We start from the raw sequence: 57,671 nt of genomic DNA, 5'->3' as shown, positions 1-57,671 counted from the left end.
GCGCGGGGCGGAACAGGCCGCCGCCGACATGGTAGTCGCGTTTGATGTTCTTGCCTTCGACAACCTTGGTCATGCGCCGGCTCCGGTCATGCACTGGCTTCTGGGGGCGCCGGCTCGAACAGCATGTCGGAGACGGTCGGCAGCCGGTCGCCGACGGCGTTCTCCGGCAGCGCCGACAGCAGCGCGCGCGTGTAGTTGCTCTTGGGGTTCTCAAACAGCGACAGCACGTCGGCCTCTTCCATCTTGCGGCCCTTGTACTGGACGATGACGCGATCGGCGGTCTCGGCGACCACGCCCATATTGTGGGTGATCATGATCAGGCCCATGCCGTATTTGGCCTGCAGCGACACAAGCAGGTCGAGAATTTGCTTCTGGATGGTGACGTCGAGCGCGGTGGTCGGCTCGTCGGCGATCAGCAGCTTCGGATTGCAAGCAATGGCCATCGCGATCATGACGCGCTGGCATTGGCCGCCCGACATCTGATGCGGGAAGGAGTTGAGCCGCTCGGCCGGCTCCGGGATGCCGACCTGCTTCAACAACTCGATGGCGCGCGCCCGGCGCTGTGCGCGATCCATGCCGAGATGGAAGCGCAGCACTTCCTCGATCTGAAAGCCGACGGTGAAGCAAGGGTTGAGACTGGCGATCGGCTCCTGGAAGATCATGGCAATGTCCTTGCCGATGATCTTGCGGCGCTCGGCCGGACCCATCTTGAGGAGATCGCGGCCGCCGAACGTCATGCGGTCGGCGGTGACAGTGGCGGTCCAGGGCAACAAGCCCATAACCGCCAGCATCGACACCGACTTGCCGGAGCCGGATTCGCCGACGATGGCGAGCACCTCGCGCTCGTCGACACGGAGCGAGACGCCGTCGACGGCGCGGAACGGGCCGGAGGCGGTCTGGAACTCGACGACGAGGTTCTGGATGTCGAGCAATGCCATCACGACCTCCTGAGCTTCGGATCGAGCGCGTCGCGCAGGCCGTCGCCGATCAGGTTGATGGCGAGCACCGTGATAAGGATGGCAAGGCCGGGGAAAGTCACCACCCACCAGGCGCGCAGGATGAATTCGCGCGCCGAGGCGAGCATGGTGCCCCATTCCGGCGTCGGCGGCTGCGCGCCGAGACCAAGGAAGCCAAGCGCTGCGGCTTCCAGGATGGCGTTCGAGAAAGACAGCGTGCCCTGGACGATCAGCGGCGCCAGGCAGTTCGGCAGGATGGTCCTGAGCATCAGCCTCAGGTGCCCGGCGCCGGCGACCTTGGCAGCCACGACATATTCGCGGCTCTTTTCCGCCATCACCGCAGCGCGCACCAGGCGGGCGAAATGCGGCTGCAGGACAAGCGAGATCGCCAGCATCGCATTGAACAGGCCGGGCCCGAGAATGGTGACCAGCACCAGCGCCAGAAGCAGCGACGGGAAGGCCAGGATCAGGTCCATGACGCGCATGATCGCGACGTCGACCCAGCCGCGGAAATAGCCTGCCAGCAAGCCGAGCGTGATGCCGCCGACGAGGGCCAGCGTGACGACGACGGCGCCGATGAGCAGCGAGAAACGCGCGCCATAGAGCAGGCGCGAGAGGATGTCGCGGCCGACCGGATCGGTGCCGAGGATATATTGCGAGCTGCCGCCCGCCTGCCAGGCCGGCGGCCTGAGGAAGGCGGTCTTGTCCTGCACGTCGGGTGCATAGGGCGCGAGCAACGGCGCAAAGAGCGCCGCCAGCACCAGCAGGATGAAGACGACCAGGCCGATGACGGCGCCGCGGTTCACCGAGAAATAGTGCCAGAAGGTCTTGAAGCCGGTCAGCCGGTCCGGGCTGCCGGCGGCCATCGGGGCGATTTCGGTCGACTGGCTCATCACGCCGCCCTGATGCGCGGGTTGATGACGGCATAAAGCACGTCGACGATGAGGTTAACGGCCATGACGATGAGTGCGATCAAAAGCAGACCTGACTGCACGACGACATAGTCGCGCTTGAAGATGGAATCGACCATCCACTTGCCGATGCCCGGCCAGGCGAAGATGGTTTCGGTGAGGATAGCGCCGGCAAGCAGCGTGCCGACCTGCAGGCCGATCGTGGTGACGACCGGGATCAGGGCGTTGCGAAGTGCGTGCGCACCGATGACGCGGGCGGCGGAAAGGCCTTTGGCGCGGGCGGTGCGGACATAGTCTTCACCGAGCACCTCGAGCATGGCCGAACGGGTCTGGCGCGCGATCACCGCCAGCGGAATCGTGCCGAGCACGATCGCCGGGAGGATGAGATGGGTGAGCGCCGAGCGCAGCGCGTCCCATTTGCCGTAGAGGATGCTGTCGATGGTCATGAAACCGGTGATCGGCTTCAGGAAGAACTGCAGGCCCATGCGGCCCGACACCGGCGTCCAGCCGAGATAGCCGGAAAAGAAGATGATGAGCAGCAGGCCCCACCAGAAGATCGGCATGGAATAGCCGACCAGCGCGGTGCCCATCAACGACTGATCGAACCATGAGCCGCGTTTGACGGCCGCGAATATGCCGGCCGGGATGCCGATCGCCATGGCGAAGATCATGGCGAAGAAGGACAATTCCAGCGTCGCCGGAAAGAGCGTCTTGAACTCCTGGAGCACCGGGCGCTTGGAGGAAATCGAGACGCCGAAATCGCCGGTCGCGACCTCGCCGACATAGCGCGCATACTGCTCCCAGACCGGCAGATTGTAGCCGAACTGTTCCTTGAGCTCTTCGTAGCGGGCGGGGGTGACGCCATGCTCGCCGGCCATGGCCAGGATCGGATCGCCGGGCAGCAGCCGGACAAAGGCGAAGGCGCAGATGGTGATGCCGACGAGCGTCGGGATCAGAAGTGCGATTTTGTTGAGGAGATATCTGAGCATCGTGAAATGGAATGGGGCGGCGACAATTCGCGCCGCCCCGTTCGCAAATATTACTCGGCCTTGTCAACGCCGTCGAAGCGATGAATGCCGAGCGGGTCCATCTTGAAGCCGCTGACGTTGTTGCGAACAACGGCATAGACCTGGCTGTGAGCCAGCAGGAAGGCCGGCGCCTGCTTGGCGAAGATTTCCTGCGCCTGCTCATAGAGCTTGGTGCGCTCGCCCTGGTCGCTGGTCTTCTTGGCCTTCTGGATCAGGTCCTCGAAGTCCTTGTCGCACCAGCTGGAATAGTTCGAGACGCCGATGGCCGAGCACGCGAAGAGGGTGGCGAAGAAATTGTCCGGATCGCCATTGTCGCCGGTCCAGCCGATCTGGAAGGCGCCGGGACGCTCCTTCTTTTTGCCTTCCTCGCGATACTTGGTCCACTCGTAGTTGACGATCTCGGCCTTGACGCCGACCTTGGCCCAGTCGGCCTGGATCAGCTCAGCCGCGCGCTGGAAGTTCGGGTTGTAAGGACGAACGCGATCGGAAGCCCAGAGCTGGATTTCCTTCAGCCCGGCGTCGGCCAGCACCTTCTTGGCCGCTTCCGGATCATAGGAATCGAACTTCACATCCTTGTTCCACGACCACATGGTCGGCGGGATCAGGTTCTGCGCCGGCGTCGCGCCAGCGTCCTGGAACAGCGACTTGATCAGCGCTTCCCGGTCGATCGCCTGGTTGAGCGCGTGACGAACCTCCGGCTTGTCGAGCGGCGGGATCGTGGTGTTGTAGCTCATGTAGCCGATGTTGAGGCCGGCCTGATCCATCAGGGTCACGTCCTTGTTGGCCTTGATGGTGGCGATGTCGGCCGGGTTCGGATAGGGAGCGACATCGCATTCGCCGGCCAGCACCTTCTGGATGCGGGCGGTCGCGTCAGGCGTGATGGCGAAGACCAGATCGTCGATCTTTTCCTTGCCCTTGAAGTAGTCGGGGTTCGCCGCATAGCGGATGACCGAATCGAGCTGATAGTCGACGAACTGGAACGGCCCGGTGCCGATCGGCTTGGTCGAGAAGTCGGCCATCTTGCCTTCCTTCTCGAGCTGGTCGGCATATTCCTTCGACACGATCGAGGCGAAGTCCATGCCGAGATTGGCCAGCATCGGCGCGTTCGGCTCGGTCAGCGTCAGCTTGACGGTGAGGTCGTCGACCTTTTCCCACTTGGCGACGTATTTCGGCATGTCCATGCCGGTGTAGTAATCCCAGGTCAGGTTCGGCAGATACTTCTCGCCGTTCCACGGATTCTGCTTGTTGAACTGACGGTCGAACGAGAAGACGACGTCATCGGCGTTGAGGTCGCGGGTCGGCTTGAAATAGTCGGTGGTCTGGAACTTCACGCCAGGGTGCAGGTGGAAAGTATAGACCAGGCCGTCGTCGGAGATTTCCCATTTGTCGGCGAGGCCGGGCTCGATCTCGGTGCCGCCATGCTTGAACTCGACCAGGCGCGAATAGACCGTGCGCGACGAAGCGTCGAAGTCGTTGCCGCCCGTCGTCGTACCCGGATCGAAATTGGCCGGCGACGCTTCCGAGCAATAAACAAGCGTCTTTGCATTGGCCATCCCGCCGAGGACGCTTGCAGCCAGCAACGCGGCTGCAAAAGTCATTGTCTTTTTCATTGAGCACTCCCTGATGTTCTTCCAAGCCCCTCTATCAGGCTCGCGAAGCGCGCATATAAGCACCGTTTTTGGGGCTTTGGAACACCCCGTTTGCGTACCCCACGGTAAGCAGGAAAAGAATCCGCATTTTCCTCAAATAGCAGAAAAAATGAGCAGAATTTTTCGCTCACGCTAATGTTAACAACCGCATTTTTTTATTGATTGAGGCTCTGCCGAAATGGAATGAGGAGCTCCTGCCTGCGATCCCAGGTCCTCGTGGGGACACGCCTGCGGGAGGCGTCGAGGGACAGGATTTCGGCGGCAAATCTTTCCGCCGCTGCCGCTGGGGCAAGACTTGCACGGCCGCCGATAGAGGCAATACATAGATGCCAGGCCGGATTTCTTGGAATCCGCAATCGGCCGCAGCGGGAGGAACGCTTCCGAAATCGGAAAGAGATGCGGCGCAGCGACAAGACCAGGACACCAGGGAGGGATTTGGTGGCAAAAGCAGCAAAGACAACGCCCCCGGCGAAGGCAACAGCCAAGGCCGCGCCCGTCGATGCGGGCGCGGCCAAGGCTTCATCTTCCAAGACCGCTTCGCCAGCCAAAACGCCGTCACCTGCGAAGGCCGGCTCCAAGCCGAAGACCACTGTGAAACCGGCTGCCGCTGCAAAGAAGACGAACCCCACATCCGCCGCCAAGGCTGCAACCGCAAAGACCGCCGGGCCTGCGGCAAAGGCAGCCTCGGGGTCGGCCAGGCGGCTGCCCAAGGCGATCACGGAACTCGCGGCAGGGTTGCCGGAAAAGCCTTGGCTGAAAAACTACCCGAAGAACATGCCGGCGGAGATCGGTCCGCTGCCTTACGATTCCATTGGCGACTTCCTCGTCGGCGCCTGCAAGCAGTTCGCCAGCCGGCCGGCGTTCGTGTGCATGGGCAAGTCGATCTCCTATGCCGAGCTCGAGCGGCTTTCGGCGGCCTTCGGCGCCTATCTGCAGTCGAAGGGACTGGAGAAGGGCGCGCGCGTGGCGCTGATGATGCCGAACGTTTTGCAATACCCGGTAGCGATGATGGCCGTGCTTCGCGCCGGCTTCACGGTGGTGAACGTCAACCCGCTCTACACGCCGCGCGAGCTGGAGCATCAGCTCAAAGATTCCGGCGCGCAGGCCATCGTCATTCTGGAGAACTTCGCCAACACGCTGCAGGCGGTGATCGCCAGGACGCCGGTCAAGCATGTCGTGGTCGCGGCGATGGGCGACATGTTGGGCGGGCTGAAAGGCGCGATCGTCAATCTCGTCGTGCGGCGGGTGAAGAAGATGGTTCCCGCCTGGTCGCTGCCCGGCCACGTCAAATTCAACGCCGCGCTCAAGGCGGGCTCGGCAAGCGCCTTCAAGCCGGCGGCGGTGTCGGGCGACGATATCGCCTTCCTGCAATATACCGGCGGCACGACCGGCGTGTCGAAAGGCGCGACGCTGCTGCACCGCAACGTCTTGTCCAACGTGGCGCAGAATTCGCTCTGGGTGGAGGACGCCTATACGGTCAAGCCGAAGCCGGGGCATCTCAACTTCGTCTGCGCGCTGCCGCTCTACCACATCTTCGCGCTGACGGTGAACGCGCTGATGGGCATGCAGCAAGGCGCGCAGAACGTGCTCATTCCGAACCCGCGCGACATTCCGGGCTTCGTGAAAGAACTGCAGAAATACCCGGTCCACATCTTTCCCGGCCTCAATACGCTGTTCAACGCGTTGCTCAACAATGAGGATTTCCGCAAGCTCGACTTCAAGCCGCTGATCCTCACTCTCGGCGGCGGCATGGCGGTGCAGAAAGGCGTGGCCGAGCGCTGGAAGGCGCTGACGGGCTGTCCGGTGAGCGAAGGCTACGGACTTTCCGAAACCTCGCCGGTGGCGACCGCCAACAAGTTCAGCTCCAGCGACTTTACCGGCACGATCGGCCTGCCGCTGCCATCGACCGAGATCGCCATCCGCGACGACGACGGCAACAACGTGCCGCTCGGCGAAGTCGGAGAGATCTGCATCCGGGGTCCGCAGGTTATGGCCGGCTACTGGAACCGGCCGGACGAGACCGCCAAGGTGATGACCAAGGACGGGTTCTTCAAGTCGGGCGACATGGGCTTCATGGATGAGCGCGGCTACACCAAGATCGTCGACCGCAAGAAGGACATGATCCTGGTCTCCGGTTTCAACGTCTATCCGAACGAGCTGGAAGAAGTCGTGGCGCAGCACCCGGGCGTGCTCGAAGTGGCGGCGATCGGCGTGCCGGACGAGCATTCCGGCGAGGTGCCGAAGCTGTTCGTGGTCAGGAAGGATCCAGCGCTCACCGTCGAGACGCTGACTGTCTATTGCCGCGAGAACCTGACCGGCTACAAGCGGCCGAGATACATCGAATTCCGCGCCGAACTGCCGAAGACGCCGGTCGGCAAGATCCTGCGGCGCGCGTTGCGGGAGCAGATTTGAACGAAAATGTTGCCGGCCTGACGCCAACAGATCGCGCCGACCTCGATCCCGCCGAATTCATCAAGGCGAACATGCGGCTTCAGCCGGTGCCGTCGCTGCCTGAAATCCGGCTCTATACGGCCCATCCCGGCAGCGGGCTGAGGCGGCTGCTGGAACCGGAGGACGGCTCGCATGAGCACGCGGCCGAGCCGCAGCCGCCCTACTGGGCCTATGCCTGGGCGGGCGGCGCAGTGCTGGCGCGCTATGTTCTCGACCGGCCGTCAACCGTTGCGGGCCGGCGCGTGCTCGACCTCGGCGCCGGTTCCGGCCTTGTCGGTATCGCCGCGGCGCGAGCCGGGGCTAGGGAAGTGACCGCGGCGGAGATCGACCGCAACGGCATTGTCGCGCTCCGCCTCAACGCGGAGGCCAACGGCGTCGCCATCATCATAATCGGCGAGGACATCAGCGCCGGTCCGCCGCCATCGGTCGACGTTGTGCTCGCCGGCGACGTTTTCTACGGGCAAGCGGTCGCGCGGCGGATCGTCCCCTTCCTCGACCGCTGCCTTGCCGCGGGCATCGAGGTGCTGGTCGGCGACCCGGGCCGCGCCTGGCTACCCAGGCGGCGGCTTCGCCTGCTTGGCGAGTATCAGGTGCCTGATGTCGGCGGAAACGGCGGTAGCGCGCCCAAACCGAGCGGGATATTTGCGTTCCTTCCCAGCGAGCCCTGATCAGCCCGCCGGCACACTCATCCGCGCGGCGAGAAAATCCGGCAGGTCGGCGACCGAATCCAGGATGACGTCGGCCATCGGCGACAGCGAGTCACGCGTGCCCGTGCCGGAAAGCACGCCGATCGCCAGGCCGCAGCCGCCGGCGCGCGCCATTTCGAGATCGTGGCGATTGTCGCCGACCATGGCGATCTCGCCAGCCTTCAGTCCCGTCAGATCGCAGAACGCGATGACCGTGTCGGGCGCGGGCTTCGGGTTCGCGACCGCATCATAGCCGAAGGCGGCGTCGAAGAGCTGCGCGACACCGAGCGTGGCGAGCGTCTTCTCGGCGCCGCTGGTGGAATCGTTGGTGGCGACGCCCAGCCGGAAGGATCGCCTGTGCAGCGCCCGCAGCGATTCGACGATACCGGGTAGCGCGACAGCCATCGACGAGCCCTGAACCGAGGTGATCTCGTTGAAGCGGGCGACGGCCAGCATCTGGTCCTCCTCCGACAGGCGCGGGAACCAGAGCTCGACGACGTCCATGTTCGAGCCCGAGGCAAAGATCGAATCGGGCTTGAAGCGCTTGCTGACGAAATCGAAGCCGGCGGCGGCGAGCAACCTGTCGGCTTTCCAGCGATCGCCTTCGGCGGCGTCCATGGCCATGAAATCGGCAATGCCGAGCCAGGTAGCGTTGAAGTCGACAAGCGTGCCGTCCTTGTCGAACAGAATTCCCTTGATATCCGCCAATCCGTTTACTCCGCGCCACGCAATTGGTGGATATGAGCCACCAATCCGGCAGTCGAGGCGTCGCGTTTTGCGGCAGTCTCCTTGCCTTCCACGACAGGCAGCAGGCCTGTCGCCAGTTCCTTGCCGAGTTCGACACCCCACTGGTCGAACGAGTTGATGTTGAACAGCGTGCCCTCGACGAAGACGCGATGCTCATAGAGCGCTATCAGGCGACCGAGCGTGAGCGGATCAAGCTTGCGGTAGAGGATGGTGAGCGACGGACGGTTGCCCGAAAAGACGCGATGCGGCGCGATGCGATCGACATCGGCGGGCTTCATGCCCTTGGCCAGCATCTGCGCGCGCGCCTCTTCCAGCGTGCGGCCCTTCATGAAGGCTTCCGACTGCGCCAGGCAATTGGCAAGCAAGAGATCGTGGTGGGTCTTCAGCTCGGGCTCGTGGCTGACGGCTGCGGCAAGAAACTCGACCGGGATGAAATCGGTGCCCTGGTGCAAAAGCTGGAAGAAGGCGTGCTGGCCGTTGGTACCGGGCTCGCCCCAGACCAGCGGGCCGGTCGGCGTCGTCACCGGGCCGCCGTCCAGTGTCACGCTCTTGCCGTTCGATTCCATATCGAGCTGCTGCAGATAGGCCGGCAGGCGCGACAGGCGCTGATCGTATGGAATGACGGCGCGGGCCGGGTATTTGCAGACGACGCGGTGCCACCAGCCGATCAGCCCCAGCAAAACAGGCAGGTTCTTCTGCAGGGGGGCCGAGCGGAAATGCTCGTCCATCTCATGCGCGCCGTCGAGGAAGGCGCGGAAATTGCGCAGGCCGATGGCGATCATCACCGGCAGGCCGATGGCGCTCCAGACCGAGTAGCGGCCGCCGACCCAGTCCCAGAAACCGAAGACGCGGTCGGAGGCGATGCCGAACTTGGCCACTAGGTCGAGCGCGGTCGAGACGGCGGCGAAATGCTTGCCGATCGCTTGCTTGCCCAGCGCCTTTTCCACCCATCTGCGCGCCGTCTCGGCATTGGTCATCGTCTCGACAGTGGTGAAAGTCTTGGAGGCGATGATGAACAAAGTCGTCTCGGGAGACAGGCCCTTCAGCGTGTCGTGGATATGGGCGCCGTCGACATTGGAGACATAATGCGCACGCGGGCCGTCATGGTAGGGAGCGAGCGCCAACGTCACCATCGCCGGGCCAAGATCCGAGCCGCCAATGCCGATATTGACGATGTCGGTGATCTTCTTGCCGGTGGCGCCGGCCGCCTCGCCGGAGCGAATCGCATCAGCGAAGGCGCCCATCGCGTCGAGCACGGCGATCACATCGGCCTTGGTATCCTGGCCATCGACCACGACACTCTTGCCGGTCAGATTGCGCAGCGCCGTGTGCAGCACGGCGCGGTTTTCGGTGATGTTGATCTTCTTGCCTTCGAACATCGCGGCGCGTCGACCTTCGAGGTCGGCGGCGCCGGAGAGCGTCTCCAGCATTGCCATCGTGTCGGCGTCGACCGCGCATTTCGACCAGTCGAGCAGAAGATCGCCATCTGTGGCGGAGAATTTCTCGAAGCGCTTGGGATCGGCGGCGAAGGCTTCGCGCATCGTGCCCTTGGCTGCCGCGCGCTGCTCACGCAGGGCGGTGACCTGCTTGTCGAAGGCTGACTGATCCAATGGTGGCTCCTGGCGGGTTTTTAGACCATTTTAACAGGCCCGATGTTTCCGGCGCGTGTCGTCGCGACATTGTATTGAGCCGGATTTCCGTTTCGTTCAAGCGCGGCAGTGACGCACTGCATCACGCTTTTATGATGCCCCGCAACATCCGCTTCCCTGGCGGACGCGCCCCTTTCGTGATCAATGGATCACTGGCATAAATCCCAGCGATCAGAAAAATTGATTGGCGCAACCCCTTGTGCCACCCCTACACTCGACTGGTCCAGCCAAGTGAAAACAGCTGGCCATCCGAGGATGATCTCCCATGCCACAGCGCAATGACACGGCCATATGGTCCGGCCTGTTCCGGATTTCGGCCGAATCCGGACAAACTCTCCAGGCACAGATCCGCCAGGCGATCGTCGCAGCCATCCTCGACCGGCAGATCGCCGCTTCGATGCCGCTGCCATCCTGCCGGATTCTGGCGGAAAAACTTGGCGTTGCCCGCGGCACGGTGGTGCTTGCCTTCCAGCAGCTGGTCGACCAAGGTTTTCTTGTGGCGCGCGAGAGGCGCGGCCACTTCGTCAACCCTGAGGTGCTCGCCACACCCGCCAAACCGCACCAGAAGGCGCCCGACCAGCAGAATGAGATCGACTGGAAGGCGCGTCGGCAGATCGCCGCCAGCGATATGCCGCCGCCGGCCAAGCACGACAACTGGATCAAGTCCTCCTACCCGTTCGTCTACGGCCAGTTCGATCCGGCGCTGTTTCCGACCGCGGAATGGCGCGAGTGCAACCGCATGGCGCTCGCGGTGCTGGAGATCCGCAACTGGGCATCCGACATGGTCGACCGGGACGATCCGCTGCTCATCGAGCAGATCCAGGCCCGGCTTTTGCCGCGCCGCGGCATCTTCGCCAATCCGGACGAGATCATCGTGACCCTGGGCGCGCAGAACGCGCTCTATATGCTCGCCTCGCTGTTGATGACCAAGGGCTCGAAGGTGGCAATGGAAGATCCCGGCTATCCGGATGCCCGCTCGATCTTCCGGCTCGCCGGCGCAGATATCCAGCCGGTCCCTGTCGACCAGTCGGGCATCGTGACCTCGGCGATTCCCAGCGATTCCGGCTTTGTCTTCGTCACGCCCAGCCATCATTGCCCGACGATGGTGCCGTTGTCCGCCGAGCGGCGGCAGGATTTGCTGGCGCGGGCCAACCGCAACAACCAGATCATCATCGAGGACGGCTATGACAGCCAGCTTCTCGACGAGGCGCCGCAGCAGGCGCTGAAGAGCCTCGATCGCTCGGGCCGCGTCATCTATGTCGGCTCGATGTCGAAGACGCTGGCTCCGGGTCTGAGGCTCGGCTACATCGTCGCTTCGGCAGGACTGATTGCCGAGCTTCGCGCGTTGCGTCGCTTCATGCTCAGGCACCCGCCGGCAAACAACCAGCGCGCCGTTGCGCTGTTTTTGTCGCTCGGCCATCACGAGGCGCTGGTGCGCAGGCTCTCCGCCGCCTTCGACGAGCGGCGCAAGCGTCTGGTCCATGCGATTTCCGCTTTCCTGCCAGAATGGCGCTCGACCGACTCGGCGGGAGGCACGTCGTTGTGGCTGGAGGGCCCGCGCGGTACCGATTCACGAGGGCTCGCCGAAGCGGCCGCTTCGCGCAGCGTCATCATCGAACCCGGCGACCGGTTCTTCGACCGCAGCGAAAAGCCCTCGCGTTTCATGCGTTTGGGCATCTCCTCGATCTCGCTGCAGCACATCGAGCCCGGGATCCGGGAGCTCGCCACGGCCGCCGGCCGCAGGCCCGCTGCCGCCTGATCACCACGGACTGCCACATGAAGAGCCGGCGTTTTGCCGGCTCTTCTATTTTGGCGCGCCTCAACGCTTTAGCATCCTGGCATATTCGACGGGATTGACTGGCTCATAGGCTGTGCCAATGCCGACGGCATAGTCGAGGCACAAAGGGGACGAGGCAGGCCGATGGTGGACCAACCGCCGCGCATCCTGCCCCTGAAAAAGCAAAGGTGGAGTGCTTTCCATGTCAGTGGCTCTTGAGAAGCAGGAAACGACGTCGGACCAGCGTTCGCGGCGGTCCGGCGGGCGCGAAGCGCGCCGCGCGATGCGGGCAGCACCGCTCGCAGACGATATCCGTCCGGTGCGAGCCGGCCTCGAAGGCGGCAGCTACGGGCCATTGAGCCAGAACGACAGGGAACGCATCCATGAAGCGGTGCTGACGCTTCTGGAGACGGTGGGCTTCGCCAACGCCATCCCCTCCTGCATCGAGGCGCTGACCCGGGTCGGGGCGACCTACGGCGACGACGGCCGCATCCGCCTGCCGCGCGCGCTGGTGCTCGACACGATCAAGAAGGCGGCGCGCCACTTCACGCTCCACGGCCAGGATCCCAAGCACGACATGGTGATCCAGGGCAAACGCGTGCACTACGGCACGGCGGGCGCGGCGGTGCATCTGGTCGATGTCGAGAAGCGCGAATATCGCGAATCGCAGCTGCAGGACATCTACGACGCCGCCCGTCTCGTCGACGGGCTCGACAACATCCATTTCTTCCAGCGCACCATGGTGCCGCGCGATATTCCCGATCCGCTCGAGATGGACTTCAACACGCTCTATGCCTGCGTACTGGGGACATCCAAGCATGTCGGCACCTCGTTCACCGTGCGAGAGAACGTCAAGCCGGCGCTGGAAATGCTCTATGCGATCGCCGGCGGCGAGGAGAATTTCCGGGCGCGCCCTTTCGTGTCGAACTCGAACTGCTTCGTGGTGCCGCCGATGAAATTCGCCGAGGACGCCTGCGGCGTGCTCGAAGCCTGCGTCGAGGGCGGCATTCCGATCCTGCTCTTGTCGGCCGGCCAGGCCGGCGCCACGGCTCCCGCCGCGATTGCCGGCGCCGTCGTGCAGGCGGTGGCCGAAGTGCTGATGGGCCTGGTCTATGTCAACGCGATCAAGCCCGGCCATCCGGCGATCTTCGGCACCTGGCCGTTCGTCTCCGATCTCCGGACCGGCGCCATGTCCGGCGGTTCGGCCGAGCAGGCCGTGTTGACCGCGGCCTGCGCGCAGATGGCGCAATATTACGACCTGCCGGGTGGCTCGGCCGCGGGCATGACGGATTCGAAGCTGCCCGACATCCAGTCCGGCTATGAAAAAGGCATCACCGATGTGATGGCCGGTCTTGCCGGCCTCAACCTCGTCTATGAATCGGCCGGCATGCATGCCTCGCTGCTCGGCTTCTGTCTCGAAAGCCTGATCATCGACAACGACATGCTCGGCCACTGCCTGCGATGCGTGCGCGGCATCGAGGTGACGGACGAGGCGCTGTCGATCGACACGATCGCCGATGTCTGCCTCAAGGGCCCGGGTCACTATCTCGGCAACGAGCAGACTTTGAAGCTGATGCAGACCGAATATTTTTATCCCGCAGTCGGTGATCGCTTCTCGCCCAAGGAATGGAATGAGAAGGGCCGGCCCGACATTTTGCAGCGGGCGATCGCCGAGAAAAAGCGCGTGCTGGCCGAGCGCTTTCCGCGCCATGTGTCGCGGCTCGTCGACGACAAGCTGCGCGCGCGCTTCGGCGAGATGATCAAGCTGCCGCGCAACAAGATGGGCGGCTGATCTTTCCGCTCTCGCAGATCACTCCGCACGCAGCCCATAGCGCTCGACGACTTCGGCGTTGATCAGCTTCGCATGCAGCGTCAACAGCACGATCTGCGCATCGAGGCTGTCGCCGGCTTCGAGCGCGGCCTCGATGCGGCGCTCGGCTTCCAAAGTGTGCTCCCTGCCATTGGCCCGCTCGAAGGTTTCCGGTCCGGCGACGCAATAGCCGCAGAGTTGCGCCACCGATTGATAAGCCTGGGGCGGCGGCTCCTCGGGCCAATGATCCTTCATCAGGTTGACGATGGTGAGCTTGACGCCCTCAGGCACCAGTGCCGGATGCAAGTCGGCCTTACGCAAGGCGTCGTCGAGCTGGCGCAAGTCGCCCGAACGGCCGAACATGCCGAGGAAGCCGAGGGAAGAGCGCCGTTTCGCCATATATAGCCTCCCTTCGTAGGGCCGCCGGGATCGGGCTAATCTGTAGACGCCCCGCGGCCGAAACAAGGGCCATGAGAAAGGGCGGTCCGCCGGAAAGCGGTCCGCCCTTCGATTTTCGCCGTGCTCTGAATTCAGTGGTTGTCGCGCGGGACGCCCCTGGTGTGCGCGACATCCTGATATTTCACCGCCGGCTTCAGCACCATGCCGGCGGAGAACTGGTCGACCATGCCGCGCTGGATCTCCTGCCAGGGCGTCTGGTGCTCGGGATAGTCATAGCCGCCATTGCCCTGCAGCGCTGCCCGCCGCCTGGCGATCTCCTCGTCGCCGACAAGGATATTGGCGGTGCCCTTCCTCAGGTCGATGCGGACGCGGTCGCCAGTCTTGAGCAGCGCCAGCCCGCCACCGACCGCTGCCTCCGGCGATGCGTTGAGGATCGATGGCGAACCCGACGTGCCGGACTGGCGGCCATCGCCGATGCAGGCCAGCGAATGGATGCCCTTCTTGATGAGATGGGCCGGCGGCTGCATGTTGACCACCTCGGCGCCGCCCGGATAGCCGACCGGACCGGCGCCGCGCATGAACAGGATCGTGTGCTCGTCGATGCCCTGCGCCGGATCGTCGATGCGGGCGTGGTAATCCTCCGGGCCGTCGAAGACCATGGCGTTGCCTTCGAAAGCCTCCGGATCGTTCGGGTTCGAGAGATAGCGCTCGCGGAATTCGGGCGAGATGCCGCTGGTCTTCATGATGGCGGAATCGAACAGGTTGCCCTTGAGGTTGATGAAGCCGGCATTGCTCTTGAGCGGCTTGTCGACGCCGCGGATGACATCGTGATTTTCGTTGACCGCGCCGCGGCAATTGTCGCCGATCGACTTGCCGTTGGCGGTGATCGCGTCGGGGTGCGGCAATAGTCCGCCCTTCAGCAGTTCGGCCACGACGGCCGGCACGCCGCCGGCATGGTGATAGTCCTCGCCGAGATACTCGCCCGTCGGCTGCAGGTTGACGATCAGCGGCACGTTAAGGCCGATGTTCTGCCAGTCGTCATTGTCGAGCGGCACGCCGAGATGGCGGGCGATGGCATTGAGGTGGATCGGCGCGTTGGTCGAGCCGCCGATGGCCGAATTGACGACGATGGCATTCTCGAACGCCTGGCGGGTCATGATGTCCGACGGCTTCAGGTCCTCATGCACCATATCGACGATGCGCTTGCCGGTCTCGTAGGCAATCTGGCCGCGCTCGCGATAGGGCGCGGGGATCGCGGCCGAGCCCGGCAGCTGCATGCCGAGCGCTTCGGCCAGCGAGTTCATGGTGGTGGCGGTACCCATGGTGTTGCAATAGCCGGTCGACGGCGCCGAGGAGGCGACGATGTCCATGAACTCGTCATAATTGATCTCGCCGGCCGACAGCCGCTGGCGCGATTCCCAGACAATGGTGCCGGAGCCGGTGCGCTTGCCCTTATGCCAGCCATTGAGCATCGGGCCGACCGAAAGCGCGATCGCCGGAATGTTGACGGTCGCCGCCGCCATCAAGAGCGCGGGCGTAGTCTTGTCGCAGCCGATGGTCAGCACGACGCCGTCGAGCGGATAGCCGTAGAGCACCTCGACGAGGCTGAGATAGGCGAGGTTGCGGTCGAGCGCCGCCGTCGGCCGCTTGCCGGTCTCCTGGATCGGGTGGCACGGGAACTCGAAGGGGATGCCGCCCATCGAGACAATGCCTTCGCGCACGCGCTTGGCGAGCTCGAGATGGTGCCTGTTGCAGGGCGAGAGATCGGAACCCGTCTGCGCGATGCCGATCAGCGGCTTGCCCGACATCAGCTCGGCGCGGGTCAGCCCGTAATTGAGGTAGCGTTCGAGATAGAGCGCCGTCATGCCCGGGTTGTCGGGATTGTCGAACCACTCCTGCGAGCGAAATTTCTTCTTCTTGGTGGGGGCGCCTGCCATCGTGGTCTCCGTATTTGTATGACAAATCGATATGACAACGCGCCCATGCAGGCAAGAGGCAGACACGCCGCAGACCCGCACTTTGGTGCGATAGACGTAGAAAGGGCCGCGCACTAGGACCAATCGAGGCCAGCAATCCGGGAGGTCTTGATGGCCTTGGTGATCGAAGGCGAGGAGCGGATCGCCGCACCCGTCGAGAAAGTGTGGGACGCCCTCAACGACCCGGAAATCCTGAAGGAGGCGATTCCCGGCTGGAAAGGAAATCGGACACCTAGCGGCGGCCCGGCGAATTACTCGAACACGATGCTGGGCACTGCCGCCTCGGCGGCGCCGCGTTCCTCTTGCACCCTGTCCCATACCCTCGCGGCGATATCGCGATAGATCTTCGCCTCCGCGCCGTCCGGCTTGGATGCGACCACCGGGGCGCCGGCGTCCGAGCTTTCGCGGATGCCCATCTCCAGCGGCACCTCGCCAAGGAAGGTGACGCCGAGCCGTTCGGCCTCGCGGCGCGCGCCGCCATGGCCGAAGATGTCGTAGCGCTTGCCGGTGTCGGGCGCGAGGAAATAGCTCATGTTCTCGACGATGCCGAGCAGCGGCACGTCGACCTTCTTGAACATGTTGAGGCCCTTGCGGGCATCGATGAGCGCCAGGTCCTGCGGCGTCGAGACGATGACGGCGCCGGCCAGCGGCACCTGCTGGGCCATGGTGAGCTGGGCATCGCCGGTTCCGGGCGGCATATCGACGACCAGCACGTCGAGCGGTCCCCATTCGACCTCGCGCAGCATCTGGGTGAGCGCCGACATCACCATCGGGCCGCGCCAGATCATCGGCGTCTCCTCGTCGACCAGGAAGCCCATCGACATCACCTTGAGGCCGTAATTCTGCATCGGCTTCAGGATCTTGCCGTCGACCGTCTGCGGGCGGCCGTGAATGTTGAGCAGCCTCGGCATCGACGGCCCGTAGATATCGGCATCGAGCACGCCGACGCTCAGCCCATTGGCGGCAAGGCCGAGCGCCAGGTTGACGGCGGTGGTCGATTTGCCGACGCCGCCCTTGCCGGACGCCACAGCGATGATCGCATCGATGCCGGGCACGCCGCGTTTGCCGTGACTGTGAGAAGCCGGCGCCTGCGGGCCAGGACGCTGCGGCGCTGCCTGGGGAGCAGGTCGTGGCGGCGCTGCCTGGGGAGCCGGCCGAACCGGCGCCTCCATGCCGCCGCCCTTCTTCTCCGCCGTCAGCGCGACGACGGCGTTGGCGACGCCGGGGATCGCCTTGACGACACGCTCGGCGGCGGCGCGCAGCGGCTCCATCTCCTGGGCGCGGGCGGCGGGAACGGTAATCGAGAAAAACACCTTGGAATCGGCGATGAAAATCTCAGATACCAGGCCGAGGTCGACGATGTTGCCGGTGAAGTCCGGTCCATTGACCGTCCTCAGGCGCTCGATGACGGTTTCCTTGGTTACAGCCATGGTCTTTCCTCGGAGTTTGGCGTTCCAGATAGTGCAGTTTCCCGGCAGAACCAAGCCGTGGCGCAATGGCTCGTCCGGCGTGCTCCGGAAAACGACCGGTGGTGTCGGATTTGCCTAGCGCGTCCCGATCCGCCGATTGCCATGGCCAATCGATCCAGGGGCCCTATCTCGGTTGCCATGAGCGACGGCAACCGGAAAAGGAGACTGTCATGCTCGCAAACAGCAACGCAGCGGCCAATGTGGCGGTGAAAGACCTTTCGAGAGCAAAGGGCTTTTACGAAGGAACGCTGGGCCTCAAGCCTGTCGACGACATGGCCGGAGAACTGATCGTCTACAAAAGCGGCGACACGGTCATCAACGTCTATCGTTCAGAATTCGCCGGTACCAACAAGGCGACGGCGTTGACCTGGACGGTCGGCGACCAGATCGGTGCCATTGTCCAGGCGCTGAAGTCGAAGGGCGTCACCTTCGAGCGCTATGAGATGCCCGGGCTGACGCTCGAGGGCGATGTCCATGTCGGCTACGGCATGAAGGTCGCCTGGTTCAAGGACCCGGACGGCAATATACTGTGTCTTGCCGGCGAGTAGATTTCAGCCTCAGACCGCCAGGCGCGTGACAAAATAGGTCAACGCCGAAATCGCCGCCGTCGCCGGCAGGGTGATCACCCACGCCACGACAATGTTGCCGGCAATGCCCCAGCGCACCGCCGAGACGCGGCGGGCAGCACCCACGCCGATGATGGCGCCGGTGATTGTATGCGTGGTCGAGACCGGGACACCGAGCCAGGTGGCGGCGAACAACGTTATCGCCCCGCCGGTCTCGGCGCAAAAACCCTGCATCGGGTTCAGCCGAGTGATCTTCGATCCCATCGTGTGCACGATGCGCCAGCCGCCGAAGAGCGTGCCCAGCGCCAATGCCGACTGGCAGGTGATGACCACCCAGAACGGCACGTGGAAGCTCTGGCCGAGCATGCCTTGCGAATAGAGCAGCACGGCGATGATGCCCATGGTCTTCTGCGCGTCATTGCCGCCGTGCCCCAGCGAATAGAGCGAGGCAGAGAAGAACTGCAGGACGCGAAAGCTGTTATCGACCGCGAACGGCGTCTGCCGAACGAACAGCCATGAGACGATGAGGATAAGGACAAGCGCCAGCACGAATCCGGTCGCCGGCGAGAGCACGATCGCCGCGGCCGTCTTGCCGAGCCCGGACCAGACGATGGCCCCCGGGCCGGCCTTGGCGACGCCGGCGCCGACCAACCCGCCGATCAGCGCATGCGAGCTGCTCGACGGAATGCCGGCGATCCAAGTGACGATGTTCCAGACGATGGCTCCGATGAGCGCGGCGAAGATAACTGCCGGAGTCACGATCTCGGCGTCGACGATGCCCTTTCCCACCGTCTCGGCGACATGCAGACCGAAGAACAGGAAGGCGATGAAATTGAAGAAAGCCGCCCAGAACACGGCATAGTGCGGCCTCAGCACGCGGGTGGAGACGATAGTCGCGATCGAGTTGGCGGCATCGTGCAGGCCGTTGAGGAAATCGAAGAACAGCGCCACGGCGACGAGGCCGACCAGCAGGGGAAAGGCGATCGCGGCGTCCATCTGTTAGACGTTCTCGATCGCGATGCCGCTGATCTCGTTAGCGACGTCCTCGAAACGGTCGACCACCTTTTCCAGCTGGCCGTAAATCTCCGAGCCGATCAGGTAGGCCATAGGGTCGCTGCGGCCGTGCCGCTTGAACAGGTCCTTCAGGCCCTGCTCGTGCAGGTCGTCGGCGCGGCCCTCAACGCGCATGACTTCTTCGGCGATGGCGTTCAGCCGCGCGGCGTTGGCGCCAACCTTGCCGAGCAGTGGGATGGCCTCTGCTACCAGCCGGGCGGCCTCGACGATGACGCTGCCCATTTCCCGCATCAGCGGATCGAATTCCGTCATCTCGAACAATTTCACCGTCTTGACGGCCTTGTGCATCGTATCGATGGCATCATCCATCGACTGGATCAGATCCTTGATGTCGCCGCGGTCGAAGGGCGTGATGAAGGAGCGCCTGACGGCAAGCAGCACCTCCGCGGTGATCCCGTCCGCTTTGTCCTCCAGATCGACGATCGTCTGGCACCAGCGGTCGATGTCCCGGCCCTGGAGAAGCTGCTCAAGCGCCTCGGCGCCGCCGACCACCGTGCGCGAATGCCGTTCGAACAGTTCGAAGAAGCGATCCTCGCGCGGCAACAGTCTGCGAAACCAACCCAGCATCTGCTCCTCCCTGCTTCCGCCTACCCCACATAGCGCCATGCGCGGCGCGGGAAAACAGATAAGCCGGCTCAAAAATGTGGATGAGATCCTATCGTTCATCCGCCTTGCGAAGCAAAGCGATTTCCCCGACCTTGGGCAGACCGTGGATCGGATGACATGATCGACAAGCTGGAATTCTTCATCGCTTTAGCCAGGGAAGAGCATTTCGGCCGCGCCGCCGAGGTGTGCGGCGTCACCCAGCCGACGCTGTCGGCCGGCATCAAGCAGCTCGAGGAGCAGCTCGGCGTCATGCTGGTGCTGCGCGGCTCGCGTTTCCAGGGTCTGACGCCGGAAGGCAAGCAGGTGCTGGTTTGGGCGCGCCGCATCGTCGGCGATTCAAGGACCATGCGCGAGGAGATGCGGGCGGCGCGCCACGGCCTGTCCGGCCGCATCCGCATCGCCGCCGTTCCGACGGCGCTCGCCATGGTGGCGCGGCTGACGACGCCATTCCGCGACAAGCATCCCGGCGTCACCTTTTCGGTGCTGTCACGGACCTCGATCGAGGTGCTGACGCTGCTCGGCAATCTCGATGTCGATGCCGGCATCACCTATCTCGACAACGAGCCGCTGGGGCGGGTAACCAGCGTGCCGCTCTATGACGAGCGCTACCAGCTGATCACGGCAGTCGGCAACCCCTATTCCGACCGCGACAAAGTGACGTGGGCAGAGATCAGCCAGTTGCCGCTCTGCCTGCTGACGCCGGACATGCAGAACCGCCGCATCATCGACCAGCATCTGGCGGAAGCCGGCGTGCAGGTGCGGCCGACACTGGAATCCAACTCGATGATCGTGCTGTTCTCGCACATCCGGACCGGCAAGTGGTCGTCGATCATGCCGCTCAACCTTGCGGAAACATTCGGCTTTTCCGAACCGATCCGGGCCATTCCGATAGTAGATCCGGATGCCAGCCACACGGTCGGGCTGGTGGCGGCGCCGCGCGAGCCGCACACGCCGCTGGTGCAGGCGCTGCTGGACGAGGCAATGGCGCTGGCAGACGATTTCCGTTCCCACCGCTAGGCTAGACAATGGGGGCTCAGCGTTCTGATAGAAAATTTCTATCAAGCGACGAGACTGCTTTATTGATCTCGGAGGTTTCCTCTGATTTCATAAGGACTTAGCGATATCGCGCCCTGTGCATGTCGTTGCCCCAAAACCGCTCTATATTTTGGGATGACATATGTGTTGGCGCCACGGCCAGGGAGGCGCTGCATGCCGATGCAGCCTGCAAGTACCGAGATCGCGTCGCGCATAGCGGCGATCATCGAGGAGTTGAAGGACCTCGAAGGTCCGTTGCTGCCGATTCTCCACGGCATCCAGGAAGAATTCGGCCATGTGCCGCAGGCGGCGCTTCCGGTCATCGCCGACGGGCTGAACCTCTCGCGAGCGGAGGTGCATGGCGTCGTCACCTTCTATCACGATTTCCGCGCAAAGCCGGCCGGCCGGCATGTGCTGAAGCTCTGCCAGGCGGAAGCCTGCCAGTCGATGGGTTCGGAAGCCGTCGCCACCAAGGTCAAGCAACTGCTCGGCATCGATTTTCACGAGACCGCACGCGACGGATCGGTTACACTGGAGCCGGTCTATTGCCTCGGGCTTTGCGCCTGCTCGCCGTCGGCGATGCTCGACGGCGAAGTGATCGGCCGGCTCGACGACGAGAAGATCGAAGAGATCGTCGCGGAGGTGCGTTCATGATCCCGCGCATCTACATCCCTGCCGATTCCGGTGCTCTGGCGCTCGGCGCCGAAAAGGTCGCCAGGGCGATCGAGAAGGAGCTCAAGGAGCGCGGCGTCGAGGCCAAGATCGTGCGCAACGGCTCGCGCGGCGCCTATTTCCTGGAGCCGATGGTCGAGGTTGCGACCGCCGAGGGCCGCGTCGCCTACGGGCCGGTCAAGCCGTCTGACGTGAAAAGCCTGTTCGACAGCGGTTTCCTCAAGGGTGGCCATCACAAGCGCTGGCTGGGTGCGCCGGACAAGATCCCCTTCCTCGCCAAGCAGACGCGGCTGACCTTCGCGCGCTGTGGCGTCATCGACCCGCTGTCGCTCGACAGCTATAAGTCGCATGGCGGTCTGAGAGGCCTGCAGAACGCGGTCGCCATGGCGCCGGGGGACGTCGTGAACCAGGTGACCGAGTCCGGCCTGCGCGGCCGCGGCGGCGCCGGCTTCCCGACCGGCATCAAGTGGAAGACGGTTCTCGATACGAATTCCGAACGCAAGTATATCGTCTGCAACGCCGACGAGGGCGACAGCGCTACCTTTGCCGACCGCATGATCATGGAGGGCGATCCCTTCGTGCTGATCGAAGGGATGGCGATCGCCGGCATCGCCACCGGCGCGACGAAGGGCTTCGTCTATATCCGCTCGGAATATCCGCATGCGGTGGCGACGATGAACAAGGCGGTCGCGATCGCCCGCAAGGCGGGCGTGCTCGGCGTCAATGTGCTGGGCTCGCCCAACGCCTTCGACATGGAAATCCGCGTCGGCGCCGGCGCCTATGTCTGCGGCGAGGAAACCTCGTTGCTCAACAGCTTGGAAGGCAAGCGCGGCGTGGTTCGTGCCAAGCCGCCGCTGCCGGCGATCCAGGGATTGTTCGGCAAGCCGACGGTGATCAACAACGTGATCAGCCTGGCCTCCGTGCCGATCATCATGGACAAGGGCGCCGCCTACTACAAGGATTTCGGCATGGGCCGTTCGCGCGGCACGATCCCGATCCAGATCGCCGGCAACGTCAAGCATGGCGGCCTGTTCGAGACGGCCTTCGGCCTGACGCTGGGCGAAATCGTCGACGAGATCGGCGGCGGCACGGCTTCGGGGCGGCCGGTGAAGGCGGTGCAGGTCGGCGGCCCGCTCGGCGCCTATTTCCCACGCGCGCTTTTCGACACGCCGTTCGATTACGAGGCTTTTGCTGCCAAGGACGGGCTGATCGGCCATGCCGGCATAACCGTGTTCGACGACAGCGCCGACATGATGAAGCAGGCGCGCTTTGCCATGGAGTTCTGCGCCATCGAAAGCTGCGGCAAGTGCACGCCCTGCCGCATCGGCTCGACGCGCGGCATGGAGGTTCTGGACAAGGTCGCCGCGGGCATCGAGGCGGAGAAGAACCTCGCTCTGGTCACCGACCTCTGCAACACGATGAAGTTCGGATCGCTCTGCGCCCTGGGCGGCTTCACGCCCTACCCGGTGATGAGCTCGATCACGCATTTCCCCGAGGATTTCAAGCCGGCGCCGACGCGCGTGGCTGCCGAATAGGAGCTGGCAGATGAACATCAAAGCCGACTTCCCGACACTCATCGAAGAGATCGACTACGGAACGCCGGAGTCGAGAGCGGCGAAGCAGGTGACGCTGACCGTCGACGGGCAAAGCATCACCGTGCCGGAAGGCACCTCGATCATGCGCGCGGCGATGGAAGGCGGGGTCGAGATCCCGAAGCTCTGCGCCACCGACATGCTGGACTCTTTCGGCTCGTGCCGCGTCTGCCTGGTCGAGATCGACGGCCGCGGCGGCACGCCCGCATCCTGCACGACGCCGGTCGGCGAGGGCATGGTGGTGCGCACGCAGTCCGAGCGGCTCGATGCCATCCGCCGTGGCGTCATGGAACTCTACGTCTCCGACCATCCGACCGGCTGGAACGAGAAGGCCGGAACCGGCGCCAGCGAGTTCGACGCGGTTGCGGAGTCGGTCGGTCTGACCGAGAACCGCTACGGCGTCGAAGGCCGCAACCACGTCAAGGAAGAAGGCGGCGTGGCGCCCGGCCATGGCTCGCTGGCGGTCGACTACATCGCACGCGATGAGTCCAACCCCTACTTCACCTATGATCCGGCGCAGTGCATCGTCTGCTCACGCTGCGTGCGCGCCTGCGAAGAGGTGCAGGGCACCTTCGCGCTGACCATCGAGGGCCGCGGCTTCGAGTCCCGCATGGTCGCCGGCATGCATGAGGATTTCATCGCTTCCGAATGCGTGTCCTGCGGCGCCTGCGTGCAGGCCTGCCCGACCGACGCATTGCGCGAGAAGACCGTGCTCGAGAAGGGCATGCCGGAGCGCTCGGCCGTCACGACCTGCGCCTATTGCGGCGTCGGCTGCTCGTTCAAGGCGGAAGTGAAGGGTGACGAAGTCATCCGCATGATGCCCTACAAGGACGGCAAGGCGAACCACGGCCATTCCTGCGTCAAAGGCCGTTTTGCCTATGGCTATGCCACCCACAAGGATCGGATCCTGTCGCCGATGATCCGGGAGAAGATCACCGATCCGTGGCGCGAGGTGAGCTGGGAAGAGGCGATCGCCCATACGGCAAAGGAATTCCGCCGCATCCAGTACCAGTACGGACGCGGCTCGATCGGCGGCATCACCTCCTCGCGCTGCACGAACGAGGAGACCTATCTCGTCCAGAAGCTGGTGCGGCAGGGCTTCCGCAACAACAATGTCGACACCTGCGCGCGCGTCTGCCATTCGCCGACCGGCTACGGCCTCGGCCAGACCTACGGCACCTCGGCCGGCACGCAGGACTTCGACTCGGTCGAATACACCGACGTTGCCGTCATCATCGGTGCCAATCCCGCTACGGCGCATCCGGTGTTCGCCTCGCGGCTGAAGAAGCGGCTGCGTGAGGGCGCCAAGCTGATCGTGCTCGACCCGCGCCGCACCGAGATGGTGAAGTCGGCGCATGTCGAGGCGGACTACCACCTGCCGCTGAAGCCCGGCACCAACGTCGCGGTGCTGACGGCGCTGGCCCACGTCATCGTCACCGAGGGCCTGTTCGACGAAGCCTTTATCCGCGAGCGCTGCGACTGGGCCGAGTTCCAGGACTGGGCGTCCTTCGTCGCCCTGCCGGAAAACAGCCCCGAGACGGTCGGCAAGCTGTCCGGCGTCGATCCTGAAGCGATCCGGGGTGCCGCGCGCCTTTACGCCAACGGCGGCAACGGCGCGATCTATTACGGCCTCGGCGTCACCGAGCACAGCCAGGGCTCGACCACCGTGATGGCGATCGCCAACCTTGCCATGGCCACCGGCAATATCGGCCGTCCGGGCGTCGGCGTGAACCCGCTGCGCGGCCAGAACAATGTCCAGGGCTCCTGCGACATGGGTTCCTTCCCGCATGAGCTGCCGGGCTATCGCCATATCTCCGGCGAAGCCGTGCGCGACATCTATGAGAGCCTGTGGGGCGTGAAGCTGGACGAGGAGCCCGGCCTGCGCATCCCCAACATGCTGGATGCCGCCGTCGACGGCTCATTCAAGGGCATCTACATCCAGGGCGAGGACATCCTGCAGTCCGACCCCGATACCAAGCATGTCGCCGCAGGGCTGGCCGCGATGGAATGCGTGGTGGTGCACGACCTCTTCCTCAATGAGACGGCAAACTACGCGCATGTCTTCCTGCCGGGCTCGACCTTCCTGGAGAAGGACGGCACCTTCACCAATGCCGAGCGCCGCATCAACATGGTGCGCAAGGTGCTGGAGCCGAAGGCGCGCTACGCCGACTGGGAGGCGACGCAGGAGCTCGCCCGCGCCATTGGGCTCGACTGGAACTACACGCACCCGTCTGAGATCATGGACGAGATCGCCAAGACCACGCCGAGCTTCGCCGGCGTCTCCTTCGAGCTGCTCGACCGTGTCGGATCGGTGCAGTGGCCCTGCAACGAGAAGGCACCGCTCGGCACGCCGATCATGCATGTCGACGGCTTCGTGCGCGGCAAGGGCAAGTTCATCCGCACCGAATATGTCGCGACGGACGAACGGACCGGCCCGCGCTACCCGCTGCTGCTCACCACCGGGCGTATCCTGTCGCAGTACAATGTCGGTGCGCAGACCAGGCGTACCGAAAACGTCGCCTGGCATGCCGAAGATCGGCTGGAGATCCATCCGCACGACGCCGAGAACCGCGGCATCCGCGAGGGCGACTGGGTGCGGCTGGCGAGCCGTTCGGGCGAGACCACCCTGCGCGCGCTGATCACCGACCGCGTGTCGCCCGGCGTCGTCTACACGACCTTCCACCACCCGGACACGCAAGCCAATGTGATCACGACCGACTTCTCGGACTGGGCGACCAATTGTCCGGAATACAAGGTCACCGCCGTGCAGGTGGCGCCATCCAACGGCCCGACCGAGTGGCAGAGGGACTATAACGAGCAGGCCAAGCAGAGCCGCCGCATCGCCCCGCTGGAAGCGGCGGAGTAGTCTTGGCCGCGCGCCGCAAAGCCACGACGCAAATCTCGCGGCTGGCGCGTCGTGCCGGCGGCACGGCGGCTGCGAACCGCATGGTGCCGGAGGAGACGCCGGTCGCGTTCTCCTATGCCGGCACCACCCATGCGGTGATGATGGCGAGCCCGGCCGATTTCGAGGATTTCGCGCTCGGCTTCTCGCTCACCGAAGGCATCGTTGCCGACCCGGCAGAGATCGAGGCGATCGAAGTCGAGGATCTCGGCGCCGGCATCGACATCCAGATCAAGCTGAAGGACCGGGCCAACACGCGCTTCCAGGCGCGACGGCGCCGGCTTGCCGGGCCGGTCGGCTGCGGCCTGTGCGGCATCGAATCCATCGAGGAAGCGATGCGGTCGGTCGACGCGGTCGGTTCGTCGAAGCTTACGCTCGACGCCGAAGACGTCACGCGTTCGGTCAAGCTGCTGTCGAAGCAGCAGCCGCTGCACACCGAGACCGGGGCGGTGCATGCTGCCGGCTTCTACGTTCCCGGCAAAGGTATCGTGATGGCGCGCGAGGATGTCGGCCGCCACAATGCGCTGGACAAGCTCGCCGGCGCGCTGGCCAAAGCCGGCATCGACGGCGCGAGCGGCGCCGTCGTGGTGACCTCGCGCGTGTCGGTTGAGATGGTGCAGAAAACAGCCGCCATCGGTGCCCCGGTCATCATGGCGGTTTCGGCGCCGACCGCGCTTGCCATCCGGACCGCCGAGTCCGCCGGCATGACGCTGGTAGCGCTGGTGCGCGGCGACGATTTCGATATTTTCACCCACCCCGAACGGGTGGCTTCCGGAGTTGCAAAGCATGTCGCATGACGAGGATCACATCGCCAGCACCAAGGAAAAGCTGGTGCGCATGGCCAATCAGATCGCCACCTTCTTCCATTCGAAGCCGCGCGAGGAAGGCATTACCGGCGTTGCCGAGCACATCAACAAATTCTGGGAGCCCAGGATGCGGCGGCAGTTCTTCGAGCTGCTGGACGGCGACCCGGAAGATTTCGACGAGCTGGTGATCGCCGCCTCCGCCAAGATCAAGCGTCCGCTAACGGCGGAGCAGGCCGACAAGAGCCTCGGTTACAGCAAGCCTGCGGAGGCCGAGGGCGCCATTCCGCACAAGTAGGGCCTCGAGGCCGCATCGGCGCCAAAGGTCTTAGTATTTCCGCTCTCTAAAGTTTCGCTGCCGCAAGCCGGCTGCCTCTGCTATGGTTGACGACAGGAGATCGTCTGGCCGGGCGGGGTAGTTGCGTGAGGCCGATCGAGACCAGATATGCCCGTAGCGGGGACGTGCGGATCGCCTATCAGGTGGTCGGCCAGGGCTCGTTCGATCTCGTCTTCGTCCCCGGCTTTATCTCCAATCTCGACCTACAATGGGAAGACGAGGGTTACAGCCGCCTGCTTAAGCGGCTTTCGGCTTTCTCACGCCTGATTCTGTTCGACAAACGCGGCACCGGGCTTTCGGACCGAGTGGACAACCGTCATCTGCCCGGCCTGGAAACCCGCATGGATGACGTGCGCGCGGTGATGGACGCCACCGGCAGCGGCCGCGCGGCGATCCTCGGCGCTTCGGAAGGCGCACCGATGGCGATGCTGTTTGCCGCGACCTATCCGGAGCGGACGCGGGCACTCGTGCTCTATGGCGGTTATGCGCATTTCCACAAATGGGTAATGCCGCAGGAGCGCCTGGAAGCCTTCATCGAGATTGCCGAGACTTGCTGGGGCACCGGCGCGACCTTGCCCAATTTCGCGCCAGGCCGCGTGGATGACACGCATTTCGCCCGGTGGTGGGCACGGTTCGAACGGCTGTCGGCCGGCCCGACGGCCGCGGCAGCCCTTGCCCGCATGAATGCAGACATCGACGTGCGCGGCATTCTGTCCGCGATCAGCGCGCCGACGCTGCTGATCCATCGCCGCAATGACGCGCGCGTCGATCCGGAGGCCAGCCGCTTCCTTGCCACGAAGATTCGCGGCGCCCGGCTTGCTGAGATACCCGGCCGCGACCATCCGATCTGGACCGGGGACGTCGACCGGGTGGCCGACCTGATCGAGGAGTGCCTGACCGGCCAGCCGGCGGTGGCCGGCACCGAGCGGGTGCTTGCCGCGCTGCTGGTGACGCGCATCTTCGACACCGCCAAGCTGGGCGACCGCATGTGGAGCGAGCGCAGCCAACGCTTCCAGGAAACATGGCGGCTGCTGGTGGGCCGCCATGGTGGGCGGATTGCCGGCACGCATGGCGAATTGATGATCTCTCGTTTCGACGGGCCGGCGCGCGCCATACGCTGCGCAGCGGCGCTGCGCGATGCGGCGCAGCAGATCGGCGTGGCAAGCGGGCAAGGCGTGCATGTCGGCGAGATCGAAATGCGCGGCCAGCCGGTCGGCCTCACGGCGCGGGTGACCATGCAGCTCGCCACCCATGCCGGACCCGGCGACATCCTCGCCTCGCGGCTGGTCGCCGAACTGGCGATAGGCTCCGGCCTGCGTTTCATCGACGCCGGACTTGTCAGTCTCGCCGAGCTGAGCGAGCCGCTGCCGGTGGTCCAGGCCACGTCTGAACAACATCTGGAACCGGCCTGCCGCTCCAGGCCCAGGGCCCTGCAGCCAGCAACACTGACGGCGCGGGAAAGCGAGGTGGTGAACCTGATTGCCGACGGCATGAGCAATGCGGCGATCGCCGCCGAGCTGAGGCTCAGCGAGCATACGGTCAAGCGGCACGTCGCCAACATATTGCTCAAGCTGGACCTGCCGTCGCGCGCTGCTGCGGCGGCCTTCTCGGCAAGGCACACTGGCCCGGACGGGCCATGAGTGCCATGGCGCTTTCGGGCGAAGCGAAAGGGGGGTCTCTAGGACTATGAATTCTTCCCATGCAGGCCAAGCGCCGGGTGGACTCGTCACCTTCAAGAAGCAGACCGACGACCTGTTCGCGGCCGCCACGGCCAATTCGCAACGAGAAATTCCCGCCCCGGCAGTAATCGTCGGGGAGCGCTTCGCACATCTACCGCCCAAGACGATGGGCACATGGAGGATAAAATGCTGACCAAGACAGTGGACGGCGCGGCGATCAAGAAAGCGATCGAGGCCCGTGACGGCAAGATGCTGGCGAGCTTCTACAATGACGATGCGCTGGTGCGGGTGATCGACCGCAACAACCCGCCGAGCAAGCCGCGCGAAATCCGCGGCCGCGCGGCGATCAGCACCTTCTGGGACGACGTCTGCAGCCGGGCGATGACCCACAAGGTCGACGCCACGATCGCCGAGGGCGACAATCTCGCCTTCACCCAGGCCTGCGCCTATCCCGACGGCACCAAGGTGTTCTGCGCCGCGATGCTCGAATTGAAGAACGGCCGCATCGCGCGGCAGACGGTCGTGCAGGCCTGGGACGAGTAGCTCAAGAACGGATTCATCTGCAAAACAGGGAGGAGAACCAAGATGTTCAGCGCCAGATGGCAGATCGACGCCAAGTTCGGTCACAAGCAGACCGCGCTCGAGCTGATGCGGAAATGGGAGCGCGAGATCGGCTCGCAGGTCGGGCTCGCCGACCTGAAATTCCAGCTCATGACCGGTTCAGTCGGCGCACGCGAAGCGACGATCGAGACCCACCACCAGGTCGAGAGCCTGGCCCAGTTGGAGGAGTTCTTCGCCAAGATCGCTAAGATCGACGCGCACGCCAAATGGGGCAAGGAGCTGGAGCCCTATGTCGTGTCGGGCACCAGCCTGTGGAACATCTACCGCATCGTCGAGTAGCGGCCTGCGTGGCCGACCTCTCCCACAAGTGGGAGAGGTAGAGGACTTACCCGTGCGCCACCATCACATGGCGGACGGCGGTGTAGTCCTCCAGCGCGTAGAGCGACATGTCCTTGCCGTAACCGGACTGCTTCAGGCCGCCATGCGGCATCTCGTTGGTGAGCATGAAGTGGGTGTTGATCCAGGTGCAGCCATATTGCAGCCGGGCCGCGGTCGTCATGGCGCGCGAGACGTCCCTGGTCCACACCGACGATGCCAGGCCGTAGTCACTGTCATTCGCCCAGTTCACCGCCTCGTCGACCTCCGAGAAGCGGGTGACCGAGACGACCGGGCCGAACACCTCGCGGCGCACGATCTCGTCTTCCTGCAACGCTCCGGCGACGACCGTCGGCTGGTAGTAGAAGCCGGAGCCCTCGCCCGGCTTGCCGCCGGTGGTGATCTCGATGTGCTTCAATTCCGAAGCGCGCTCGACGAAGCTCGACACGCGGTCGCGCTGGCGGCGCGAGATCAGCGGCCCGATCTCGTTCTCGGTGTCGTCGGGCAGATTGTATTTGATGGTCGACGCCGCCGAGGAGAGGTCGGCGACGAGCTTGTCGTAGATCTTCTTGCCGGCATAGATGCGGCAGGCGGCGGTGCAGTCCTGGCCGGCATTGTAGTAGCCGAAGGCGCGCAGGCCGTTGACGACTGCGCCGAGATCGGCATCGTCGAATACGACGACCGGCGCCTTGCCGCCGAGCTCGAGATGCGTGCGCTTGACCGACTTGGCGGCCGCCTGCAGCACTTTCTTCCCGGTGGCGACGTCGCCGGTGATCGAGATCATGTTGACCTTGGGATGATTGATCAGCGTGTTGCCGACGCTGTCGCCGCGGCCGAGGACGACATTGACGACGCCCTCGGGCAGGATCTCCGACAGGATCCTCGCCAGCTTCAGCGCCGTCAGCGGCGTCTGCTCCGATGGCTTGAAGACGACGGTGTTGCCGCCGCCGATCGCCGGCGCCAGCTTCCAGGCCATCATCATCAGCGGATAGTTCCAGGGCGCGATGGAGGCGACAATGCCGATCGGATCGCGCCGCACCATCGAGGTGTGGCCGGGCAGATACTCGCCCGCGACCTGGCCTGGCATCGAGCGCACCGCGCCGGCGAAGAAGCGGTAGCAATCGACGATCGCCGGGATCTCGTCATTGAGCACGGCGTTGATCGGCTTGCCGCAATTCAGCGCCTCGAGCGCGGCGAACTCATTCGCTTCGGCCTCGATGCGATCGGCGATCTTCAGCAGATAGCCGGAGCGCTGCGCCGGCGTGGTGCGCGACCAATTGACGAACGCTTGTTCGGCGGCACTGACAGCCGCCTCGATCTGCGCCGGACTTGCTTCCGGCAGGTTGAGGATGGTCGCGCCGGTCTTCGGATTGAGGATCGGCTCCTCGATTTCGGTGCCCTTGTCGAATTTCGAGCCGATCAGCATCTGGGTGTCCATGGGGGTTTCTCCCTTCGCAGTAGCGAGTAGCGAGTTGCGTGCAGCGAGTTGCGAATGGCGGGCAGGGTTCGCGATCGATTTTCCCTATTCGCTATTGGCTAATCCCTATTCGCTGTTTTCATTTGCCCGAGCCGGCGATCTGGTCGCCGTCGCGGGTCAGGTAATAGGCAAAGAGGATCGGCAGCAGCGTCACCAGCACGACGACCATGGCGACGACATTGGTGACCGGACGCTGCCGCGGTCTGATCAGCTCCTCCAGCATCCAGATCGGCACAGTCTGCTGCTGGCCGGCGGTGAAGGTGGTGACGATGACCTCGTCGAAGGACAGCGCAAAGGCCAACATGCCGCCGGCAAGCAGCGCGGTTGCAATGTTGGGCAGCACGACATGCCTAAACGTCTGAAAACCGTCGGCGCCGAGATCCATCGAGGCCTCGATCATCGAGCCTGAGGTGCGGCGAAAACGGGCGACGGCATTGTTGTAGACGACGACCACGCAGAAAGTGGCGTGGCCGGGCACGATCGTCCAGAACGAGAACGGGATGTCGGCGAGCGCAAAAGCCGAGCGCAGCGCGATGCCGGTGATGATGCCGGGCAGCGCGATCGGCAGGATGACGAGCAATGAAATCGCCTCGCGGCCGAAGAAGCGCGTCCGCGAAACCGCAGCGGCGCAGAGCGTGCCAAGAACCAGTGCGATTGCGGTCGAAATGGCGGCGACGCGGATCGACAGCGACAGCGCCTCCCAGACATCCGGCCTGTTCCAGGTGACGGCGAACCATTGCGTGGTCAAGCCGGGCGGCGGCCACACAAAACTCTTCTCTTCGGTGGTGAAGGCATAGACGAAGATCAAAAGGATCGGCAGGTGCAGGAAGAGCAGGCCGCAGGCGGCGGCGATCTTCAGCCCGAGCGGAGCGGATTGGCCGCGATCAGAGCGCATCGAAAGCTCCCATGCGCTTGGCGCCCCACAGATAGAAGCCCATGATGACGATGGGCACCACGGTGAAGGCGGCGGCTAAAGGAATATTGCCGGCGGTGCCTTGCTGCGAATAGACGGCCTGGCCGATGAACAGGCGCGAGGTGCCTATGATCTGCGGGATGATGTAGTCGCCCAATGTCAGCGAGAAGGTGAAGATCGAGCCAGCGACGATGCCCGGCAGCGCCAGCGGGAAGAGCACGTTGCGGAAGGTTTGGCCGGGCGAGGCGCCGAGATCGGACGAGGCCTCGACGAGGTTGCCGGGAACGCGTTCCAGCGCCGCCTGCACAGGCAGGATCATGAACGGCAGCCAGACATAGACGAAGACGATGAAGGTCCCGGTGAAGGAGACCGACAGCGAGTTGCCGCCGACGATCGGCAACGACAGCCAGGCATCGAGCAGCCACAGCAGGCCGAGCTTGCCTAACAGCCAGGTGAGAATGCCTTCCTTGGCGAGGATCAGCTTCCAGGCGTAGATCTTGACCAGATAGCTCGACCAGAGCGGCAGCATGACGCCGAGATAGAACAGCGCCTTCCAGCGGCCGCGCGCATAGCGCGCCGCGTAATAGGCGATGGGGAACGCGATGACCGCGGAGGCGAGCGTCACGAGCGCCGCCATCGTCACCGTGCGCAGGATGATGTCGAGATTGGCGGCCTGGAACAGGTCGCCATAGGTCTTCAGCGTGAACTCGCGGTTGATCAGGCCGGAGAACTCGTCGATCGAGAAAAAGCTCTGCAAAAGCAGCGCGAAAAGCGAGCCTATATAGACGATGCCCAGCCACAGAAGCGGCGGCAGCAGCATGAGCAGCAAGAGAAGTATCGGCCGGCGCCATAAGAGGTCGGAGAGCGCCCCGCGCATGCCGCCGTTGCCGGGCAGGATGGCGGGCACAGGCTTGGATTGAAGAGCGGCGATTGTCATCGAGCCGCACCGACGATCAGATCAACGGCGGCAAGGCCGAGATCCTTCACACCCAGCTCTGACCCGGCCATCTCCCCCGCGAGGAGGGAGGTCAGCAGCTCGTCTGCCCCGCCAGTTCTGCAACGCCGAAGATTGGCGAAGCGAGTGGCGACAGCCAATCTCCCCCCTTGCGCGGGAGATGTCCGGCAGGACAGAGGAGGGTGCTTTGCACAAACCGCAATCATGCCGACTCGTCCATCAGATGCAGGTGCTCGCGGTTGAAGGTGAGCATCACCGCCTCGCCTTCGGCAGGGAGCGCGGTCCCCGCCGGCACCATGGCATGCAGCCTCAGCCCATCGGCATCGAGCGCCAGCCTTGTGGTGGCGCCGAGATAGTTGGTCCCGACCAGACGCGCGGCAACGCCATCGCCGCTCGTGGCGCCCGATACGCGGATGGATTCAGGCCTGAGGCTGCCCCAGCGATGCTGGCCGGAATAGCGCTGCACGAAATCCGGCGGCAGCACGTTGGACGAGCCGACGAAATCGGCGACGAAGCGCGTCCTCGGCCGCTGGTAAATGTCCTCCGGCGTGCCGACCTGCATGATTCTGCCGTCGTTGAAGACGGCAACACGGTCGGCCATGGAAAGCGCTTCGCCCTGGTCGTGAGTGACGAAGACGAAGGTGATGCCGAGCACCTTCTGCAGCGACTTCAGTTCCTCCTGCATGTTCTCGCGCAGCTTGAGGTCAAGCGCGCCGAGCGGCTCGTCGAGCAGCAGCACCTTGGGCTGGTTGACGAGCGCCCGGGCAAGCGCGACGCGCTGTCGTTGGCCGCCGGAGAGTTGGCCGGGGCGCCGGGCCCCATAGCCCGGCAGGCGTACCAGCGAGAGCGCCTCTTCCGCCGCCTTCAGCCGTTCGACCCTGCCGACGCCCTTGACCATCAGCCCGTAAGCGACGTTGTCGAGCACGTTCAGATGCGGGAACAGCGCGTAGTCCTGGAATACGGTGTTGACGTTGCGGCGATAGGGCGGAACGCCTTCGGCCCGCTCGCCGAAGATGGAGATCGAGCCGGCCGTCGGCTGCTCGAAGCCGGCGATCAAACGCAGGCAGGTCGTCTTGCCGGAACCGGACGGCCCGAGCATGGCGAAGAACTCGCCCGGCGCGATGTCGAGATCGACCGCATCGACGGCGCGCACGCTGCCGAAATGGCGCGAGACTTGTTTGAAGGAAACGGCGGAGGTCATGATCTGTCCTGAAGGTTCAGGCTCTCAAATTCGGGCGTCTGTGCTGCCCCTCGTCCGCCTGCCGGCACCTTCTCCGCGTGAAAGACGGGGAGAAGGGACAAACTCCAGCGCTGGCGCCCCCCTCTCCCCGTTCTTCACGGGGAGAGGGTAAGGGTGAGGGGCAGCGCCAACTTCTAAAGGCCAGGCGAACTCACCGCCCGCCGATGACGCCGATATAGTCCGACACCCAGCGGTAATAGGGCACGCACTTGTCATTCTGGCTGGCGCATTTCGAGATCGGCGTCTTCCAGAACTTGATCTTCTCGAAATTGTCGTAACCGTTGGTCTTGCAGCCCTCGTCGCCGAGCAGTTCATTGCCCTTGCAGGCGGCGGGCACGACCGGCAGCGAGCCGAACCAGGACGACACATCGCCCTGGACCTTGGGCGAGAGCGAGTGCTCGAGCCACATATAGGCGCAGTTCGGATGGGCGGCGTCGGCTTCCATCATGGTGGTGTCGGCCCAGCCGGTCACGCCCTCCTCCGGCACGGTCGAGGCGACCGGCTTCTTGGCGGCGATCAGCGTGTTCACCTGATACGGCCACGAGCCGGAGGCGACGACGCCTTCGTTCTGGAAATCGTCGACCTGGATCGCGGCGTCATGCCAGTAGCGGCCGACCAGGGTGCGCTGGGTGCGCAGCAGATCGAGCGCCGCCTTGTACTGGTCTTCGCTGAGCTCGTACGGATCCTTGATGCCCAGTTCCGGCTTGTGGAACATCAGGTAGTTGGCGGCATCGGCAATATGGATCGGGCCGTCATAGGCCTGGACACGACCCTTGTTCGACTTGCCGTCGGGCAGCTTCATCTCCTCGAAAACGACGTTCCAGCTCTTGGGCGCTTCCTTGAAGACGGTGGTGTTGTACATCAAGATGTTCGGGCCCCACTGGTAGGGCACGCCGTAATGCACCTTGTCGACGGTGAACCAGGGCGCGTCCTTGAGACGGTCGTCGACCGTCTTCCAGCTCTTGATGAGGTCGGTGTTGATCGGCTGCACGCGCTTGCCGGCGACGAGGCGCAGCGAAGCATCACCAGAAGCCGTCACCAGGTCGAAGCCGCCTTCGTTCATCAGCGAGACCATCTCGTCCGACGTATTGGCGGTCTTGACGTTGACCTTGCAGCCGGTCTCCTTCTCGAAGGCGGTCACCCAGTCGTAGTTCTTGTCGGTCTCGCCCCGCTCGATATAGCCCGGCCAGGCGACGATATTCAGCTCGCCCTCGCCCTTGCCGACTTCCTTGACCTGGGCGATCGCCTGACCCGAGAAGGTCAGCGCAACCGTCAACGCCGTGCATGACTTCAGGAATGCATTCATCATCGATCTCCCATTTTGGCGCATGACCCCGAAACCGATCCGGTTTTCAACAAGGATCACACGCAAACCTGAACGCCAGAGTTCCCATCACCCCGGCAGCCGCGCTCCCGAGCGGCTTTGTTCCCTGAGCGAAAAGTGCTGTGAAAATTCCGGTTTCGCAAATCCATTTATCAGAAAGCCGATATCGGATTTTCCGATACTCTTTCCGACGCCATTTCGGACGGAAGGTTGCGGCGAAGTCGCCGAGCCCAACCGTTCACACTTTGCTGGAATCGCTCTGATCAGAGCCGCTGCCGGACCATGCGCTGCGACTGGGCAAGTCCGATAAAGTCGCGGGCGGCCTGCGGCAGGCTGGAACCGCGGCGCCAAACCATGCCGACCTGGACGACCGGAAGCGAGCCGGAGATATCGCGGGATTCGATGCGGTCGCCTTCCAGCGACCAGGGACGATAGACGAGATCTGGCAGCAGCGCCACGCCGGCGCCGGTGGCGACGAGGCTGCGCACGGCCTCGACGGAGCGGGTGCGGAAGGCGACATGCGGTCTCGCACCGAGCGCCGACAGCAGCTTGCCGGTGTTCTCCTCGATCTCGTCGACGGTCAGCATGATCAGCGGTTCGGAAGCGATGTCGCCGATCGAGATAATGTCGGCGCTGGCGAGCTTGTGGCTGAGCGGCAGCCAGAGCCGATAGGCCGAGACTTCGAGGATTTCCGACTGCAGCGCGGTGCGATCGCGCAAATTCGACGTGACCATGACGGCGATGTCGAGCTTGCCGCCGACCAGCAGATGCTCGAGATAGTCGCCATTGTCCTCGATCGCCGAGACTTCGACGCTTGGATAGGCGCGGCGGTAGCGAGCCAGCAGATCGGAGAGCACGTAGCCGGCAACAAGCGAGGTGACGCCGAGCTGCAGCCGCCCGCCCGCTGTGAGTTGATCGCCTAGGAAAGCGCGGCGCGCATCGGAAACGTCGGCCAGGATTTTCGTCGCGTGGCGCAGGAACTGGTGGCCCTTATGGGTGATGTTGAGGCCGCGCGGGTGGCGGTCGAACAGCTCGACGCCGAGATCGCTCTCCAGCTCCTTGATCGCCTCGGTGACCGAGGATTGCGAGATGGAGAGGTTCTGCGCGGCGCCCGAGACCGTGCCTTGCTCGGCGACGGCGACGAAGAACTGGAGCTGGCGGATGGTGAAGGCCATGACCCGACTAAACACCGGCGCGGCCGGGAAGGAAAGCCGTTGGCGGCTCCGGCGCTAGGCCGTCGCAATGCTGAGACGCGCGCCGGCCTGGCTGAGCGCGGCGGCGATGTCGCGCGGCGGCGGCTGGTCGGTGGCGAGCTCGGAGAAACCGTCGAAGCCGCAGACCTGAACCAGGCCCTGCCGGCCGAACTTGGTATGGTCGGTGACGACCAGCGTGCGTTGCCCGCGCGACAACACCATGCGGGCGAATTCCGCCTCCTCCAGCTCGTAGTCGGTCAGGCCGGCGACGGCGTCGACCGCGCCGATGGAGATCACCGCGTGGCTGACCGAGAAGCGGCTTACGAATTCGATCGCCGCGACTCCGAGGGCCGCGCCTGAATCGCTGCGTAGCTCGCCGCCGGCCATGTAGACCTTGTTGCCGTTCACCGTCGCCAGCGTACGGGCGATGTCGGACGAATTGGTGACCACCGTCAGGCGGCGATGGCCGAGCAGTTCGCGCGCCAGGAAGGACGTGGTGGTGCCGGTGTCGAGCATGATCGACTCGCCGTCGCGGATGGTGGCCGCGACCATGCGGGCAATCAGACGCTTTGCTTCGGCATTCTCGCGCATGCGGCGCTCGAACGGCGCCTCGCCTGTCATAGAGCGCAGGCTGACGGCGCCATGCATCTTGAGCAATGCTCCGTCATCCGTCAGCGGTTTCACGTCGCGCCTGACCGTCTCCAGCGACACGCCCAGGCGCTCGGCCAGGCTGGCGATGGTGATCGTGCCCTCCTCACCGAGGAGCCGCAGGATCTCGCCGTGCCGTTTCGAGTGGATCATGTGGATGTCCGGGATTTTGACCGATTCTACGGCATTCCTAACGCTTTTAAAGGAATTGCTCATATTTTCGGGCAAAACACCCAAAAAAGGTCACAGCTTTTTATTGACAGCAACATCACGCTGGCGTGAGATTGTTGTCGTGACAGGCTCGGAACTGCCACAGGAGGGTGATGGCAGAGCCGCAATCGACTGACCAGATTTTCTGGAACGTGCCTGACGCGAGCTTTTTTCGAATCCGCGGGGGCGGATGCCGGGATCCTAAGCCTGGCCAAGGGGCTCGTCGGTGTGGTGAGGGATATCAATCCCGGCATCCCGCACCGACGAGGCCTTTCTTTTTTCTCTCATCGCTTTGTGAGAAACCGGCGCTTTGTCGTAAGCCGGCCGAAGCAGGACCGAACCCGTGAGCGCCGCCGTAACCACCGAAGACCGCATCCGCGCTCTGCCCTGCTGGAGCGGCGGCATCGAGATCGAGCCGCTGCCGGGCGGCCTCAGCAACGCCAATTATGTCGTTACCGACGCCGCCGGCCGGCACGTGGTGCGCTTCGGCCAGGACTTCCCGTTCCACCATGTCTTTCGCGAGCGCGAGGTGATGACGGCGCGCGCGGCGCATGCCGCCGGCTTCGCGCCGGGCGTGCACTACGCCGAGCCCGGAATTCTGGTGACCCAGTTTCTCGGCGCCAGGACCTTCCTTGCCGAGGATGTGCGCGCCGATCTCGGCCGCGTGGCGGCGCTGCTGCGGCGCTTTCACCGCGAGATGCCGAACCACGTCTCCGGCGCCGGTTTCATGTTCTGGGTCTTTCATGTCATCCGCGACTATGCGCGCACGCTCGAGGAAGGTGGCAGCCGCAAGAAGGACGAGCTGCCGCGCTATCTCGCTTTAGCCGACGAGCTCGAACGGGCGCAGAAGCTTTTGCCGATCGTCTTCGGCCACAATGATCTTTTGCCGGCCAACATCCTCGACGACGGCAAGCGGCTGTGGCTGATCGATTTCGAATATGCCGGCTTCAACACGGCCATGTTCGACCTGGCCGGGGCCGCCTCGAATGCGGGCATGAGCGACGAGGAATCCTTCGCCTTCCTGACCGCCTATTTCATGAAGGAGCCGGACAGCGAGATCCGCCGCTCGCACGCGGCCATGCAATGCGCCTCGCTGCTGCGCGAGGCAATGTGGAGCATGGTCTCCGAGATTTATCTCGACGCGCCCGGCATCGATTACGTCGCCTATACCGAAGAGAACCTGGTGCGGCTCGACGCTGCACTGGAAAACTACCGGACGAGATACGGGACAAGATCATGACTTTGCCCAGCCATGCCGGGATCGTGGTCATCGGCGGCGGCATCATCGGCTGCTCGACCGCCTATCATTTGGCGCGCGACCACAAGGCCGACGTGGTGCTGCTGGAGCAAGGCAAGCTGACCTCGGGCTCGACCTGGCACGCGGCCGGACTGGTCGGGCAGCTGCGCTCGTCGGCCTCGATAACCCGCGTGCTCAAATATTCCGTCGAGCTCTATAAGGGGCTCGAGGCCGAAACGGGACTGGCGACCGGCTGGAAAATGACCGGGTGCCTCAGGCTCGCCACCAACGCCGATCGCTGGACCGAGTTCAAGCGATTGGCGACGACGGCAAAAAGCTTCGGCATGGACATGCAGCTGCTGTCGCCCGCCGAGGTGAAGCGCATGTGGCCGCTGATGGAAACCGGCGACCTCGTCGGCGCCTCCTGGCTGCCGACCGACGGTCAGGCCAGCCCCTCCGATATCACGCAATCGCTCGCCAAGGGCGCGCGCATGCATGGCGCAAAACTGTTCGAGGACGCGCGCGTCACCGGATTCGAGATGACGGGCGGACGCATCACCGCGGTGAAGACCGAAAAGGGCGACATTGCCTGCGACAAGGTGGTGAACTGCGCCGGGCAATGGGCAAGGCAGGTCGGCGCGATGGCCGGCATCAACGTGCCGCTGCAGCCGGTCAAGCACCAGTACATCATCACCGAGAAGCTCGAGGGGCTGGCCAACGACGCGCCGACAATCCGCGACCCCGACCGCCGCACCTATTTCAAGGAAGAGGTCGGCGGGCTGGTGATGGGCGGCTATGAGCCGAACCCGCAGGCCTGGACGACTGAGCCCCCCGGGGGCGACGTGCCCAACGACTGGGAGTTCCGCCTGTTCGATGATGATTACGACCACTTCGAGCAGCATATGGCGCAGGCGATCGAGCGGGTGCCGGCGCTGGCCAATGTCGGCGTGAAGCAAATGATCAACGGGCCGGAGAGCTTTACCCCGGACGGCAATTTCATCCTTGGTGTCGCGCCCGAATGCGCCAACATGTTCGTCGGCGCCGGCTTCAACGCCTTCGGCATCGCGTCCGGCGGCGGCGCCGGCTGGGTGCTGGCGCAATGGGTGGTCGACGGCGAGGCGCCGCTCGACCTCTGGGTGGTCGACATCAGGCGTTTTTCCAACCTGCACCGCGACCGGCAATGGGTCTGCGACCGCACGCTCGAGGCCTATGGCAAGCACTACACCATCGGCTTCCCGCATGAGGAATATCTCTCGGGCCGGCCGCGCATCGTCTCGCCGCTCTATGAGCGGCTGAGAGAGCACCGCGCCGTGTTCGGCTCGAAGCTCGGCTGGGAGCGGCCGAACTGGTTCGCGCCCGACGGCGTAGAGCCGGAAGACATCTATTCAATGGGCCGGCAGAACTGGTTCGAGGCGGTCGGCGAGGAACATCGGCATGTGCGCGAGAAAGTCGGCATCTTCGACCAATCCTCCTTTGCCAAATATGAGATGACCGGGGCCGATGCGCTGAGGGCGCTCGACTGGATCTGCGCCAACGACATCAACAAGCCGGTCGGCCGGCTGACCTATACGCAGCTTCTCAACACGCGCGGCGGCATCGAAGCAGACCTCACGGTGGCACGGCTCGGCGAGGACAGGTTCTACATCGTCACCGGCACCGGTTTCCGCACGCATAATTTTTCGTGGATCGGCGACCATCTCGGCCAGGGACTCGACGCGGCGCTGAAAGACGTGACCGAGGATTTCGGCACGCTGTCGCTGATGGGGCCGCGCGCCCGCGACGTGCTGTCGGCGGTAACGGGTGCGGATGTCTCTAACGCCGCCTTCCCCTTCGGCCACGCGCGCGAGATCGACATCGCCGGCCACACCGTGCGGGCGCTGCGGGTGACCTATGTCGGCGAGCTCGGCTGGGAGTTGCATGTGCCGATTACCGCGACGGGCGAGATTTTTGATGCCCTCATGGCAGCCGGGAAACAGCATCGCATCCGCCCGGTCGGCTACCGGGCGCTGGAATCGCTGCGGCTGGAAAAGCGCTATCGCGCCTGGGGGGCGGACATCACGCCGAATGACACGCCGCAGGAAGCGGGCCTCGGCTGGGCTGTGAAGCTCAGGAAGAACAACGGCTTCATCGGGCGGCGGGCGCTGGAGAAAGCGGCCGGCCAGCCGCTGACAAAACGCTTTGCCGGCTTCACGGTCGACGATCCGGACGTCGTCCTGGCCGGACGCGAGACGATCCTGCGCAACGGCCAACCGGTCGGCTATCTCACCAGCGGCGGCTATGGCTATACGGTGGAGAAGAACATCGGCTATGGCTATGTGCGCAACGCCGATGGCGTCAGCGACGACTTCCTCGCCTCCGGCGCCTATGAACTGGTGGTGGCGATGGAGCGCACGCCGGCAAAGATCCATCTCGAGCCGATGTACGATCCGGCCGGAGAGAAGATAAAGGCTTAAGCGAGGAAAGCGGTCAGCCGACGCGCAGCACGAGGCCTCTGCTTGGCACCGCATCGCCCTCGCCGGGCATCGACGCGTAAGGCCGTGTCTCTTCAAGCCGGGTTATGACGTCCTCCGCTTCGAGCACGGCGATCCGCTCGGCAAAGCCGGCCTGCCAGAGCGTGTTCTTGATCGTCAGCACGATGATGCCGCCTGGACGGCAGATGCGGATCAGTTCGTCCAGCCCCTCGACGCCGACATGGCCGGAGGTGAAGACGCCCGCCGAAACGATGCCGGCATAGGCGCCGTCCGCGAAAGGCAGGGCGCCGCCCAGCGCCAGACGATGCAGCGCCGTGTAGACGCCCTTGGCGCCGGCCTTGTCCAGCATGCCTTGCGAGATGTCGAGCGCCTCGACACGAGGATAGCCGGTGATTGCGAGCCATTCGCCGATCAGCCCGGTGCCGGCGCCTGCGTCGAGCACAGGTTCCGCGCCGCGCGGCAGATGGCGGGCCAGCAGGGCCAGGCAGATGGTCGGATGGCGATAGCCGGCCGCCGACATATCGGCGTCGTAAGTTTCGGCCCAGCTGTCGTAGATTGCGGCCACCTCGTCCGGCCGTGTTGCGGCATAGGCCGCGCTTAGCGCGCTGTTGTGCTTGCCGTCCGCCATTGCCGCTCCCGCCGCCGATTCGTGTCGGCCATGGTAGCCAAGCGGCAAAAACTGTGGAACCGTTCCGCCATAAACATGGCGTGATGGTTAAGGGGGTGACGATGGAAGAGGCGCGCGCGGCGCTGGCCGCCATTCCGGCGCTTGCCGGATACAAGGGGCCGCTGGAGCGGCTGGGCGGCCTTACCAACCGTGTCTACAAGGCCGGCGAGGTCTGCCTGCGCATTCCCGGCAAGGGCACGGAGGAATATATCAACCGCGCCAACGAGGCGGTGGCGGCGCGCGAGGCGGCCAAGGCCGGCGTCAGCCCGGAGGTGCTTTTTGCCGACCCCGCATCCGGCTTGATGGCAACGCGCTTCGTCGCCGACGCCGAGACCATGTCGCCGGAAAAGTTCAAGGCCAGGCAGGGAAGTCCGGCGCGCGCGGGCGCAGCCTTCCGAAAGCTGCATTCGTCCGGCGCGGTCTTCCCCTTCCGCTTCGAGCTGTTTGCGATGATCGACGACTATCTGAACGTACTGTCGACCAAGGATGTGGCCCTGCCGCCCGGCTATCACGACGTGGTGCGCGAGGCGGGCAGCGTGCGCGAAGCATTGGTCGCGCACCCGATCCAGCTTGCTGCCTGCCACTGCGATCCGCTCTGCGAAAACTTTCTCGATACCGGGGAGCGGATGTGGATCGTCGACTGGGAGTACTCCGGCATGAACGATCCGTTGTGGGATCTCGGCGACCTCTCGGTCGAAGGCAAGTTCGACGCCGGCCAGGACGAAGAGCTGATGCGCGCCTATTTCGGCGGCGAAGCAAGGCCGGCCGAGCGCGGCCGCGTCGTCATTTACAAGGCCATGTGCGACCTGCTCTGGACGCTGTGGGGGCTGATCCAGCTCGCCAACAACAACCCGGTCGACGATTTCCGCGCCTATGCGGACGGACGCTTCGCCCGCTGCAAGGCGCTGATGGAGACGCCCGAGTTTTCACGCCACCTCGCCGCAATACGAAAGGGCTAATTGACGCCCTTCGGCACATTCTCGGGCGGCACGACGGTCTCGACCACCTTCTGGCGATGGAAGATGAAGATGCCGGCGAGCACAACGATGGCCGAGCCGGCGAGTATCCGCGGGCTCGGCACATCGCCGAAGAAGACCAGGCCGAAGACAATGGCCCACAGGAGCAGGCTGTAATGCAGCGGCGCCAGCGTTGACGCCGGCGCCAGCTTCAGCGCGCGGGTGATCATCAGATGGGCGGCGCAGGAGACAATGCCGAGCAAAAGCATGGCGCCGAAATCGAGCGCCGACGGCGTACGCCAGGCGCCGATGGTCAGAACGCCGCCGACAATCAACGTGCCGATGGTCTGCCAGGTGACCAGCGTCGTGTCACTGGTTCCGCGCAAACGCCGGCCGAGAATGATGGCGAAGCCGAAGGCAATGCTGCCGATCAGCGCATAGGCCGATGACAGCGAAAACGCGGCCGACGAGGGCTTCAGGATGATCAGCACACCGCAGAAGCCGACCAGGATCGCCAGCCAGCGCCGCCAGCCGACCTTCTCGCCGAGCAGGAGATGCGAGAGCGCGGCGACATAGATCGGTCCGGCCATGTAGAAGCTCATCACGTCCGCGAGCGGCAGATAGACGACCGAGGCATAGAACAGCCCGGTGTCAAGCGTGGTCGCCGCGACGCGCAGGACCTGCAGCACCGGCCTTTCCACCTGAAAAAGCTTGCCCGCGCCCTGGTTGGCGATCATCGGCCCGAGCACCAAGAAGGCGCCGATGGAGCGAACCAGCACCACTTGGCCGACCGAGAAGGAAGCGACCAACCATTTGCCCATCGCGTCGTTCAGCGCGAACATGAAGTCGCCGGCCAGCATCAAGAGAATGCCGGCGAGCAGGACATTCTTGATCGTGAGATTGCGGGCGAGGAACTGGGCCATGCCCGGCTCCCTACTCGCAATCTGTCGCTTTGAGGAGGAAAATTCGAACGATCCGTAAGACCAGCGGCGGAAATCGGCTGGCGCTACGCGGATTTGTGCCTGCGGTTGACGCTCTCCGGCCGACCGGCAATCGACAGCCGCGTCTCCTGTCGGGTCCGTTCGGCTACCACCTTGCCCTTGGCGATGACACAGAGGCGCTCGGGGCGCAGGCGGACGGCCTCGATCGGATTGCCGGCGTCGAGCACGACAAGGCTCGCCCGCTTGCCGACGGCCAGACCGAGATGATCAAGCCCCATGATGGCGGCGTTGACGCTGGTGACCATGTCGAAGCAGCGCGTCATGTCGGCCGGGCTCGACATCTGCGCGACATGCAGGCCCATGAAGGCCACGTCGAGCATGTCCGCCGTGCCCAGCGAATACCATGGGTCGAGCACGCAGTCCTGGCCCCAGCCGACGCGGATGCCGAGCGCCAGCATCTCCTTCACGCGGGTCAGGCCGCGCCGCTTGGGGAAAGTATCGTGGCGCCCCTGCAGCATGATGTTGATCAGCGGATTGGGGATCGCAGAGACGCCGGCCTCGGCGATCAGCGGCAACAGCTTCGAGACGTAGTAATTGTCCATGGAATGCATCGAGGTGAGGTGCGAGCCCGCCACCCTGCCCTGCAAGCCGAGGCGCTGCGTTTCATAGGCAAGCTGCTCGATGTGGCGCGAAAGCGGGTCGTCTGTCTCGTCGCAATGCATGTCGACCATCAGGCCGCGCTTCGCCGCGATCTCGCAGAGCTCCGTCACCGAGCGCGTGCCATCGGCCATGCTGCGCTCGAAATGCGGGATGCCGCCGACGATGTCGACGCCCATATCCAGCGCCCGGATTGTGTTTTCGCGGGCCGTCGGCGAGCGATAAAACCCGTCCTGCGGAAAGGCGACAAGCTGCAGGTCGAGATAGGGGGCGACCGTTTTCTTCACGTCCAGCAGAGCTTCCACGGCAAGCAGCCGGTCGTCGCAGACATCGACATGGGTGCGGATGGCAAGCAGGCCCATCGACACCGCCCAGTCGCAATAGGCGAGCGCGCGGTCGCGCACCGCCTCATGCGTCAGGAGCGGCTTCAACTCGCCCCAGAGCGCAATGCCTTCGAGCAGCGTGCCCGAAGCGTTGATGCGCGGAATGCCATAGGAGAGCGTGGCGTCCATATGGAAATGCGGATCGACGAAGGGCGGCGAGACGAGATTGCCGCGCGCATCGACCTCGCTCCGAGCTGCGCCTTGCAACTGAGGCTCGATCGCGGCGATGGTTTCGCCAGCGATGCCGATATCGGCGATCCTGCCGTCCGGCAGCGTGCCGCCGCGCACGATGAGGTCGAAATCCATGTCGTCATCCCTTTGGTAGAAATCAGCGTATCGTGATCGGAAAGGCGGCCCGCCGCAGCCGTTTCTTCCCTGCCGGCGTTTCCTCCGGCGCCAACTCGCTCTATAAGCCGCCTCTCGCCCCCGTGGCGAATCCGAAATTTGATAAGCCAGACACAGGATCGGCCGTTTGTTTCGCTTCTTCCGCTCGACGGAGAACCAGCGCCTTGTCGCAAGGCTGGTACGAGAATCTTTCCGGGAGCATAAATTCGGCTATGGCGCGGCCATTGTGTCGATGCTGGTGGTGGCCGCCATGACGGGGGCAAGCGCATGGATCCTGAAGGAGATCACCAACGAATTCGTGGTCTACAAGAGAGCGGATCGCATCAACCTGATCGCGGCCGCGGTCGCCGCTATCTTCGTCCTCAAGGGCCTGGCGACCTTCGTTCAGGCCTATTTCATGAGCCGGGTCGGCAATGCCATCATCGCCGATAGGCAGCGAAAGATCTATGACCGGATCCTGGCGCAAGGCATCGAATTCTACCATTCGACCTCGTCGTCCGACCTGATCACCCGCATGACCAACAACGCCCAAGCCGCGCGCAGCGTGCTCGACCTCGTCGTCACGTCCTATGTGCGCGATCTGGTGACGTTGATCGTGCTGGTCGCAGTGATGGTCTGGGAGCAGCCGGCGCTGTCGCTGATCTGCTTCGTCGTCGGACCGGTGGCGATCTACGGCGTCAACAGCATTCTCAAGCGCGTGCGCCAGATCGCCAAGATGGAATTCCGCTCGCTCGGCCAGATCGTGCATGTGATGCAGGAAACGGCAATCGGCGTGCGCGTCGTCAAATCCTTCAATCTCGAAGGCGCGATGCGCAAGCGCATGTACAAGGCCGTGTCGGACGTCCAGAACCGCGCCAACAACATCGCGACGCTCGAGGCAGCCACCAGCCCGGTGATGGAAACGCTTGCCGGTCTGGCGATTGCCGGCGCAGTCTTCATCAGCGGCTTCCTGGTGCTGCAGGGCGGCCAGATGCCGGGCAACATCATGGCCTTTATCGGGGCGCTGCTGCTCGCTTATGAGCCGGCAAAGCGGCTGGCGCGCGTGCGCATCTCGCTGGAGACCGGCATCGTCGGCGTACGCATGATGTTCCAGCTTGCCGACCGGCCGCTGACGCTGGCCGAAAAGCCCGGCGCCAAGCCGCTGCAGCCGGGCCCGGGCGAAATCCGCTTCGACAATGTCAGCTTCGCCTATCCCGAGAGCCCGCCGGTTTTCGAACAGCTCAACCTGACCCTGGCGGCCGGCAAGATGACGGCGCTGGTCGGACCTTCCGGCGGCGGCAAGTCAACGATCCTCAACCTGATCATGCGCATGTACGACCCGCAAAGCGGCAAGGTCATGTTCGACGGCCAGGACATCTCCTTCGCCACGCTCGATTCACTCAGGCAGAAGATTGCCTATGTCAGCCAGGACACGTTCCTGTTCGCCGGCACCATCATGCACAACATACGTCTCGGGCGTCAGGACGCGACCGACGAGGAGGTGATCGCCGCGGCCAAGGCCGCCAACGCGCATCACTTCATCAGCGCCATGGTCAAGGGCTACGAGACGGAGGTGGGCGAGAACGGCTCGTTGCTGTCCGGCGGCCAGCGCCAGCGCATCTCGATCGCGCGCGCCATGCTGCGCAATGCCGAGATCCTGCTGCTCGACGAGGCGACCAGCGCGCTGGACGCCGAGTCGGAAGCGCTGTTCCGCGACGCGCTGCAGCAACTCACGGTCGGACGCACGACCATCGTCATCGCGCATCGGCTGTCAACGGTGCATCAGGCCGACACGATCGTGGTGCTGGAAAACGGCAAGGTGCTGGAAAGCGGCCCGCACAAGTCCCTGCTCAAACAGGGCGGACTCTATCAGAAGCTTTATGAATATCAGCTGATGCCGTGACGCCGGCGCTTACCCTCCCCGTTATGGGGAGGGTCGCTGCGCAGCAGCGGGGTGGAGGTGCGGCGCCGACCGACCCGGACCTTCGGTCCGACCTCCCCACAGAGGGGCCCACAAGGGGGAGGTAGGGGGGCGCTGCCCGACTTATTCCGGCACTTTCCTGACAGCACCTTTGTCGGCGCTGGTGGCGAAGGCGGCGTAGGCGCGCAGCGCCGTCGTCACCTTGCGCTTGCGCTTTTCCTCAGGCTTCCAGGCATCCGCGCCCTTGGCCGCCATAGCCTTGCGGCGGGCGTCGAGCTCGGCTTCGCTGACGGCGAGATGGATCTTGCGGTTCGGGATGTCGATCTCGATCGTGTCGCCTTCCTGAACCAGGCCGATCAGCCCGCCCTCGGCGGCTTCCGGCGAGACGTGGCCGATCGACAGACCCGACGTGCCGCCGGAGAAGCGGCCGTCGGTGATCAGCGCGCAGGCCTTGCCGAGGCCCTTCGACTTAAGATAGCTGGTCGGGTAGAGCATCTCCTGCATGCCGGGGCCGCCGCGCGGCCCCTCATAGCGGATGACGACGATGTCGCCCGCCTTGATCTCGTTGCCGAGGATCGCCTTGACGGAAGCGTCCTGGCTTTCGAAGACGCGGGCCGGACCGGTGAATTTCAGGATCGACTCGTCGACGCCGGCCGTCTTCACGATGCAGCCGTCGAGCGCCAGATTGCCCTTCAACACGGCGAGGCCGCCATCCTTCGAGAACGGCGTCTTGGCCGAGCGAATGACGCCCGTCTCGCGGTTCGTGTCGAGATCCTCCCAGCGGCGATCCTGGCTGAAGGCGACCTGCGTCGGCACGCCGCCGGGCGCGGCGCGGAAGAACTCGCGCACATTCTCTGCGGAAGTGCGGGCGATGTCCCAATGGTCGAGCGCTTCGCCCAGCGTTGCGGTGTGGACTGTCGGCAGATCGCGGTTGATCAGCCCGGCCTGGTCGAGCTGGCCGAGGATCGCCATGATGCCGCCGGCGCGGTGAACATCCTCCATGTGCACGTCGGACTTGGCCGGCGCCACCTTGCAAAGCACCGGCACTTGGCGCGACAGCCGGTCGATATCCTCCATGGTGAAGTCGACCTCGCCCTCATGCGCGGCAGCCAGGATGTGCAGCACCGTGTTGGTCGAGCCGCCCATGGCGATGTCGAGGGCCATGGCATTCTCGAAGGCTCCCTTGGAGGCGATGCTGCGCGGCAGCGCACTGTCGTCCTCCTGCTCGTAATAGCGCTGCGCAAGATCGACGATCAGATGGCCTGCCTCGACGAACAGCCGCTTGCGATCGGCATGGGTGGCCAAAGTCGAGCCGTTGCCGGGCAGCGAGAGACCCAACGCTTCGGTCAGGCAGTTCATCGAGTTCGCCGTGAACATGCCCGAGCAGGAGCCGCAGGTCGGGCAGGCCGAGCGCTCGATCACCTTGACGTCCTCATCTGAAATTCGGTCGTCGGCCGCGGCCACCATGGCGTCGACGAGGTCGAGCGCCTGCGCCTTGCCGCCCAGCACCACCTTGCCGGCTTCCATCGGGCCGCCGGAGACGAAAACGGTCGGGATGTTGAGGCGTAGCGAGGCCATCAGCATGCCGGGCGTGATCTTGTCGCAGTTGGAGATGCAGACCATGGCGTCGGCGCAGTGCGCATTGACCATGTATTCGACGGAGTCGGCGATCAGCTCGCGCGACGGCAACGAATAGAGCATGCCGTCGTGACCCATGGCGATGCCGTCGTCGACGGCGATGGTGTTGAACTCCTTGGCGACGCCGCCGGCCTTCTCGATCTCGCGCGCGACGAGCTGGCCGAGATCCTTCAGGTGCACATGGCCCGGGACGAACTGGGTGAAGGAATTGACCACCGCAATGATCGGCTTGCCGAAATCACTGTCCTTCATGCCGGTGGCACGCCACAGGCCACGGGCGCCGGCCATGTTGCGGCCATGGGTGGTGGTGCGGGAACGGTAGGCGGGCATCGGTATTCCTTGCTGGCTGGCCGCGCTAAAACGTGGCGCGGCGGCGCTGTATTTCAGTCGGCAGCGGTTATAGCGGCCAAGGTCCGGGCTTGCCACAATTTTGCGCTGCGCCACGATTCTTCAGGAAATTTGAAAAACGCTGTCGGATCGCGCCGCGCCGAGCCGTCCTTGAGGCAGACGGTACGAAAGCCGCGCCAAATCGCCGGCGCGCCGTTGATGATGAGCCAACCTGAACAAGTCGGAGGAGCAAGACATGCAGAAGATCACCACCTTCCTTTGGTTCGACGGCCAGGCCGAGGAGGCCATGAACCACTACGTCGCCATCTTCAAGAATTCGAAGGTGCTTAGCGTCACGCGCTGGCCCAAGGGCCATCCCCAGGAAGGCCAGGTTCTGGTCGCCTCGTTCGAGCTCGACGGGGTGCAGTTCCAAGCCCTCAACGGGGGGCCGCAATACAAGTTCACCGAGGCGATGTCGCTGTCGATCGACTGCAAAACGCAGGAAGAAGTCGATTATTTCTGGGCCAGACTCACCGAAGGCGGCGGCGAACCGGGACGCTGCAGCTGGCTGAAGGACAAGTTCGGCGTTTCCTGGCAGGTCGTGCCGGAGCAGTTGCCGCGTCTGCTTCAGGACCCCGACAGAGCGAAGGCCGGGCGCGTGATGTCGGCGATGATGCAGATGGGCAAGATCGACATCGCCACGATCGAGGAAGCGGCGAAGGGGTGATTACGCGTGAGTAGTGAACGGTGAATGGTGAGGATGCCCGACTATCACTATTCACTATTCACCACAATCACGCCGCCTTGTCGCGGACTTGATAATCCTTGACCGCGGCGAAGCGGATCGCTTTCCAGCGCTCGGCCTCGTAGTTGAGCGAGAAGGCGTGCTGGGCGAGGAAGACCGGATCGTTGTCGAGGTCGCGGGCGATGTCGCCGCGATGCGCCTCGATAAAGCGCTGGACATCCGCCCTGTCGTCGGCCGAGATCCAGCGGCAGACGGAGAAGCGCGACATCTCGAAATCCACCGGCAGCGTGTATTCGATGTTAAGCCGCTCCTTCAGCACATCGAGCTGCAGCGCGCCGACAACGCCGACGATGGCCGGCGAGCCGTCCTCAGGCGAGAACAGCTGCACGACGCCCTCCTCGGCCATCTGATGCAGCGCTTCCTTCAGCTTCTTGGCTTTCATCGCATCGCCGAGGCGGACACGGCGCAGGATTTCCGGCGCGAAGTTCGGCACGCCGCGGAACAGGATCTCCTCGCCCTCGGTCAGCGTGTCGCCGATGCGCAGCGTGCCGTGATTGGGTATGCCGACGACGTCGCCGGCGAAGGCCTCGTCGGCGGTGACGCGGGTGCGGGCGAAGAAGAATTGCGGCGCCGAGAGGCTCATCGGTTTGCCGGTGCGCACCAGCTTGGCCTTCATGCCACGCTCCAGCTTGCCGGAGCAGACGCGGACGAACGCGATGCGGTCGCGATGGTTGGGGTCCATGTTGGCCTGGATCTTGAAGACGAAGGAGGTCATCTTCCCCTCCGTCGCCTCGACCGTGCGTTCATCGGCTGCCTGGGCCCGCGGCGGCGGCCCGTAGGCGCCGAGCGCCTCGATCAGGTCGCGCACTCCATAATTGCGCAGCGCCGAGCCGAAATAGACCGGCGTCAGATGGCCTTCGCGGAAGGCGTCGATGTCGAGGGGTCTGCACGCTTCCCGCGCGAGCTCCAGTTCCTCGATGAAGTCGTTGCGCTCGTTTTCCGGCAAAAGCCCGGCGACGCGGTTGGAATCCGGGCCGTTTACGGGCGTGCGCTCCTTCTCGTCATCGCTCCGGCGCACCGCGTTCTGCGCCAGGTGATAGGTGCCCGAAAAGGTCTTGCCGCGGCCGATCGGCCAGGTAACCGGTGCTGTGTCCAGCGCCAGCTTCTGCTCGATCTCGTCGAGGATTTCGAACGGATCGCGGCTCTCGCGGTCCATCTTGTTGACAAAGGTGATGATCGGGATGTCGCGCAGCCGGCAGACCTCGAACAGTTTCAGCGTGCGCGGCTCGATGCCCTTGGCGGCGTCGATGACCATGACGGCCGAATCCACCGCAGAGAGCGTGCGGTAGGTGTCGTCGGCGAAATCCTCATGGCCGGGCGTGTCGAGCAGGTTGAAGACGTTGTCGTCATATTCGAAGGTCATCACCGAGGTGACGACCGAGATGCCGCGCTCGCGCTCGATCTTCATCCAGTCGGACCGGGTCTGGATGCGATCTTTCTTGGCCTTGACCTCGCCGGCAAGCTGGATGGCGCCGCCGAACAGAAGCAGCTTTTCGGTGAGCGTGGTCTTGCCGGCATCGGGGTGGGCGATGATCGCGAAAGTGCGGCGGCGCGATACCGCCTGTTCGATGTCTTCTGCCAATTTTTGGAATCCTGTCTGTGGCGCGGGCTTCTAGCAGCGCATTTTGGGCGTGTCGACAGTTTCGGGCAGACCGGCACGGCCGAACAGCGTAGTCGATGTGGCCTGACAGGAACCTTGGGCCGTTCAGGTTCGCTCGCGATGACGGTCCTGGCGGCCCAACCGGGTAGCTAAACGTATCTCCGCCCCCTCGATGCCGATGTCGCGCAGCAGATAGTCCGGCAATTCGTCCAGCGTGGCCCGACCCCTGCGATTTCGCAGGATGCGCGCAAGCACGCCTCCGCCGGAACGGCAGATTTCGAAGATTGCAACGAGGAACCGTCCGAGCGCGGAGTGGTTGGCCGCAAGCTCCTGTCCAAGGATGGTCATGGTTTATCCTCCTCTGTTTGAATGATGAAATCGGGAGGGCCAGACTGGCCCTCCCGAAGGTTTGGCCGACAGAAGATCAGGATCGATCGTGCTCGCAACTCGCCTGCAAGGCACTTCACGATCGATCCCTCCATCAGGCGGCGGCGTATGCCGTCGTCGGATCGAACAGGCGCTTCACCTGCGTGATCTTGGTGGCCGGGAAGCCGCTCATCTTGGCGTGGCGCTGAATGATCGCCTCGTCCTTGGCGAGGTAGACGCAGAAGGTCTTGTCATCCGCGACGAAGGATTCGACCCACTGAATGTCCGGGCCGAGCTCGGCGAGAACGGCGTTCGAGGCCTTGGAGGCGTCGCGAAGCTGCTCGCGCTCGAAGGTGCCGACCTTGGGAATTTCACGTTCGATGATGTATTTCTGCATTTCGCAATCTCCTTGATCTTGGGTTCAAATGCCTCCGGACGCTCGACCAGATTCGATGCCGGTGACATTCCCGGGGCCGCTGAGCTAAACTGCAGCATGGCTCGCCGGGCAGACGGAGAATTGCGCAAGAGGCGGCCGACAGTCCTTACGCCGTCCTTATCTTCTTCCGATCCTTTGCCTACTGCCGTTACAGGATTGCTGCCGATGGGAACTTATTGCTTCGGCGACTTCGATCTTAACGAGGACGCTCGCGCCCTCCGTCTCGCCGGAAGCGAGATCGAGGTGCAGCCCCTGGTCTTCGATTTCCTCGCCATTCTGCTGCGGCACCGGGACCGGGCCATGAGCAAAGACGAATTGCTTGAAACGCTATGGCCGGGCGTGACGGTGACGGAAGCTTCGTTGCAGCGCGTGGCAAGCCTTGCCCGCGGCGTTCTTCGCCAGGGCGGCATGGAAACGGCGCTGCGCAACCTGCCCCGCTTCGGCTACCGGATTTGCCTCGACCTGCCGCCCATTTCGGCGAACGGGCCGGCCGGCGCGGGCGGCAAGCTTTCGAGCCCCGGTTCACCGGTTCTGTCGGCACGCGAAGCTGTTGCTGTCAGAAAATGGCACGAGGCCGCAGCCTGCTTCACCGAAGCGGATGCCGCTGGCGAGCTGCTGACGGCCGATCTTGAGGAATGGGCACTTGCGCTGGAGTGCATGGGCCGCCCGGCTGAAGCCATCCCGCTTCTGGCGCGCGCGGTGACTGCCTACGGCGTGGCCGGCGAGCGCTTGCGAGCGGCGTCCCCGGCAATCGGCCTGGCCAGGGTTCATCTGGAGAGAGGGGAACTTGCCGTCGCCAAGGGCTGGCACAAGCGGGCGGCGCAGCTGATCGATGGCGCAACCGACAGCAGGGAGCACGGCCTGTGGTGCTGGATGGGAGCGCGCATCATGGGCGCGGAAGCCGAGCCGGAGCAGGCGCTTGCGCTTGCCGAAAAGGCTTTCGCGGTTGGCAGGGATCTCGAAGATCCGGTCGTGGAGTCGCTCGGGCTGATCTATCGCGGTTTTTTCAAGCTCTGCCTCGGTGAGACCAAATCCGGCCAGGAGGACCAGGATTTCGCCGCCGCGCTCGGCCTCTCCAGCGACGTGGACCCGGTCGTCGGCGGCATTCTCTACTGCAACATACTTTGGGCCTGCCGGAATTTTGGCGACTGGGCGAGGGCCAACCAATGGACCCTCGGCTATGAGGACTGGTGCAGGGGACATGGGCTTGAGGATCTGTCGGGCTCCTGCCGGCTGCATCGCGCCGAAGTGCTCGGCGTTCACGGCACGCTGAGGGAGGCTGAGGCGCTGGTACGCGCCGCGCTCGACCAGCTCGCCGTCGACGCCCCCTGGGCGACGGGCGATGCGCTGCGTGTCTTAGGTGACATTCATCTGGCCGCCGGAGATCTCACCGAGGCGGAAACAGCCTATCGTGCGTCCCATGCCGCCGGCTGGGATCCGCAGCCCGGACTGGCGCTGCTGCAGCTGGAGCAAGGCCAGGCCGAGGCCGCCTTCAGCGCTCTCGAGCGCTCCCTGGTCGGAAACGGCTGGCCGACGCTGCAGCGGCGAGGCATGGTCCTTGCCACTCTCGCCAAGGTGGCGGCGCGCACCAATCGTCTCGAGCGCGCAAAAGAAGTTATCACCGAGCTGGAGAGCCAGCCGCAGCGCTGGCCGATGGCCTCCATCCGGGCGCTGTCCGCCGAGGCCAAGGCTGAACTTTTCATACGGGAAGACCGCCCCACCGAGGCTGTTCGGGAGCTGCAGACCGCATGCTCGCGCTGGAGCGAGGTCGGCTCGCCGGTCAATGTCGCCGATGCCAGGCTTGCGCTCGCGGCGCTGCTCATTCAGCTCGGCGATCGTTCCGGCGCGGAGCTGGAGCTCGGCACAGCGTTGGCGTTAGCGAAGAAGGTCGACTCTTCACGGCTCACGCGGCGCTGCGAAGAGCTGAAGGGCCTGGTTGTCGGGACGCAGAAGATAGCGATGGGCGGCGCGTAGCCGCTTCTCGCTTGAGGTCTGGCCGGCGCGATGGCATGACGGGGAAATCTCCTCTGAAGGTCATGGCATGAGCAGCGCAAAACAAGTCATCGTCATCGGCGCCGGCATCATCGGCGCATCGATCGCCTGGCATCTGGCGAAGGCTGGAGCGAGGGTGACGGTCGTCTCGACAAGCGGCGCCGGGGGCGTCGCGACGCCCAATTCCTTCGCCTGGATCAACGCAAGCTGGGGCAATCCGGAGACCTATTTCCGGCTGCGCATCCGGGCGATGAACGAGTGGAAACGCTTGGCGAATGATCTGCCGGGCCTGCCGCTTGCCTGGTGCGGCGGCCTGTGCTGGGACCTGCCGGCGGACAAGCTCAAAGCCTATGCGGCCGAGCATTCGTCCTGGGGCTACGGCATCGAGCAGGTCGGCCGCGAACAGGCGGCGCGGATCGAACCCAACCTGACCGAGCTTCCCGATTTCGCGCTTCATGTCGCCGAGGAAGGCGTGGCCGAGCCGGTGGCGACCGCAACGGCGCTGCTGGCGGACGCCGAACGGCGCGGCGCGCGGCTTATTACTGGGACTGTCGATAGACTGACTCTATCCGGCGGCAGCCTGAGCGGCGTCGTCGTTGCGGGTGAAACCATCGCCGCCGACGAGGTGGTGATCGCCGCCGGCGCCGGCGCTCCGGCGATCGCCGCGACGGCAGGCGTCCAGTTGCCGATCAAGACGCCGCCCGGTCTGATCGTGCATTCGCGACCCTACAGGAAGCTCCTCAACGGCCTGGTGCTGGCCGAGAGGCTGCATATGCGGCAGACGGCCGAGGGCCGGATCATCGCCGGCTCGGATTTTGGCGGCGGCGATCCGGGCGAGAACCCGGAGGCAACCGCGCTTGAGCTTTTCGAAGCGGTGAAAGCGATGCTGCGCGGCGCCGACGGGCTGGAGTACGATTTCCACACAGTCGGCTATCGTCCTACTCCGATCGATGGTTTCCCAATTGTTAGCCGCGCCGACGGCGTAGGCGGCGTCTATGTCGCCGTCACCCATTCCGGCATCACGCTGGCACCCGCCATCGGCCTGTTTGCGGCCCGCGAAATCGTCGATGGCGAGCGCGATCCATTGCTCGCGCCTTATGCGCTGTCGCGCTTCGCTCAGTAGCCCGGCGGCCGGCGAAACCCGTCGGTCAGCGGCGCGATCGCCGCAGCGACGCCGAGCAGTCTCGCCTCCGACCAGCGCTTGCCGACCAGTTGCAGGCCGATGGGCAACCCGTTGCTGTCCTGCCCGCCTGGTATCGCCAGCGCCGGATGGCCGGAATAATTGAAGACCGCGCCATAGGCCGGCAGCATCCAATAGCTCTCGTCCTTGCCGTCGACCTTCAGCGCGCTGCCTGGCTTGCAGTGCGGAAAGGCCGTTGTCATGGCGACCGGGCAAAGCAAGGAATCACAGCTTTCGAAGAACCGCTCCCAAGCAAGAATCGACCGGTCGCGGCGAGCGAGCGCCGCGAACCAGCGCGACACCGGCGCAGGCTGTTCCGGCGGTTCCGGTTGCGCTGCCTCCAGCATCATGCCGATCAACTTGCCGCCCTCGGTGAGATCATCATGCAGGTCGAGCTTCGGCAGTTTGGCTTCCTCGACGTGCGCGCCGGCGGAAGCCAGCCTAGCAGCCAATCTCTCGACCGCGGCGCCGATCTCGGCGGCCACCGGAAAGCTGCGGAAGGTGCCGGCGAAGGCGATGCGCAGCGATGTCAGCTCGAGCGTCGGTATCGCATCAACCGGCACCGGCGCCAGATCGGTATCGCCGCCGTCCGGACCGGCAATGATCCGGTAAATCAGCGCCAGGTCCTCCAGATTGCGAGCAATCGGCCCGACACAGGACATCAAGCGGACGCTGCGCGGAATGCCGCCCGGGTCGGGAAAAGCGCCGGCCAGCGAGACGCGATGCTCGGTCGGCTTCAGGCCGTAGACGCCGCAAAAGGCGGCGGGCAAGCGGATGGAACTCTGCATGTCGGTGCCGACCTCGAAGGGCGTCATGCCCGCAGCAACCGCAGCGGCAGCGCCGCCGCTGGAGCCGCCCGCTGTGCGCGACGGATCCCAAGGGTTGCCGGTGCGGCCGAACAGCGGATTGTCAGACTGCCAGTCGCCCAGCATGGTGGCGACATTGGTTTTGCCGACCAGCACGCCGCCGGCTCTCTTTAGCCTGGCAGCCACAGGGCTGTCCTGCTTGGGAACGTTGTCGGCAAATGGCGGGAAGCCGACCGTCGTCTTCATGCCAGCGGTCTCGTGCGCATCCTTCAGCGTGAACGGCACGCCGTGCAGCGGGCCGAGCGCGGCGCTGCGGGCCAGTGCCGCATCGGCTTCTCGGGCACGCTGAAGCGCGCCTTCCCGATCGAGGAGGACGACGGCGTTCAGAGCTTCGTTATGCCGGTCGATCTGCGCCAGATGCGCGTCCAGCGCCTCCACGGCCGAGATTCTCCGCCGGGCAATTGCTGCCGCGAGTTCGGTAGTCGAGGAAAATCCGATGTCCATTGTGCTGCACTCCGGCTGCTTGCCGCGCTGCGCCTTGAACATGGCGGATGAGACCGCGGCTTCAAGCCGAATTCAGCATTGTTAGGACAGCGGTGCTTGATCGAAATTGCGCCCACCTGTGGTCAGGGCGGCGCTGTCCCGCGACCTTCGCTACGTTTGGAGCTAGACGGCCAACGCGAACTTAGCAACGGTCGGCGCGAACGGCCGGATGTTTGTGCCGTCCCTTGTCATGGTGACAAAGCTCGACGGCGGGATCGCCTGCCATTCTCCGCCGTCGCGGTCGAACGGTTCGGAGACGATGCAGCGGCCGGCGCGGCTCGCGAATGCGCCGGTATAGAGCGTTGGCGCCTGGCCGTCGGTGGCGTAGCGCACGGCGTAGAGCGCCTCGCCATCGGAAAATGCCGCTGTCAGCTTCAGGGAGGGTTCGAGACCGGCGTGGCGCGAAGCCTCGAGAACGCGGCTGGTGGCGCGGGCTACCGCGCCTTGCGGGTCGGCGGACAGGCCTTCGTCGAGCATCAGCAGGAAGAACAGTTCGGAATCAGTCGTCCCTTCGCGCTGGTCGAAGACAGCATCCGACAGCGAATTCTCAAGCGCGCGGCGGATCTTCTCGAAGCCCCCGATCTGGCCGTTATGCATGAACGACCAGCGGCTGGAGACGAAGGGATGGCAGTTCATGCGGCTGGTCGCGGCGCCGGTGGAGGCGCGCACATGAGCGAGGAACAGGCCTGATTTGATCTGCCGGCAGAGGCTTTTCAGATTGGGGTCCGACCAGGCCGGCAGGATGTCGCGG

At 64.4% G+C, this 57,671-nt stretch carries 50 protein-coding genes and 1 pseudogene (2 of these 51 running past the window's edge); 23 read left to right on the top strand and 28 right to left on the bottom strand.

What is annotated here, in order from left to right:
- The 5 genes in view from P9228_RS04365 to P9228_RS04345 are tightly spaced (at most 50 nt apart) and all read right to left on the bottom strand, a layout consistent with a single transcriptional unit that may run on beyond the window.
- Positions 1-73, bottom strand: partial view of a dipeptide ABC transporter ATP-binding protein gene (locus tag P9228_RS04365; protein ID WP_067003757.1) — the 5' portion only. 752 nt of this gene lie to the left of the window's left edge; the window shows 73 of its 825 coding nt (coding positions 1-73); it begins with the start codon at positions 71-73; its stop codon lies off the left edge, out of view.
- A gap of 13 nt (positions 74-86) precedes the next feature.
- Entirely contained in the window at positions 87-938 is an 852-nt protein-coding gene (locus tag P9228_RS04360) for an ABC transporter ATP-binding protein (protein ID WP_082953860.1), read from the bottom strand.
- Complete coding sequence (locus tag P9228_RS04355) at positions 938-1,822, bottom strand: ABC transporter permease subunit (protein WP_067003755.1); 885 nt, start codon at positions 1,820-1,822, stop codon at positions 938-940. The genes P9228_RS04360 and P9228_RS04355 overlap by 1 nt, the downstream gene beginning before the upstream one ends.
- Positions 1,823-1,848: 26 nt before the next feature.
- Positions 1,849-2,856 (bottom strand): ABC transporter permease subunit, encoded by a 1,008-nt coding sequence (locus P9228_RS04350; RefSeq protein WP_278052491.1) that lies wholly within the window; start codon positions 2,854-2,856, stop codon positions 1,849-1,851.
- A 50-nt stretch (positions 2,857-2,906) separates the two neighbouring features.
- Positions 2,907-4,505, bottom strand: a complete 1,599-nt coding sequence (locus P9228_RS04345) for an ABC transporter substrate-binding protein (RefSeq protein WP_067003638.1) — start codon at positions 4,503-4,505, stop codon at positions 2,907-2,909.
- Positions 4,506-4,982: 477 nt separating this feature from the next.
- Between P9228_RS04345 and P9228_RS04340 the strand changes: the two genes are divergently transcribed.
- A complete protein-coding gene (locus tag P9228_RS04340; RefSeq protein ID WP_278052490.1) occupies positions 4,983-6,956 on the top strand; it encodes a long-chain-fatty-acid--CoA ligase in 1,974 nt (657 codons plus the stop codon).
- Positions 6,953-7,663 (top strand): 50S ribosomal protein L11 methyltransferase, encoded by a 711-nt coding sequence (locus P9228_RS04335; protein ID WP_278052489.1) that lies wholly within the window; start codon positions 6,953-6,955, stop codon positions 7,661-7,663. The genes P9228_RS04340 and P9228_RS04335 overlap by 4 nt, the downstream gene beginning before the upstream one ends.
- Here P9228_RS04335 and P9228_RS04330 read toward each other — a convergent pair whose 3' ends face one another.
- The gene (locus tag P9228_RS04330) at positions 7,664-8,389 is read right to left on the bottom strand and encodes an HAD family hydrolase (RefSeq protein ID WP_278052488.1); all 726 of its coding nucleotides are present in this window, start codon (positions 8,387-8,389) and stop codon (positions 7,664-7,666) included.
- Positions 8,390-8,394: 5 nt separating this feature from the next.
- The gene (gene pgi / locus P9228_RS04325) at positions 8,395-10,038 is read right to left on the bottom strand and encodes a glucose-6-phosphate isomerase (protein WP_278052487.1); all 1,644 of its coding nucleotides are present in this window, start codon (positions 10,036-10,038) and stop codon (positions 8,395-8,397) included.
- Positions 10,039-10,342: 304 nt separating this feature from the next.
- Here pgi and P9228_RS04320 point away from each other — a divergent pair, with 304 nt between their 5' ends.
- Together P9228_RS04320 and P9228_RS04315 are read left to right on the top strand one after the other, a co-directional pair.
- The gene (locus tag P9228_RS04320) at positions 10,343-11,836 is read left to right on the top strand and encodes a PLP-dependent aminotransferase family protein (RefSeq protein WP_040974759.1); all 1,494 of its coding nucleotides are present in this window, start codon (positions 10,343-10,345) and stop codon (positions 11,834-11,836) included.
- Between the two features lie 220 nt (positions 11,837-12,056).
- A complete protein-coding gene (locus P9228_RS04315) occupies positions 12,057-13,646 on the top strand; it encodes a trimethylamine methyltransferase family protein (protein WP_278052486.1) in 1,590 nt (529 codons plus the stop codon).
- Between the two features lie 18 nt (positions 13,647-13,664).
- On the opposite strand, the gene P9228_RS04310 is transcribed toward P9228_RS04315, so the two are convergent.
- Positions 13,665-14,063: a hypothetical protein gene (locus P9228_RS04310; protein ID WP_095777564.1), complete on the bottom strand. Its 399-nt coding sequence runs from the start codon at positions 14,061-14,063 to the stop codon at positions 13,665-13,667.
- A 131-nt stretch (positions 14,064-14,194) separates the two neighbouring features.
- Positions 14,195-16,000 carry an IlvD/Edd family dehydratase gene (locus P9228_RS04305; protein WP_095782337.1) on the bottom strand — a complete coding sequence of 602 codons (1,806 nt, stop codon included), beginning with the start codon at positions 15,998-16,000 and terminating at the stop codon, positions 14,195-14,197.
- Positions 16,001-16,150: 150 nt separating this feature from the next.
- Between P9228_RS04305 and P9228_RS04300 the strand changes: the two are divergent.
- Positions 16,151-16,252 (top strand): annotated as a pseudogene (locus tag P9228_RS04300) (SRPBCC domain-containing protein); the annotation flags it as partial.
- Positions 16,253-16,290: 38 nt separating this feature from the next.
- Here the strand turns inward: P9228_RS04300 and P9228_RS04295 are convergent.
- Positions 16,291-17,469 carry an Mrp/NBP35 family ATP-binding protein gene (locus P9228_RS04295; protein ID WP_278052485.1) on the bottom strand — a complete coding sequence of 393 codons (1,179 nt, stop codon included), beginning with the start codon at positions 17,467-17,469 and terminating at the stop codon, positions 16,291-16,293.
- A 209-nt stretch (positions 17,470-17,678) separates the two neighbouring features.
- On the opposite strand from P9228_RS04295, the gene P9228_RS04290 reads away from it, so the two are divergent.
- The gene (locus tag P9228_RS04290; protein WP_067324386.1) at positions 17,679-18,056 is read left to right on the top strand and encodes a VOC family protein; all 378 of its coding nucleotides are present in this window, start codon (positions 17,679-17,681) and stop codon (positions 18,054-18,056) included.
- Between the two features lie 9 nt (positions 18,057-18,065).
- Here P9228_RS04290 and P9228_RS04285 read toward each other — a convergent pair whose 3' ends face one another.
- Together P9228_RS04285 and P9228_RS04280 are read right to left on the bottom strand one after the other, a co-directional pair.
- Positions 18,066-19,070 carry an inorganic phosphate transporter gene (locus tag P9228_RS04285; protein ID WP_067324384.1) on the bottom strand — a complete coding sequence of 335 codons (1,005 nt, stop codon included), beginning with the start codon at positions 19,068-19,070 and terminating at the stop codon, positions 18,066-18,068.
- Between the two features lie 3 nt (positions 19,071-19,073).
- Positions 19,074-19,715, bottom strand: coding sequence for a DUF47 domain-containing protein (locus tag P9228_RS04280; protein ID WP_127247582.1), 642 nt, complete (start codon positions 19,713-19,715; stop codon positions 19,074-19,076).
- 156 nt (positions 19,716-19,871) lie between these two features.
- On the opposite strand from P9228_RS04280, the gene P9228_RS04275 reads away from it, so the two are divergent.
- The 9 genes from P9228_RS04275 (at position 19,872) to P9228_RS04235 (ending at position 29,674) form a co-directional block, all read left to right on the top strand.
- Positions 19,872-20,771, top strand: a complete 900-nt coding sequence (locus P9228_RS04275) for a LysR family transcriptional regulator (protein WP_067003618.1) — start codon at positions 19,872-19,874, stop codon at positions 20,769-20,771.
- A gap of 192 nt (positions 20,772-20,963) precedes the next feature.
- Entirely contained in the window at positions 20,964-21,443 is a 480-nt protein-coding gene (locus P9228_RS04270; protein ID WP_067003616.1) for a formate dehydrogenase subunit gamma, read from the top strand.
- The gene (locus P9228_RS04265) at positions 21,440-22,996 is read left to right on the top strand and encodes an NADH-quinone oxidoreductase subunit NuoF (RefSeq protein WP_278052484.1); all 1,557 of its coding nucleotides are present in this window, start codon (positions 21,440-21,442) and stop codon (positions 22,994-22,996) included. The genes P9228_RS04270 and P9228_RS04265 overlap by 4 nt, the downstream gene beginning before the upstream one ends.
- Positions 22,997-23,006: 10 nt before the next feature.
- Entirely contained in the window at positions 23,007-25,919 is a 2,913-nt protein-coding gene (fdhF, locus tag P9228_RS04260; protein WP_278052483.1) for a formate dehydrogenase subunit alpha, read from the top strand.
- Between the two features lie 2 nt (positions 25,920-25,921).
- Positions 25,922-26,752, top strand: coding sequence for a formate dehydrogenase accessory sulfurtransferase FdhD (gene fdhD, locus P9228_RS04255; RefSeq protein ID WP_127247577.1), 831 nt, complete (start codon positions 25,922-25,924; stop codon positions 26,750-26,752).
- A complete protein-coding gene (locus tag P9228_RS04250) occupies positions 26,742-27,056 on the top strand; it encodes a formate dehydrogenase subunit delta (protein WP_278052482.1) in 315 nt (104 codons plus the stop codon). Before fdhD ends, P9228_RS04250 begins: the two co-directional genes overlap by 11 nt.
- Positions 27,057-27,181: 125 nt before the next feature.
- Positions 27,182-28,735, top strand: a complete 1,554-nt coding sequence (locus P9228_RS04245) for an alpha/beta fold hydrolase (RefSeq protein ID WP_127214949.1) — start codon at positions 27,182-27,184, stop codon at positions 28,733-28,735.
- Between the two features lie 225 nt (positions 28,736-28,960).
- A complete protein-coding gene (locus tag P9228_RS04240; protein ID WP_278052481.1) occupies positions 28,961-29,317 on the top strand; it encodes a nuclear transport factor 2 family protein in 357 nt (118 codons plus the stop codon).
- Positions 29,318-29,359: 42 nt separating this feature from the next.
- The gene (locus P9228_RS04235) at positions 29,360-29,674 is read left to right on the top strand and encodes a hypothetical protein (RefSeq protein WP_095777575.1); all 315 of its coding nucleotides are present in this window, start codon (positions 29,360-29,362) and stop codon (positions 29,672-29,674) included.
- Between the two features lie 46 nt (positions 29,675-29,720).
- Here the strand turns inward: P9228_RS04235 and P9228_RS04230 are convergent, their stop codons facing one another.
- The 7 genes from P9228_RS04230 to P9228_RS04200 form a co-directional block, all read right to left on the bottom strand.
- Positions 29,721-31,148 carry a gamma-aminobutyraldehyde dehydrogenase gene (locus P9228_RS04230; protein WP_095777576.1) on the bottom strand — a complete coding sequence of 476 codons (1,428 nt, stop codon included), beginning with the start codon at positions 31,146-31,148 and terminating at the stop codon, positions 29,721-29,723.
- A gap of 118 nt (positions 31,149-31,266) precedes the next feature.
- Positions 31,267-32,082, bottom strand: a complete 816-nt coding sequence (locus tag P9228_RS04225; protein ID WP_278052480.1) for an ABC transporter permease — start codon at positions 32,080-32,082, stop codon at positions 31,267-31,269.
- The gene (locus P9228_RS04220; protein WP_176477564.1) at positions 32,072-32,977 is read right to left on the bottom strand and encodes an ABC transporter permease; all 906 of its coding nucleotides are present in this window, start codon (positions 32,975-32,977) and stop codon (positions 32,072-32,074) included. Before P9228_RS04220 ends, P9228_RS04225 begins: the two co-directional genes overlap by 11 nt.
- A gap of 280 nt (positions 32,978-33,257) precedes the next feature.
- Complete coding sequence (locus P9228_RS04215) at positions 33,258-34,256, bottom strand: ABC transporter ATP-binding protein (protein WP_067003595.1); 999 nt, start codon at positions 34,254-34,256, stop codon at positions 33,258-33,260.
- A 190-nt stretch (positions 34,257-34,446) separates the two neighbouring features.
- Positions 34,447-35,601, bottom strand: coding sequence for an ABC transporter substrate-binding protein (locus P9228_RS04210; protein WP_127403212.1), 1,155 nt, complete (start codon positions 35,599-35,601; stop codon positions 34,447-34,449).
- A gap of 281 nt (positions 35,602-35,882) precedes the next feature.
- Positions 35,883-36,794 (bottom strand): LysR substrate-binding domain-containing protein, encoded by a 912-nt coding sequence (locus P9228_RS04205; RefSeq protein ID WP_067003593.1) that lies wholly within the window; start codon positions 36,792-36,794, stop codon positions 35,883-35,885.
- Between the two features lie 54 nt (positions 36,795-36,848).
- A complete protein-coding gene (locus P9228_RS04200) occupies positions 36,849-37,613 on the bottom strand; it encodes a DeoR/GlpR family DNA-binding transcription regulator (RefSeq protein ID WP_095799264.1) in 765 nt (254 codons plus the stop codon).
- A gap of 4 nt (positions 37,614-37,617) precedes the next feature.
- Here P9228_RS04200 and P9228_RS04195 point away from each other — a divergent pair, with 4 nt between their 5' ends.
- The 3 genes from P9228_RS04195 to P9228_RS04185 all read left to right on the top strand — a co-directional run bounded on the left by P9228_RS04195 (position 37,618) and on the right by P9228_RS04185 (position 41,360).
- Positions 37,618-37,806 (top strand): hypothetical protein, encoded by a 189-nt coding sequence (locus P9228_RS04195; protein WP_127214944.1) that lies wholly within the window; start codon positions 37,618-37,620, stop codon positions 37,804-37,806.
- A 207-nt stretch (positions 37,807-38,013) separates the two neighbouring features.
- Positions 38,014-38,910: a phosphotransferase family protein gene (locus P9228_RS04190; protein WP_278052479.1), complete on the top strand. Its 897-nt coding sequence runs from the start codon at positions 38,014-38,016 to the stop codon at positions 38,908-38,910.
- Positions 38,907-41,360, top strand: coding sequence for an FAD-dependent oxidoreductase (locus P9228_RS04185; protein ID WP_278052478.1), 2,454 nt, complete (start codon positions 38,907-38,909; stop codon positions 41,358-41,360). The genes P9228_RS04190 and P9228_RS04185 overlap by 4 nt, the downstream gene beginning before the upstream one ends.
- A gap of 13 nt (positions 41,361-41,373) precedes the next feature.
- On the opposite strand, the gene P9228_RS04180 is transcribed toward P9228_RS04185, so the two are convergent.
- Complete coding sequence (locus P9228_RS04180; RefSeq protein WP_067324354.1) at positions 41,374-42,006, bottom strand: class I SAM-dependent methyltransferase; 633 nt, start codon at positions 42,004-42,006, stop codon at positions 41,374-41,376.
- 95 nt (positions 42,007-42,101) lie between these two features.
- On the opposite strand from P9228_RS04180, the gene P9228_RS04175 reads away from it, so the two are divergent.
- Entirely contained in the window at positions 42,102-43,004 is a 903-nt protein-coding gene (locus P9228_RS04175; RefSeq protein ID WP_278052883.1) for a phosphotransferase family protein, read from the top strand.
- Here P9228_RS04175 and P9228_RS04170 read toward each other — a convergent pair.
- Together P9228_RS04170 and P9228_RS04165 are read right to left on the bottom strand one after the other, a co-directional pair.
- Positions 43,001-43,924: a DMT family transporter gene (locus tag P9228_RS04170; protein WP_278052477.1), complete on the bottom strand. Its 924-nt coding sequence runs from the start codon at positions 43,922-43,924 to the stop codon at positions 43,001-43,003. The genes P9228_RS04175 and P9228_RS04170 overlap by 4 nt on opposite strands.
- Positions 43,925-44,007: 83 nt before the next feature.
- The gene (locus P9228_RS04165; protein WP_127247565.1) at positions 44,008-45,288 is read right to left on the bottom strand and encodes an amidohydrolase family protein; all 1,281 of its coding nucleotides are present in this window, start codon (positions 45,286-45,288) and stop codon (positions 44,008-44,010) included.
- A gap of 166 nt (positions 45,289-45,454) precedes the next feature.
- On the opposite strand from P9228_RS04165, the gene P9228_RS04160 reads away from it, so the two are divergent.
- Positions 45,455-47,209: an ABC transporter ATP-binding protein gene (locus tag P9228_RS04160; protein ID WP_127247564.1), complete on the top strand. Its 1,755-nt coding sequence runs from the start codon at positions 45,455-45,457 to the stop codon at positions 47,207-47,209.
- A 141-nt stretch (positions 47,210-47,350) separates the two neighbouring features.
- On the opposite strand, the gene ilvD is transcribed toward P9228_RS04160, so the two are convergent.
- The gene (gene ilvD, locus P9228_RS04155; RefSeq protein WP_095824294.1) at positions 47,351-49,195 is read right to left on the bottom strand and encodes a dihydroxy-acid dehydratase; all 1,845 of its coding nucleotides are present in this window, start codon (positions 49,193-49,195) and stop codon (positions 47,351-47,353) included.
- Between the two features lie 253 nt (positions 49,196-49,448).
- On the opposite strand from ilvD, the gene P9228_RS04150 reads away from it, so the two are divergent.
- Positions 49,449-49,919, top strand: coding sequence for a VOC family protein (locus P9228_RS04150; RefSeq protein WP_067324344.1), 471 nt, complete (start codon positions 49,449-49,451; stop codon positions 49,917-49,919).
- Between the two features lie 67 nt (positions 49,920-49,986).
- On the opposite strand, the gene P9228_RS04145 is transcribed toward P9228_RS04150, so the two are convergent.
- The 3 genes from P9228_RS04145 to P9228_RS04135 all read right to left on the bottom strand — a co-directional run bounded on the left by P9228_RS04145 (position 49,987) and on the right by P9228_RS04135 (position 52,360).
- Complete coding sequence (locus P9228_RS04145; RefSeq protein WP_095780207.1) at positions 49,987-51,579, bottom strand: peptide chain release factor 3; 1,593 nt, start codon at positions 51,577-51,579, stop codon at positions 49,987-49,989.
- A gap of 123 nt (positions 51,580-51,702) precedes the next feature.
- The gene (locus P9228_RS04140) at positions 51,703-51,945 is read right to left on the bottom strand and encodes a DUF1127 domain-containing protein (RefSeq protein ID WP_095824295.1); all 243 of its coding nucleotides are present in this window, start codon (positions 51,943-51,945) and stop codon (positions 51,703-51,705) included.
- A gap of 133 nt (positions 51,946-52,078) precedes the next feature.
- Positions 52,079-52,360: a DUF4242 domain-containing protein gene (locus P9228_RS04135; protein ID WP_067003570.1), complete on the bottom strand. Its 282-nt coding sequence runs from the start codon at positions 52,358-52,360 to the stop codon at positions 52,079-52,081.
- Between the two features lie 204 nt (positions 52,361-52,564).
- Here P9228_RS04135 and P9228_RS04130 point away from each other — a divergent pair, with 204 nt between their 5' ends.
- Both P9228_RS04130 and P9228_RS04125 read left to right on the top strand, forming a co-directional pair.
- Positions 52,565-54,373 (top strand): winged helix-turn-helix domain-containing protein, encoded by a 1,809-nt coding sequence (locus P9228_RS04130; protein WP_278052476.1) that lies wholly within the window; start codon positions 52,565-52,567, stop codon positions 54,371-54,373.
- Positions 54,374-54,440: 67 nt separating this feature from the next.
- A complete protein-coding gene (locus P9228_RS04125; RefSeq protein WP_095824297.1) occupies positions 54,441-55,514 on the top strand; it encodes an FAD-binding oxidoreductase in 1,074 nt (357 codons plus the stop codon).
- Here P9228_RS04125 and P9228_RS04120 read toward each other — a convergent pair.
- Both P9228_RS04120 and P9228_RS04115 read right to left on the bottom strand, forming a co-directional pair.
- Positions 55,508-56,881, bottom strand: a complete 1,374-nt coding sequence (locus P9228_RS04120) for an amidase (RefSeq protein WP_278052475.1) — start codon at positions 56,879-56,881, stop codon at positions 55,508-55,510. The two genes, P9228_RS04125 and P9228_RS04120, sit on opposite strands and share 7 nt — an antisense overlap.
- Before the next feature lie 162 nt (positions 56,882-57,043).
- Positions 57,044-57,671, bottom strand: partial view of a class II glutamine amidotransferase gene (locus P9228_RS04115; protein ID WP_278052474.1) — the 3' portion only. 173 nt of this gene lie beyond the right edge of the window; 628 of the gene's 801 nt are visible here — the last part of the coding sequence; its start codon lies off the right edge, out of view; it ends in the stop codon at positions 57,044-57,046.

It is taken from the genome of Mesorhizobium sp. WSM4898 (assembly GCF_029625845.1).
GTDB lineage: Bacteria > Pseudomonadota > Alphaproteobacteria > Rhizobiales > Rhizobiaceae > Mesorhizobium.
This window is presented reverse-complemented; position numbering and strand designations above follow the sequence as displayed.

Coding starts and splice junctions, on each gene's coding strand:
- P9228_RS04360 (WP_082953860.1), bottom strand. CDS start 938: ATGGCATTGCTCGACATCCAGAACCTCGTCGTCGAGTTCCAGACCGCC.
- P9228_RS04355 (WP_067003755.1), bottom strand. CDS start 1,822: ATGGCCGCCGGCAGCCCGGACCGGCTGACCGGCTTCAAGACCTTCTGG.
- P9228_RS04350 (WP_278052491.1), bottom strand. CDS start 2,856: ATGCTCAGATATCTCCTCAACAAAATCGCACTTCTGATCCCGACGCTC.
- P9228_RS04345 (WP_067003638.1), bottom strand. CDS start 4,505: ATGAAAAAGACAATGACTTTTGCAGCCGCGTTGCTGGCTGCAAGCGTC.
- P9228_RS04320 (WP_040974759.1), top strand. CDS start 10,343: ATGCCACAGCGCAATGACACGGCCATATGGTCCGGCCTGTTCCGGATT.
- P9228_RS04315 (WP_278052486.1), top strand. CDS start 12,057: ATGTCAGTGGCTCTTGAGAAGCAGGAAACGACGTCGGACCAGCGTTCG.
- P9228_RS04310 (WP_095777564.1), bottom strand. CDS start 14,063: ATGGCGAAACGGCGCTCTTCCCTCGGCTTCCTCGGCATGTTCGGCCGT.
- P9228_RS04305 (WP_095782337.1), bottom strand. CDS start 16,000: ATGGCAGGCGCCCCCACCAAGAAGAAGAAATTTCGCTCGCAGGAGTGG.
- P9228_RS04295 (WP_278052485.1), bottom strand. CDS start 17,469: ATGGCTGTAACCAAGGAAACCGTCATCGAGCGCCTGAGGACGGTCAAT.
- P9228_RS04290 (WP_067324386.1), top strand. CDS start 17,679: ATGCTCGCAAACAGCAACGCAGCGGCCAATGTGGCGGTGAAAGACCTT.
- P9228_RS04285 (WP_067324384.1), bottom strand. CDS start 19,070: ATGGACGCCGCGATCGCCTTTCCCCTGCTGGTCGGCCTCGTCGCCGTG.
- P9228_RS04280 (WP_127247582.1), bottom strand. CDS start 19,715: ATGCTGGGTTGGTTTCGCAGACTGTTGCCGCGCGAGGATCGCTTCTTC.
- P9228_RS04275 (WP_067003618.1), top strand. CDS start 19,872: ATGATCGACAAGCTGGAATTCTTCATCGCTTTAGCCAGGGAAGAGCAT.
- P9228_RS04270 (WP_067003616.1), top strand. CDS start 20,964: ATGCCGATGCAGCCTGCAAGTACCGAGATCGCGTCGCGCATAGCGGCG.
- P9228_RS04265 (WP_278052484.1), top strand. CDS start 21,440: ATGATCCCGCGCATCTACATCCCTGCCGATTCCGGTGCTCTGGCGCTC.
- fdhF (WP_278052483.1), top strand. CDS start 23,007: ATGAACATCAAAGCCGACTTCCCGACACTCATCGAAGAGATCGACTAC.
- P9228_RS04250 (WP_278052482.1), top strand. CDS start 26,742: ATGTCGCATGACGAGGATCACATCGCCAGCACCAAGGAAAAGCTGGTG.
- P9228_RS04240 (WP_278052481.1), top strand. CDS start 28,961: ATGCTGACCAAGACAGTGGACGGCGCGGCGATCAAGAAAGCGATCGAG.
- P9228_RS04235 (WP_095777575.1), top strand. CDS start 29,360: ATGTTCAGCGCCAGATGGCAGATCGACGCCAAGTTCGGTCACAAGCAG.
- P9228_RS04230 (WP_095777576.1), bottom strand. CDS start 31,148: ATGGACACCCAGATGCTGATCGGCTCGAAATTCGACAAGGGCACCGAA.
- P9228_RS04225 (WP_278052480.1), bottom strand. CDS start 32,082: ATGCGCTCTGATCGCGGCCAATCCGCTCCGCTCGGGCTGAAGATCGCC.
- P9228_RS04220 (WP_176477564.1), bottom strand. CDS start 32,977: ATGCGCGGGGCGCTCTCCGACCTCTTATGGCGCCGGCCGATACTTCTC.
- P9228_RS04215 (WP_067003595.1), bottom strand. CDS start 34,256: ATGACCTCCGCCGTTTCCTTCAAACAAGTCTCGCGCCATTTCGGCAGC.
- P9228_RS04210 (WP_127403212.1), bottom strand. CDS start 35,601: ATGAATGCATTCCTGAAGTCATGCACGGCGTTGACGGTTGCGCTGACC.
- P9228_RS04205 (WP_067003593.1), bottom strand. CDS start 36,794: ATGGCCTTCACCATCCGCCAGCTCCAGTTCTTCGTCGCCGTCGCCGAG.
- P9228_RS04200 (WP_095799264.1), bottom strand. CDS start 37,613: ATGATCCACTCGAAACGGCACGGCGAGATCCTGCGGCTCCTCGGTGAG.
- P9228_RS04195 (WP_127214944.1), top strand. CDS start 37,618: ATGTCCGGGATTTTGACCGATTCTACGGCATTCCTAACGCTTTTAAAG.
- P9228_RS04185 (WP_278052478.1), top strand. CDS start 38,907: ATGACTTTGCCCAGCCATGCCGGGATCGTGGTCATCGGCGGCGGCATC.
- P9228_RS04180 (WP_067324354.1), bottom strand. CDS start 42,006: ATGGCGGACGGCAAGCACAACAGCGCGCTAAGCGCGGCCTATGCCGCA.
- P9228_RS04170 (WP_278052477.1), bottom strand. CDS start 43,924: ATGGCCCAGTTCCTCGCCCGCAATCTCACGATCAAGAATGTCCTGCTC.
- P9228_RS04165 (WP_127247565.1), bottom strand. CDS start 45,288: ATGGATTTCGACCTCATCGTGCGCGGCGGCACGCTGCCGGACGGCAGG.
- ilvD (WP_095824294.1), bottom strand. CDS start 49,195: ATGCCCGCCTACCGTTCCCGCACCACCACCCATGGCCGCAACATGGCC.
- P9228_RS04150 (WP_067324344.1), top strand. CDS start 49,449: ATGCAGAAGATCACCACCTTCCTTTGGTTCGACGGCCAGGCCGAGGAG.
- P9228_RS04140 (WP_095824295.1), bottom strand. CDS start 51,945: ATGACCATCCTTGGACAGGAGCTTGCGGCCAACCACTCCGCGCTCGGA.
- P9228_RS04135 (WP_067003570.1), bottom strand. CDS start 52,360: ATGCAGAAATACATCATCGAACGTGAAATTCCCAAGGTCGGCACCTTC.
- P9228_RS04130 (WP_278052476.1), top strand. CDS start 52,565: ATGGGAACTTATTGCTTCGGCGACTTCGATCTTAACGAGGACGCTCGC.
- P9228_RS04125 (WP_095824297.1), top strand. CDS start 54,441: ATGAGCAGCGCAAAACAAGTCATCGTCATCGGCGCCGGCATCATCGGC.
- P9228_RS04120 (WP_278052475.1), bottom strand. CDS start 56,881: ATGGACATCGGATTTTCCTCGACTACCGAACTCGCGGCAGCAATTGCC.